The organism is Marinomonas sp. BSi20584 (genome assembly GCF_002792415.1).
GTDB classification, from domain to species: domain Bacteria; phylum Pseudomonadota; class Gammaproteobacteria; order Pseudomonadales; family Marinomonadaceae; genus Marinomonas; species Marinomonas polaris.
In genome coordinates this window covers 170,898-225,753 of record NZ_KZ454871.1, presented here as the reverse complement: position 1 = coordinate 225,753, position 54,856 = coordinate 170,898, and the positions used below count along the sequence as shown (strand labels likewise).

Sequence of the window (54,856 nt, the reverse complement as noted above, 5' to 3'; positions counted from 1 at the left end):
TAGAGTACCACACCACCTTTTAAAATAAAGGAAGAGGATTGTGAGAATGCTGTAAAATAATCCTAATATATTTATTAAAGCTTCATTTTTGTATTTCTTTTAAGAGACTTTTGGATACTTCCAAACCGGCTGGAATATCGACAAAAAGGTTAAACTCTTTTTTCGAACTTTTCTCCAATTCAATCAGTAGCATTATTGCACTGTCGGCGAGCTCTACACCTTTGGCAAGTAAAAAATCACCGTGATGATTTCTTAAGTCTCGAGATAGTATCATCCCTGCCGTAAGCTGCTGAGAAGCAACACAATGATCATCGATAGAGTGTTCGATTTTCTGTGTAGATAAACAAGACTTTAGTGCTTCAACGGCACTGGTGGAGTAATAAGTGCCTGATTTTGAAATCAAATAGTCCATAGCATCTTGGTGTGACAATGTGGTTTCCCACATGCGCCCTGTGATTAGCTCAACATAGTCATTGGCGACGGTTAATATTTGCGCCGACTTTGGAATGGACGCCTCTTTCTCTCCTCTTGGGTAGCCTTCACCGTTTAGGTACTCCTTATGATGAAGAATAATGTCTGCGACCGGAACTAAAGGGCGAATATTTTTCAGTAATGTCGCTCCTTTCAATGGATACTGTTTGTACTCGTGTTTTTGTTCTTCTGATAACAAAACATAAGGGGTAAAAAGCAATTCATCAGCGAAGCTCATTTGGCTCATATAGCGCATTTTTGCCGCTCTGGTAAGATGAATTAGCTCTCTTTGGGGTAAGTTTAATAACTCTGCCATGTCGGTTACTAAGCTGATTATATCGGGTACATCCACGCTCGATCTTGGCGTACGCATGTCTAAAAGATTGGCAAATAAATCGACCGTATTTTTATAGTTTTCTTGTAATGCTGCATTGATCTCAATGATTTTTTGCGTACGTTCTTTTACTGTTGCTTCTAATGTTTCATTCATTGCGGTGAGTTTTTCGTTCTGCGAAGTAACCAAAGACTGTAAGTGCTCATTTCTTTTCTTTAGGTTTATGGTGACAAAAGCATCGTGGACCAGCGTTTGTAGCTTTTCATCGTCCCATGGTTTTTCAACATAATGAGAAATTCTACCTAAATTTATCGCATCGGAAATGGCTTCCATATCCGCATAGCCAGTTAATAAGATCCGTATTGTATTTGGATGTTTTTCTGCTGCAATGGCCAAAAATTCAGGTCCTGTCATCTCTGGCATACGAGCATCTGAAACAATCACATCAATGGCTTGCTCTTTTAAAACCTCAAGACCTTCTTGGCCGCTATTAGCAATAAATACATCACAGTTAGCCTTACGAAATAAGCGTTTTAAAGAAGACAATACGTTCTTTTCGTCATCAACTAATAATAAGCTAGGACGGGTTTCCATCGCGTCTAGATTTGATGCATCGTTGCTCATTTTATACCCTCCATTGATCTGGTTGAGCGGGCGCCTTCATAAGGTAGCCAAATACTAAACTCCGTGCCTTTGCCCAGTTCACTTGTTACATCAATCGTGCCTTGGTGGTCTTCAATTATGCCATAGGAAATCGATAGCCCTAACCCTGTACCGACACCAACTTCTTTGGTGGTAAAAAATGGATTAAAGATAGATTTCAAATTCTGTTTATCAATACCGCTACCGTTATCTGATACTTTAATTCTTGCACCGTCAGCGCTTTCGGCGAGATGTATGGTTAGTTCCCCGTGCTCATTCATAGCATGGGAAGCGTTGACAAATAAATTCAAAAACACCTGCAAAAGCTCACCGCTATTTCCCAAGATCGGCTGCACTTCTTCAATTTGCTTTTTCACTACACCCTTAAACTTTAGTTCATTACTGGCAAGTTTTAATGCTTCATCGATAATTTGATTGAGGTGGCAGAATTCTTTTTGATGATCCGACTGACGAGAGAAGCGTTTTAAGCCGCCAACGATATCGATAATTCGTTTTACGCCCTGTTGTGACTCATTTAATAGGTTTTGTGTATCTTCTATTAAGAAATTCATATCGACATCGTTCCATGCCTTATCGAGTGCTTTTGCCGCATTTTTTATGTTTTCATCAGTGGACTTGATCGATTCATCTGTCAGGGTTTTAGACGTTTCGACATACTCGATAAAGTCAGCAATATAGCCGCCCAAAGAACTTATATTACTTTTGATAAAGCCCATTGGATTATTTATTTCGTGAGCAATCCCTGCTGATAACTGGCCTACAGTCGCCATCTTTTCGGACTGAACAAGTTTCTGTTGTGTTTCTTTTAAGGCTTCATTGGCACTGGTGATTTCCTCATAACTCGTTAACAATTTATCTTCCTGATATCTGTGTTCCAGAATGATCGCGAGCTGTTTGAAGCCTGTTTCAAATACATTGAAAACTTGGGTTTGTTTGTCTGTCAGCCCTTGGCTAAACAAAAAAACGATGCCGCAAAGATGATCTAGGCTAATGATTGGCAGAGCTATGACGGTATCAATGTTTTTCTCGTCGATAACTAAGTCTATTATTTGTAGATGTGTTGCTTTTCTTTCGCGAATGAGCGGCTCTATTTCAGCAATGATATTTCCCACTTCATCACTTTCTATTTCTAATGGCTGCCCTTCATGTTGATCAGGGTTTTTAAGTAGCGGAGAGTGAAAATCAGATTGATTATTATCAAAGGGAAAGTGCGCAAACGTCGCAAAGGAAATGTTACTTAAACGCATCATATCGTTGACAATCTTGGGTAGAAAATCACGAAGGCGTAGCCTTTCCAAACCATAACGACCGATGTGGTTAAGAAACTTATTTTCCTGCACCGCTGAGTGAAGAGAATTGACACTTTCTTTCAACGCGAGATTAGCAAAATGAAGCTCTCTGCTTTTTTGCTCAAGTATAGATTCTGCTTGTTTACGTGCTTTACGTTCTCGCTGAAAAGCCGCTTCGTATTCCATAGGTATCTCCGGATCTAGATCCGCTCTACGAGTAAAGAGCAATGATCTGCCCCTTCATTCATACAGCAAGTATGTTTAATGATAACGGGAGTACCAAAGCTTTCAGCGGCTTGATGTACAAGACCTATGGCCAATAAACACATTTTACGAGGTGATTGATAATAAAGAGTGACGCCGTTTTCATGTTTTTCAGTAACAAGAATTTTCGGTGTTAACGCATCTGGATACAGCTTATGAACTTCCACATGAATCACTGAATCCACAGCGCCAAGCAGCGACCAAAGATCAGGAAAATTCATCATTGCAGGAGGCAAGCTGTGTGCTAAGCCCTTGTATAGATAACGGCCAAATGCCTCAACTAGATCTGGAACCGGGACCGAGCTGTATTCTGACAAAGCAACAACAAGGGATAAAATCTCTTGGTCGTCGTAATTGTTTGCACTGGTATAAATACCGCCACTGGGCAAATCACATTTTTCCAGTAACGTTTCCCAACATTCCATACCAAATTGGTCTTCGATCATTTCTTGAAAGTGAGTAAAAACGGCGCCTTTCATGACTCTTGTCCTGTCTCTTTGTGTTAGTAATAGAGTAGACAAAAAATGCAAAAACTCTTACAGGCAATTGGTTTAGGTGCGTAATTTTTTGTTGGACGTTAAGGTGCTTAACGTAATGAAAACAGGCGTTTCATATGATTTTGTGGGGATTTAGCATTGTTCTGGAGGTATATAGGAAGGGAAACGTACCGAGCCAGATACATAAAGTATCTATCTGGCTCTGGGTGTTTTAGAGGCTATGTTTAACTACTAACAATTAGATCGTTCAAGGCTTTGGAAATCAGATCTTTTTTCACCAAGGTACGTTTAACTGGTTTATCAAACCAAAAATCCATTGGTTGATCAAAACCGATGCCGTGCATGTAGTTGTAGAGCGCTTTACGCAGTCCGTCACCCAGCATGTCATGATCTGTGCCGGTTGGATCAGTGAAATCCACGTCGTTTTCTGCGAACAAAATATCGGGGCGTTTCGCGAGAGTGATGCCGTATTCTTCCGGATTAATACCAATCGGGCTGTGTGCAGTGGCTGCGAATCTGTGCCAGAAGGCCGATTGGAAACATTCTTGAGCCATCATCTGACGCACCATTTCTAGGGCATCAATGGTTTCTTGCTCGGTTTGTGTTGGGAAGCCATACATCAGATAGGAATGAACCAGAATATCCGCATCACTGAAGGCTTTGGTCACTCGGGCCACTTGCTCGACGCTGACGCCTTTTTTCATCAGTTTTAGTAATCGGTCGGACGCTACTTCAAGGCCGCCGCTGACGGCGATACAACCGGAATCCGCTAATAACTGACAGCGCTCTGGTGTAAAAGTTTTTTCAAAACGAATATTGCCCCACCAACTGATCACCACGCCCCTTTCGATTAAACGCCTTGCTAGCGCAAACAAGGCTTTTGGTGGCGCGGCTTCATCGACAAAGTGGAAACCAGTCTGTCCTGTCTCTTCGATCAACTCTTCGATACGATCCACCAAAATATCAGCGCCAGCCGCATCATAGCGATCAATGTAATCCAGTGTCACATCGCAAAAGCTACACTTGCGCCAGTAACAACCATGAGCAATGGTCAGCTTGTTCCAGCGGCCATCGCTCCAGATGCGATGCATGGGGTTGAGCATTTCACACAAGGATAAGTATTCGGTTAATGGCAAACCATCGTAAATTGGCGTGCCGACATCGGTTTGGGGAATATCGTGCAGCTCCGCGTTTTCATTATAGTGAACGTATGATTCGCCATTCTCGTCTTCTGCGAGGAAGTAAGTACGTACTAACTCATCTATTTCGCGCTTGCCGTCAAAGAATTCCAGCAAGGTCATAAAAGGACGTTCGCCATCATCTAGACAGATAAAATCGACAAACTCAAACACACGAGGATCTTTTAGCGCACGCAGCTCGGTATTAATAAAACCACCGCCCAATACCACGGGTAGATCAGGATTGATGGCTTTACAGGTTTGCGCAATACGCAGAGCCCCCAACATATTACCGGGGAAAGGCACGGTTAACGCCACGACGCTGGGTTGGGTTTCTTCGAGATATTGCTCGACCAACTGCTCTAGAATCTCAGAGCTAAAACTCGGTTCGCCCATCAGTGTATTGTATAGATCATCAAAGCTTGGGTTGGCCGCCGCCAAACGCTCGCCATAACGGCTCACTTCAAAATACGGGTCAACGCCTTGAGTAATCACCGCGGACAAATCATTAATAAACAATGTAGCGAGATACTTGGCTTTGTCCTGTACGCCAAGATTACCAAAGGCGGTTTTGAGTATATCGCCGGAAACTTCTTCCATCTGAGCGATGGCATCGAAGGCTGGGCCTTCTGGCAAGAAACGACGAGAGATAATTCGCAACGCAAGGCTGGAATCTTTGCCCTGCAAAAAGCGAATCGCAGGTTCGACGCAAAGACGATAACGATCGAATTCTGCCAAAAAGGTAAAGATGGCATCAGGCAATTCGTCGTCTTCAAATGACTCGAAGTTCTCTTCCACATGCTGACGGATAATATCCAGCGCAGGCGCTGTCATCATCTCAAGAAAAAGCTCAATAGCAGGGTCTCGCTGCACCGCCTCGTAGCCCCGAGAGCGCAAAAAGCCAGTCAAATACGCCGTCGCTGGATACGGCGTATTCAGTTGCGTCATGGGTGGGGTCATCAGAAGAACGGTCATAGCCTGCCTTTAAAGTAAAACCTAATCATAATCTGGCGGATTCTAGCACTTAAAGAAGAGTAGAACCCTTAAAAAATGATGTGCTTGCGGTGATCAATAAGCTGGATATGGAATGATTTTGGTAACATTAATCATTCAAAATGAAGGAAACCGAGTTTAGACGGTAGTTTTTTCATCTGACCCTGATGGAGCCTTATGTTAGAGTACGCGCCGTTACAGGTTGCTGGCGTGATGTCAGCAATAATAGGGAAGTCAGTGCAACTCTGACGCTGCCCCCGCAACGGTAAAAAAGTCAAACTTTGCCAACAAGCCACTGTGGTTCACCATGGGAAGGCGGCAAAGCCTGCATTCGCAACTTTTGAGTCCGGAGACCTGCCTGTAACTGGGGGTTCTGCGTAAGTTGGAACCAAATGTCACCACTGTGCGGGCGTGCTCAGTGCAACAGTAGACTTTATTATGAAAACTCAATGTATTTCCCCAGCGTTCACGAGAACCCTCGTGGCGTTTAGTGTTGTGTCCGCCGTTTCGGCTCACGCAGCGACAACAGCAGATTCATCGTCGACCTTATCGCCTTTGGTGGTTACAGCAACATCTACTTCGGTCAGTGTGGCGGATTCGCTGTCATCTGTTACGGTTATCAATCGTGAAGAAATCAAAGCTCAGCAAGCGCAAGAAATAAGCGAGCTACTAGCGGCGCAGCCGGGTGTAGATATCAGCTCGAATGGCGGTTACGGAAAGACCACTAGTGTTTATATGCGCGGTGCTAGTGCAGAATCTACTAAGTTTTTGCTCGATGGTATTCCTTTGTATTCTGCGACATCCGGTGGCGCGCCATTTGAAAATATTCCGACATCTTTGATTGATCGTCTAGAGATCGTTCGAGGTCCTAAAGCTACCTTGTATGGCGCCGATGCGGTAGGCGGCGTGATTCAAGCGTTTTTGCCAGAAGCCGATGATGATTCGCACATGAATGTATCTGTAGGTGGTGGCTCGTTTAATACAAAAACTATCGATGCGACTGTGTCTGGTTCCAGCGATAGCACGCAATACCTTTTGTCAGCAGGCAAGTTTGAAACCGACGGTGATATTGTTAAAGAAGGTGAGGGAGCTCAGGGCTACCGCAACGAAAATGTATTGCTCAATGTTGGACATGATTTTAGCAGTGGTGCGCGCATCAGTGGTTTGATTATGAATAGTGAAGGGCGAAATCACTATGTCGGTGACGAAAATGATTACCAAGTGCAGGTGATCGGGCTGAGCGTCAGCCTTCCAGTAACGGAAAATTGGGATACAGAGCTGAAATTGTCTCAGACTCACAACGACAGCAAAACCATTTCTTCAGAGGATAAGTACAACACTAAAACTCAAACTGCTCGTTGGAGCAACACTATTTCGGCAGGTGAACATGAGTTTGTGTTGGGAGCTGAAACCTCTGAAGACAAGGTCGACGTCACCAGCTACCAAGCACCTGATCGCAGTAATAATGCGGTGTTTGCCCAGTCTCAGTTTGATTTTGGGGCAACCAATTTGCAACTTAATATTCGTCAAGATCATAACAGTGCTTATGGTGATTCGACGACAGGCGGTGTGGCTGTTGGTTACAAGCTTGATGGTATACATACTCTACGTGCAAGCTACGGGACCGCTTTCGAAGCGCCAACATTTAACGATTTATACTATCCAAGCAGCGGCGACCCAACACTCAAAGCGACGAAATCTAAAACTATTGAACTGGGCGTTCGTGCCGATTATGACAATGTGTACTGGGACGCTGCGGTGTTTGATGCATCCTATGGCGATATGGTTATCTGGTCTAATTACACAGGGTCTTGGGCGGCTTACAATGTGGATTCTAAAGTCCAAGGTGTTGAGCTGTCTTCAGGCCTAACATTAGAGCAATGGCAGTTAAAAGCGGCATTAACGTGGCTAGACGCAAAAGACGACGATACGGGTTTTCAGTTGCCTAAACGTGCAAAACGTAGTGCCCGTTTAAGTGCAGATCGCCTATTTGAAAAAGGACGGGTTGGTGTGACATTAATCGGAGCGGATGGTCGAGCTACAACATTGGGCAGCTCTGAAACGTTGGCAGGCTATGTGACGATGAATTTGCGCGCTAGTTATGACTTTGCCGCTGATTGGAACGCTGAACTTAGTGTCAAAAACGCCCTTGACAAAGAGTACCAAACGGCAAAAGGCTACTTTAGTCCGGGTCGTGGCGTGTTCTTAACCCTTAACTATTCGGCATTTTAATGGCTAACCCGATGCGTAGTTTGTTGTCAATATCGGCTTTATTGCTCAGTGGTTGGGCATTCGTGTCCAACGCGTTGGCTGATCCTATCTGTGTGGTGGATGATCGCGGGCGAGATGTCTGTATTGATCATGCGGCAATGCGCATCGCGGCGTTATCACCTGGCGCCACCGAGCTGATTTATGCTGCTGGCGCGGGGGATAATGTGGTTGCGGTGGTGTCTTATAGTGATTACCCAGAAGCTGCAAAAAGCGTTACCTCAGTGGGCAGTCATACGCGCTTAGATTTAGAGCGTTTGATCAGCCTACAGCCCGATTTAATACTGGCTTGGGGAACCGGTAATCCAACCGAGCAAATCGAAACACTAGAACGCTTGGGGCTACCTGTATATTACGTAGAGCCCCATGAGTTCGAAGACATTGCTCGTAATATCGACAACTTGGGCGCACTAGCTGGCACCTCACAACGAGCCAAGGAAGAAGCAAAGCGCTTTCGTACTGGCATTGATGTTTTGCACGAACGCTATAAACAGGCCCCTCGGGTCAAAACCTTTTATCAAGTTTGGGATGAACCGCTAATGACGATGAATGGCAGCCATTATATTAGCAAGGTGGTCGACTTATGTGGCGGCGATAATGTGTTTGCGGATTCGCCGCGTTTGATTCCTCGCCTGAGCCAAGAGGCGGTATTACTGAAAAATCCTGAAGCCATCATTGCTGGAGGTATGGGAGAACGAAACGCCAACTGGCTCGAAAAATGGCGAGCGTTTGCCGATTTGTTAGCTACGCAAAAAGATAATCTGTTTTTTGTGCCGCCATCGTTGATTCAGCGTCCAACGCCGCGATTATTAGAAGGTGCACAAATACTCTGTGAAAAACTGGATATTGCCCGTGCTCGACGTTAAGACTCGTCACCCGACAAACCGACGCGCGTTGATATTGCCACTTGGGGTATTAATGTGTGTGTCGATGCTTAGTGTCGTGTTTGCGATCACCCAAGGCAGCGTCAACTTATCGCCTTACGCTGTTTGGCAGGCTTTGCTTGGGCAAGGCTCGGGTCTTAATCAAACTCTCGTATTAGAGCTGCGCTTGCCTCGTGTTATGGCGGCGTTTGCTACGGGCGGTTTGTTGGCCGTGGCGGGAGCTTTGATGCAGATCCTCCTTCGGAACCCATTGGCAGATCCTTATGTGTTGGGGATTTCAGGTGGCGCATCCGTGGCAGCGCTGGCGGCGATTTTGCTTGGAATCAGTGGGGTTTTGATGTCAGGCATGGCGTTTCTCGGCGCGGTTTTATCTACTTTATTGGTATTTGGTTTATCTGCTCGCTTGGGTAATACGGCGACTATGCGGTTGTTACTAACTGGCGTGGTGATTGCTGCAGGTTGGGGTGCGTTGATTACACTTATGTTGGCCCTCGCGCCGCCCCATAAAATCCCTGGTATGTTGTATTGGTTGATGGGCGATTTATCCTACGCCAGCACGCCATGGTTAGCTTGGCTGGTATTGGTTCCGACCTGCTTGATTTTAATGCCGCTCGGGCGCAGCCTCAATGTGTTGGCTCGTGGGCCTTTGCAAGCAGCGGCACTTGGTGTGAATGTGAAAAGCCTCGAACGCTTTGTTTTTTTGTTAGCCAGTTTATTGACCGCGATTGCAGTGACAACGGCCGGTAGTGTTGGTTTTGTTGGTTTGGTCATTCCACACATGCTGCGTATGGTCTTGGGCAATGATCAGCGACTGATTCTGCCCGCAAGTGCTCTAGCTGGCGGTTGTTTGGTAACACTTGCTGACACCTTGGCACGTACTGTTATTGCCCCAGAGCAACTGCCTGTAGGCGTCATCACTGCGTTGCTTGGGGTGCCAACCTTCTTGTACCTATTGCAACGGGGGCGCTTATGACCAAGCTGAAATTAACTCAATTGCTGGCGGCGATACCTAATAAATCCCCCCAACCAACGCATGCTTTGTCATTAACCTTTCAAGCTGGCCAAATGTGGGGGATTTTGGGGCCAAATGGCGTTGGAAAAACTACCTTGCTGCATACTCTGGCAGCTTTGAAAACGCCAGCACTAGGCACTATTGAATTAAATGACCAACCTATTACCGAATTGCATCGCTTAAGACTCGCGCAGCAAATTGGCATTATGTTTCAAGAGCATCAAGATGGCTTCCCTGCGAGCGTGCTGGAAACTGTCTTGTTAGGACGCTTTCCTCATTTATCGCCTTGGGAAATGGAGAGCGAACAGGACCTAGCTCTAGCGCACGCGGCGTTAGAGCGTTTGGACTTGGCGGAGTTTGCACAACGGGCGTTAAACAGTTTATCGGGTGGGGAGCGACAACGTGCAGCGTTAGCGGCTTTAACGGCGCAAGCGCCAGATGTATGGCTGGTGGACGAACCGACTAATCATCTAGATTTGCATTATCAAGTCGCAGTAATGGGTTTACTCGCAGAACAAACTAGCATGGATAAAGTGGTCGTTATGTCACTGCACGATGTGAACGTTGCTGCTCAATGGTGCTCTCATGTACTGCTTTTGTACCCAGACCGTCCACCAATCTGGGGAAAAGCCGCTAGCTTATTAACTCAGCAAAATCTAGAACCGCTTTATCGCCAGAAACTGGCCATGACAGAACTAAACGGCAAACCACTATTTGTGCCAATAGCCTAATTTACTCAATAATTGGTTTGAGATAATCAGGGCCAAGTTGCTGCATTTGGCGTTCAACCCAATCCACTCTTTGACGAAGATAATAGGTTAAAGCGTTAGGATTTCGAGTGCGCGGGCTTGGTAATAATACGGCCAATCGCGCGGCTTGGTTCATGGTGAGTTTACTGGCAGATCTACCAAAATAATGCTGGCTCGCGGCTTCAACACCGTAAATGCCTTTGCCAAATTCCGCTATGTTTAAATATACTTCTAGAATACGTTTCTTGCCCCAAAGTGCTTCAAGGCTCACCGCTAAGCCAGCTTCTAGGCCTTTTCGAACAAAGCTACGACCAGACCAGAGAAAGAGGTTCTTTGCAGTTTGCTGCGTAATCGTACTCGCACCACGAAGACCATCGCCATCGTCGTATTGGCTTAGCGCCTTACTGATGGCAGCAAAATCGACACCTAAGTGATCAGGGAAACGCTGATCCTCTGAAGCTACCACCGCCAACGGCATATAAGTCGGTAACTTATCAATGCTAATCCAAGTGTGTTTGACCGGATACTGGCTTTGCAGCATAAACGCTGTTGTCGGTGGTGGCACAAAGCGAAACAACAACAAGATGAGAATGAGAAATAGCAAAAAACGCCAAACAACAAACCAAATCCTACCGAATATACCTTGTTTACGCTTTGCCATTCATTGTCTCTTAATAGTTTTAATGGGGCTTTCTAGCCCGCAACAAGCATAAGTATAAACAAAAAAGGCATCGGTCTCCTTTAATTCTGACAAGTGGGCTCATCATGAAAAACTTGAATGGCAAATTGAGAAGCTTGGAAGTTTATTATTCCTTTACATCTGACTGTCTTTAATTCTGTTGCTTTATTCCTGTAGTATGCGCCCACTAACTTTTAACTATATAAAACAATATCTTACTTTAGATCATCGCAATAAGGGCAACATCAAATGGCCGATTTTAAAACCCACGTTACCGTGGCTGCCATACTCAGCGCACCATTGGCAGCAAGCACGTTTATTATGGGCTTTGCCAACATGAACGAAGCGATTTTTTATGCGTTAGCTGGCACATTTGGCGGACTATTGCCCGATATAGACGCCGATGACTCGGCGGCCATTCGATTAATATTTCGATTGTTTGGTGCTTTAGCGGGTGGCTTAGCGATTGCATTTGGCATGGATAAGTTACTGCATTGGCAAATTCTCGCGTTAGCGATTGTCAGCTATCTGCTGGTGCGATTTCCCATTCGTTGGGGATTTGAGCAATTCACCATTCACAGAGGCACGTTACACAGTGTGCTGGCGAATATAATGTTTGCCATTCTTGCTGTGCCAGCGACGTATCACCTGTTCGCTTTGCCAGCGAAAACCGCGTGGTGCATTGGTGCTTTTGTGTTTCTTGGTGCGACCATTCATCTGGTTCTCGATGAGTTATACAGCATCGAGCTGTCTGGGATGCGTATTAAACGTTCATTTGGCACGGCTATGAAAATCACCGACTGGGGCGAGCCGCTAGCTTCTATTTTGTTAGTACTTGGATGTGTGGTGGGCTACTGGCTCAGCCCAAGTGCTGATGCTTGGCTCGATGCTTTTGCTTGGTGGCCGGAGCCAGAACGTTTGGCTGAGTGGATAAAGCAGGGACTGAATGAGTTTAATCACTTGTGGAGCTAGAGCTCATAACATTACGGTTTCACTTTTAAGTCACCATCAAGTTGAGCACCAGCCATCATCTGCTTTGCTACATGAGGGTGAATTGGAGTTAATCCAGATTTCATTCCTAATGGCTTGAATACTTTATCGATAATACTCTGTATTTGGCTGCCTTTGTCTTGCTCGATATCGGTCAAGGTGCGACGGCTAACGCCAACTAATTCTGCGTAGCGAGTTTGGGAAAAACCAAGTACCTCTTTGCGAAGACGTTTTAACATTTGCCCTTGGGTGATTTCACCTAAAAGATGTTTTTGTAAAAGTGCTACGAGTAAAGCTTGGCGTTGTTCAGCTGTCATGCTCATAAAAGTCCCCAGCGATTGAGTTTTGCTTCTAACCATTTAATTTGAATAACCTCTAAGATACGTTCAGGAACCCCTCTTGCTTCTAAGCGTTGTTGTAACCCAACAAGTTTGCTGGCTGTTTCTTTTAACGCCGACAGCGATGTTTCACTTGGGCACAAATCGTTAAGTTCTTCAGTAATAGCTTGCCAACGATATTCTCCGCCTTCTTCAAATGGTGAGCCCCATTTTGTCGTTCTAGTAACACCTTCAGGATCGACCTTCATTGGCGCAAAGTCATAAATAGGGGATAGCCAAATATTATTCGGTTTTTTGAGCAGAGCCGTATTTCGACCATGGTTATCTGAGTTGCCGAAAGCGATATTGAGCAAATCGCGTGTTAACCAATCGCACAAAAAACGTTCAGCATCAAACTCTGTTGATCGCTTTTGTAATAAGTTACAAACAGAACGGATGACCTCAAAATGGTTAAGGTAGCTTCCTGCTGGTTTGTTTAACACAGAAAAAATAGACTCCAAACCGAAGCGCTCCCAGTTATTCCCATTCCAATGCGTATCAAATCTAGGTAGCCAAAGAGAAGGGTATCGACTTCCCTCCTGTAGTTTCATGTTTTCCGTGCTGATCGTATTAAATCCCATCGCTGTTAGCTCATGGTAAAAGTGATATTCCGCTCGCAAAATATCACAATCATCTTGCGTTTTTCTACCACGAGGAAACTTCACTAAATAATAGGCATCGGCAATATCATGTTGTTCTTGAAAGGTATCAATCCAAATTTCTTCATGGTCAGAGCAACGTAATAACAGCTTAGGCGCTTCTCCACCTGCGCCTGTTGCGCCGCCACTAATGGCTCCCATTTCTTGAGCATATTCTAAAAAGCTAGAGTCGCGTTCGACCACATCATTTAAAGTGAATTTTCGAAGATGAAGGGTTGAGTCAGCAGGCAAACTCGGGAGGGATTCTTTTATTCTCAAGTTGCCTACTGGTGCGATAGTGCCTTTTGTCAATAAGACACTGTCTTGTTCACTAGAAGAAAGCGCTTGAAGCCCCCAGAAATCAATTAAATAGCGGCGGGCTGCGCCAGCAGGAACAATATCTTCTAAAAAGCCAAACCAATGATCGGCTTCATGCTCAATCATAATTTGTACGGGTAGCACTAAGCTGCAAGCATGCTCATCATGAAAGTCTAACCATTCAACAGCATACTCGAATTCATAACCAAGGCGACTTGGACTCGCTGTCCCTCTTTCAGGACTGAGTAGCTTTAATATGGCGATATCGCGCCATTGTTGTTGAGTCAGAGCTTGAATCGTGAGTGCTTTCATTGAATGCCTATATGTGCATAGTTTTGCTCATTATAGTCATTGGAAGTGTTTTTTGAGAAATTAATTGCTCAAAAATGTCGGTAAAAGTTATTTTTGAGCACAATGTTGCTCATTTTGTATGGCATAGATTGGTTCACAGCTCACTTTTTGGGATATGAATAAGTGGCTGTCGATACATGAAACAGGTTAAGTCGTTCAACCATGCAAGACTGGCTTATGAAGACATAACCCAGTCTGTGGCTTCTTTCTTACGCTTGAACACCTTGATGTCTGCCGAGATAAACCAGCTGATCATACGGATAAGTCGGTTTTGCCAACGATTCTTCCCATAGATGGCAATGCGATTAAATTCACCGCCGAGTCGTTGGCTTAATAAAAACTCCGACCAAGCGCTTTTCATGCTCCAGCCTTCAAATTCACTAATATCGACTAGCAATACCGCGTATGGGGAATGGATAGAGTAAAGCGCTGCTTCTAGTTTAGGCGTAATGTTTTCAAAATCCATATCACTTGGGTGGCCCGATGTTTTAATGTTAAGTAACAGCTTGTCGTTATAACGCTTTGCATTCAGTGATACACCGCTCTCGTAGACAGACATAACTCGCTCCTGAGTCGTTTTAATTGATACTAATACTGTAAAACAAAGTGTCCTGTTTGAAAGTTGATTAACTCAGCATTGATAGTCAGCAAGCAGCGTGAAATTTACGCTTTTTGTCATGATTGTCAGCAAAGACAATAGAAAAAGGGGAAACCATTAACAGTAGGAGGCTGAACGAGTCTTTTTCCGTTCGACATCACGCCAAGGAAAGCGACTTTTTTGCTTGGCGTTTGCAGCGTTCAGAGCAGTACTTCACCTGAGACCAATCGCGTTCCCACTTCTTGCGCCATGCAAATGGACGCTGGCAGACTGGGCAAATCTTTTCAGGTAAATGTAGTTTTTTATGAGTCATAGCTGTTTTTACGTAAACAGCGATGACTTAGGATCAGTTGACATCGCCAGTCCAATTACGACGTTTGCTGAGACAGTGCACTGCGACGGTGTTGCAAGATAATCAGTAAAACCAAAGCTCCTACTGCCAAGCAGAATGGAAACAGTACCGTGGTAACCGAGTAGGCTTCGAGCGCCACAACGGAACACACATTACGTAAAATTATAATAATAAAAAAAACACGACTTTCTTCAAAGGGGCGATGGTAGGCTTTGCGGAAGGTGGGGCCAAAACCTATCATATCGACTGTGGTCAGAATTACCACTGTCCACAAGGGATCATTGGTGATGTACCACAGCGGTAACGACGCCAACGCCACGATTAAAAAGCCCCAATCCAACTTGCTAATAGTGGCATCGCCACGCTTTATATACGCCAGAATGGCAATGAAAATTGTAACAAAGCCTGATAACCCAATAGGCCATGCGCCTACGCCGCCCTCGGCTTCCAGCTGAGCAAAGAAAATGATGGTGGTGGTAATGCCCCAAATCACCCACGAAAATACGTGAGGCTTTACTTGGCCGCGTAAGATCAGCGCAATGTAAGGCACAAAGCCAATGATCGCCAACACAATGGCGATGACACTAAAAATAAGCTTTATATTGAAATCCATCTGCCTGCCTAGCTCTAACCATCATAGTAAAACTTATTCTACCGACTTCATCACGAAACAGACGGACAAAACACGTCAGATTTGCACTGAAACAGGTCGTTTAAGGTAAATCGGTTAGATATAAATAGTACTCGATAGAGTACGCATAGCAACCTAGTCCGATGTAGCGTTGGGATTGAAGCCCAAAGTCGAGATATTCAACTTTATTGAGATGCTCTACAATCCGATTATTAAACGAACGATTAAAGGCGAATAACCAAATGAGCCCATTGGAAATGGAAGCGGAGCGCACCTTAGTAGGGAAAGGTGTGCTGTTATGTTTAGCGGCGATGTTGGTATTCGCGTCACAAGATGCCGTGACGAAAATCCTCGTGCAGGATATGTCCGTGGCGCAAGTGGTATTAGTGCGCTATTGGGTATTTGCCTTGTTTGCCATCGTTTGGGTGTCACGCACCAGCACCATTCGCCATGCATTACGCTCGGTTCGTCCTAAGTTACAAGTATTGCGCTCCTTATTATCCATCGCTGAGATTGCGATTTTTAATCTAGCTCTGCGTCATCTTGGCTTGGCAGAATCCCATTCGCTGATGGCAGCGTTCCCATTGATGGCGATAGCTTTGGCGGCCCCCATCCTAGGGGAACGGGTAAGCATGAAATCTTGGTTAGCGGTTTGTGTAGGCTTTGCAGGAACGCTCGTTATCCTTCGGCCTGGGCTGGACGTCTTCAAACCTGAGTCATTGATACCATTAACCGCCGCCCTGTGTTTTGCCTGCTACCACGTGGTGACTCGTCAGGTGAGTTCAGCGGGTGATGGTTTTCATACCAACATATTGTATATGGCGTTGATCGGCTTCGTGTGTGCAACCCTCTTTGGTGTGACGGCATGGCGTGCACCAAGCATGCAGGAATGGGTTTTATTGGCCGTGATCTCGATTATGAGTGTCGCCGCACAGCTATTGCTAGTGAAAGCTCTAGAGTATGCACCAGCCTCGGTATTACAACCGTTCAACTACAGTTTACTGGTGTTTGCCACCATTATCGGCTTCTTAGTATTTAGCGAACTACCGGACAGATGGACCATTGTAGGAGCGGGCATTGTCATTGCCAGTGGACTGTACGTGATCTACTTACAGCGTACTTGTGAATAGTTTTGGTCTGGTTCTTAACTCTTAATGATATAGAGATTGCAATGTAAACTTTGCTTGGTTATATTTTGAGCACAACTTATCCTTCTTCCACGCGTGGCGATATACAGACCCCTGGAGTTGGACGAATAAGCCGGCCTAGTGCCGGTTTTTTCACATCTGGGCCTTGGAAGGTGCAAATAAATAATGGATATGGACAGTCCTTACCTCTCTTCTTTTTCCTTTGGTATTCGACTCACCAGTCATCATGACCTACAAGTAATTGGACTGAAAATATGAAAACGAGAGTTTACATCGATGGTTACAACTTCTACTTTGGTTGCTTAAAAGGTACGCCATATAAATGGTTGGATCCTGTTTCTCTTATTGAAACCTTACTGGTACGTTCTGGCGCTCCCGAATCCATTCTAGATGAACTGGCAGTTAAGTTTTTTACCGCTGAAATAACTGAACGCGCAGCATCGGATAGCAGCTCTTTGAAGGATCAACGAGCTTATCATCTTGCGTTGCATAATCACCGCCAAGGTAGATTGCAGACCATAAAGGGCAACTACTCAGTTGATAAAACCAAATTGCCGAAGAGTCGCAGTCAGATAGAAAGTTATCTGACTGCAATGGCGCGCATAGGCTAATGGCTGCTAGGCAGCAATATAGCCGCCTTCTAATGCCCATTTGCGTATTAGTGCCTGCCACTCATCTTTGGTGTATCGATAAGCTTTACGCTGACGAATCATATCAGCCCATTCTTCATTGGCTTTGTTTAAATTGATCAAACCTACTTGCGCACGTCTCTTGTTTAGGTTCTTTGGGTCAACGACATTGTCGCTGTATTCCACCCGATCACTGCGCTCATTGAAGTCATTGAATGCGCCAAAGATGGATGGTTGATAAGAGAGCGTTAACCAACGATCAATCGAGACGGCGTAATACCCTCCATAGCACTCGCCTAAAGGCAAAGCCTCACGCATTAATTCAGCACTTCGATATTGAAATTGGCTGTTCTTCAAGCAGTTAATGCCTAACCAGTAACACGCCTCCATCCCTTCTCGTCCAACGATTTGAGGGCCGAGCCACCCGTATTTGTCATAGATTGCTTCGAGCATCTCGACGGACTCTTCATTAAAATCATCTAAGTGGTCGAACCAGCCAGCTTTTTTAGGTGAATAACGGCGCATCAGAGCAATGCGCATAGCATTGCGTCGAGTTAACTGCTCCGCGAGTGTTGGATCATAGTAGGCACTTGGTTGAGTGGATTTTTGAATGAATAATTTCAAGCGGCGCCAACTGGCAAAGCCATACTGTCGAGCCGTGACTCTCTGTGCATCTAGAATAGAAAAAGGTTGCAATAAGACTTGCTCAGTTTGCAAGTTTTGAAAAGAAGTATCGAAATGGCTGATCAGCTCTACGACACTTGGATCGCCTGAACGATGTTTAGATCGTAAAGTACGTGCGGCACGATGTAGATATTCAATGCTGGGATTATTTGGCAAGGTTTTCATTTAAGCTCTCCTATATAGGTTGCACTTAACTCGCGAAAGCACAGAAAGCTAAAATGTCATATAAAAGGGTGGAGCATTACAGGTAAGGTTAACCTTTTTCCGCGAGTCGGATGCGCCCTGAAGCACTGTGTGTGATTCTAAAAACTTCCGGTACGTGTTGCAAGGATAATAGATATTTTTAAAGTGCGAAAAGTGGGGCTGATGAAAATAACCCATGACCTCTATATCCAATTGAGTCGCCAACAAAAAGGCTGCGCTAAACGATACCAAGCCTTGTTCAAAGTACACGTATCACATGAGGAACTAGGTCGAGTACGCACAGCCACCCAGTCCGACATGGCATTGGGGAATGACAGATTTAAAGAAGAGATCTAGAAGCTAACGGATAGACAAGTGACGCCAAAAAAGCGCGGTAGAAAATCGAGTCAGGTGGATTAATTTTCATCCGACCTCAATTTTTGCACAATTGCTCCGTCGTGAATTTTGATCATGGCGTATTATCTAAATCTTCTTTAAATAATATTTCTAAGTAGGCTTGTTCTAAAGCGTCAAAGGCATCAGTGGGAACTTCATATTGAAACTGATCTCTACGCTTCTTAGATATCTTGCCGCTTTGCTCTAAACAGAAGACGACCAACTTTGAAAGTGTTCTGTCATTAATATCGTACTGCTTATTGATATGGCGTTTTAGAGCGTCGTATTGGTTGAGATACGCCACTTCCTGCTTGATATAGTGTTCCATGGCTTCGTCGCATGCTTCTGCCATCAACTCAGCACAGGCGGTGCCATCCCAATGGCGATAGATAGATTCATGACCTTTGAACTCAAAAGCATAGTTTTCTGTGTCGAGGTAGTCAACTTGCCAGAAGGTTCTGATTTCGGAGGAGTAAGCGCTTAATGTAGCCAGATACTCTCGCTCTTTGTTATACAAAACGGCCGAGACAGGCAGTAACAAGCCATTCGCGAGCTGACCGCTGCGGCATAATACGTGATGAAACATAAAGCGTGATAAGCGTCCATTCCCATCCATAAAAGGGTGTAAGAATACAAAACCAAATGAGATGACCGCACCAAGTACAATAGGATCTACTTGCTCTGGTAACTGGTTGGTCAATTGCTCCCACTCTTGCATGAGTTCACGGCATAAATTCGGTGAGGGTGGTATATACGTAACGCCAATAGATCCAGGAGCATTAATTAAGTAGTTCTGCTCATTGCGATAGGAGACGGCCCATTCATAGGGGTTGTTGATCGTGGCCTTTTGCAATTCTGCTAAATAGTCTTCATCGATTACACGGGGAATGTGTGCTTGTCTCAGTAGGTTGGTATACCGCTGGATTTTATTGGTATCGGGCTGCTCTTTCTCGATAGCGAAGGAATCTTTGGTTTCACTGAGATACACCCAAGATAAAGCTCGGTTGAGCATGGCGTCATCTAACTCATCAGTAAACTCTTTGGCTTTTTGCAAAGTGTTTTTGGCCAATGCCTTTTCAAGCCGCTCAGTTCGCTTCACGATGATGCTGTAGTCTAAGGAGCCGATTACATTGACATGGACGCGCCAGCGTTTATTCGTCTGATTATCTGCGGTGATAAAACGCTTTGGATCTAATAAAGGGATATAGTTACCACGTATTAGTTCAGTGGTGCGTGGTAATGATTGCTGATGAAAGTGTTCCCAAAGTAGGCAGGCAATACGGATATATTTCCCCATAGGAGCGGATTCATAGCACTCTAGGAGCGCTTCTGCACTAACTTTGAGCAGTGTTTGAGAAAATTAAGGTCTTCGTATTTCAGTGCAAAAAGAATGTGATCGAGTATCTTATCCGAAGGCTTTAATGAGGCAGGCGTTGCTAATGTATTGTCAATTAGCTGTACCTTAGTTACTGGCATAACACGGGCAGATACTTGCAACGGCAGCGCTTTTATATCTGTGCGCTCCAGTAAGTATGCGTAGCCTACGGATGTATTTGTCATATTCAGCACCAAAAAATTTTTACAAAACTAAGATTTTAGTTATATCTGCTTCATTCACTAAGATAATAGTTACATTCTAGGCATTGTTCCTTGGTGTTGGATACGCCTAACTGCAATTTAATCTAAGAAAATGTTTACGGAGCTAAGATTTTTGTTACAAATCGTCATTTCTTTAAGAAAATGTTTACAGGCTGTGTAAGTAAGCGTTTCTATATGGTTTATCTTGAGTATGATTTGTTATCTGGGCTTTTTAAAAATAGGCACTTAATGCGCGTCATCTCAGCTGTCTCCAACTCGCGCTTCTACAAGCAAAGGCACGTCGATTTTGCTGCTGTTCTGCATGATGTTGACGATTTTTTTCTTGGCAGCGTCGATGTCTTTTTCGGCCACTTCAAAGATGAGTTCATCGTGTACTTGCATGATCATTTTGACATCTAGGTCGGTGTTGGCGAACCAGTCGAGCATTATTGTCATGATGTATTTGATAATAGTTCAGCACTTATATCTAGAGTAATCATTTCGGCGTTGCGAAAAATGGACTACTGGCACATAATTAATCTCAACACGGCTCCTTTCAATGAGGCTACTTGATGTAGCGGATTTGCTTAGGAGTTTTTTTGTACTCAAAGTAAGTCGGTATTCGCTAGGAAGCTGCGGGTAAAAAAAGCTTTCGATCAGACTATCTTGATTATTTTACAGCCTGCCTGAAGGTTTTTTATCACGACTGTTTGTTGTCGGTTGCAATACGTTGGTGTCAGTACTAAAATTGACCATGTAGAAGGGCTTAACATATGACTCATTACTGGATTGTCCATATGTTCTCACGCTACCAATGATTCGCCAGTGACATCATTGTTGATGGTTAGACTAAACATTGTTTAGTCACCCTGACCCCAAAGAGCTAAAGGGCTGCCACGAACTATCATTTTCCATTTTAAAAAAGAGCATTTGTCATGCTCTTTTTTTATGCCTGTTTTATATCATTGCGATTACTGTCCCTGGGTGGGATTTTCTATCGTAGGCGCTGATAATGTCGTAATAGGTTTTGTCTTTAGATAGTCTTAAAATGACCAGCCCAGTCTTGGACTCAATAACCAGCGCGGCGTTTTCGTCTTTCACTGTGTCAACAATGACGGTTGCTCCGTCAGTGATGATAGATTCTATATAACCCGATACTTGACTTGGGCAGGTAATGCCAATTTCTTGGCTATGTTTTTCATAGATATGTCTAATGCCAAATGCCCCAGACCTTGTTCTTCCAAAGCCTGCAAAGCCGACTTTCAATCTAATCTCAAGTTCTGGCCAGTGAGCGTTGTTTTTAGGAAAGGTGCCAAATGAAAGTAAGTCGTTTGTTGTCGTAACAAAGACGTTTTTACTTCGTTTGTGCGACATCCATTCGACTGAAAGGTCGCTATGTAGAATGGTGGTTTCCATTTAATCCCTTAGTTTAAAGCAGGCTCTTCCTTGAGCCTTGCTCGTATTCATTTGTTATTTTAGAGCCTTAATGCGCCTCGTCCCAATTATCTCCAACCCCAGCTTCAACCAACAACGGCACGTCTATCTGGCTACTGTTTTGCATGATGTCGACGATTTTCTCTTTGGCGGCGTCGAGGTCTTTTTCGGCCACTTCAAAGATGAGTTCATCGTGTACTTGCATGATCATTTTCACGTCTAGGCCGGTGTTTTGTAGCCAGTCGTGCATTTTGATCATGGCGCGTTTGATGATGTCGGCAGCTGAGCCTTGCATCGGGGCGTTGATCGCGGTGCGTTCGGCGGCTTGGCGCATCATGGCGTTTTTCGCTTTGATGTCTGGTAAATACAAGCGGCGGCCGTAGATGGTTTCCACGTAGCCTTTTTCTTTCGCGCCTTCGCGGGTGTTTTCCATGTATTGCTGTACGCCTGGGTAACGTTCGAAGTAGCGTTTGATGTATTTGCCCGCTTCTGGGCGACCAATGCCAAGTTGTTTCGCTAGACCAAAGGCGGACATGCCGTAGATTAAGCCGAAGTTGATGGCTTTGGCGCGGCGGCGCTGTTCTGTGGTAACTTCGTCTAGGCTGACTTCGAACACTTCCGCAGCAGTGGCTTTGTGCACGTCGGCGTCTTTGGTGAAAGCGTCTAATAAGCCCGGATCTTGGGACAAGTGCGCCATGATGCGTAATTCGACTTGAGAGTAGTCGGCCGCCACTAACTTGTAGCCTTTAGGCGCGATGAAGGCTTGGCGAATACGACGACCTTCGGCAGAACGAATTGGGATGTTCTGCAAGTTCGGATCGGTCGACGACAAACGGCCTGTCGCGGTAATGGCTTGGTGGTAAGAGGTGTGAATCCGTCCGGTTTTCTGGATCATCTCTGGCAGTTTGTCGGTGTAAGTGGATTTCAACTTAGACAGACTGCGGTGTTCCATGATCAAACGTGGTAGTTCGTAGTCTTGTGCCAGTTCTTGCAAGATCGGCTCTGCCGTGGATGGTTGGCCTTTTGGTGTTTTCTTGATAACCGGCAAGCCTTGTTTTTCGAACAAGATGACTTGCAGTTGTTTTGGCGAGCTTAGGTTGAAGCTTTCGCCCGCTTCTTCGTGGGCTTTGATTTCTAGCTCTTGCAGTTTGCCTGCGATTTCAGTGCTTTGCAGGTGCAAGAGTTCTGGGTCGATCAAGGCGCCAGTTTGTTCCATTTTAGCCAAGACCGGAATCAATGGGCATTCGATGTCTTTAAAGATGCTGACCAATTCTGGCGTAGTTTCGATTTTCGGCCAAATGGCTTGATGCAAACGCAAGGTGATGTCGGCGTCTTCTGCCGCATAAAACGCCGCGACCTCTAAGTCGATTTGGTTAAAGGTTTTTTGCTTAGCGCCTTTGCCGGCGATGTCTTCAAAGCTCACGTTGGTGTGGCCGAGGAACTTGCTGGCAAGAGTGTCCATGTCGTGACGTGAACTCACGGAGTTGTAAACGTAAGATTCCAACATGGTGTCGTAAGCGATGCCGCGCAAGGTGATGTCGTAGTTGTTTAGTACGTTGGCGTCGTATTTTAGGTGCTGGCCGACTTTTGCTTGGCTATCGTCTTCTAGCCAAGGTTTCAGCTGTTCTAGCACCCAAGCACGATCTAGCTGTTCTGGCGCGCCTTCGTAGTCGTGAGCCACCGGAATGTAAGCCGCTTCGCCCACTTCTACCGAGAAGGACAAGCCAACCAGTTCCGCAGCCATGTAGTTGAGGGACGTGGTTTCTGTGTCAAAAGCAACCAGCTCAGCGGCTTGGATTTTTTCTAGCCATTTGTTGAAGCTTGCTTTGTCTAAGACGGTTTCGTAGTTGGCTTCGATGTTGGATTTAATCGGTGTTTCCACTTGGCCGTCATTACCAACGGTATCGCTGGCGGTTTCGACACTTGGCGCTTTGTCTAGGTCAGACAACCAAGTTTTGAATTCTAGCTTGGTGAACCATTCACGCAGCTTTTCTTTGTCCGCTTCGCCGTTTTTCAATTCTTGTGGTTCGAAAGGCAATTCTACGTCGCATTTGATGGTCGCCAAGGTATAAGACAGCTCGGCCATCTCTTTGTTGTCTTCCATTTTTTGCTTCATGGTTTTAGAACCACGGAAGCCTAAATCTGCGATCTCGTCTAAGCGCGTGTAGATGTCTTTGATGCTACCCAAGCCTTGTAGTAAGGCAAGAGCGGTTTTTTCACCCACGCCTGGTACGCCTGGGATGTTATCGACTTTGTCGCCCATCAGTGCGAGGTAATCGATGATCAGTTCTGGCGGAATGCCGAATTTGTCTTTTACGCCTTGGATGTCCATTACCGTGTTGTTCATGGTGTTCACAAGGGTGACTTTGTCGGTAACCAACTGAGCCATGTCTTTATCGCCCGTGGAAACCACCACTTCACGGCCTTGTTCGCCCACTTGTTTGGCGATGGTGCCGATCACGTCGTCGGCTTCTACACCATCAACAATGACCAAAGGCAAGCCCATAGCTTCCACCACACGGTGAATTGGTTCGATTTGCGGACGTAAGTCGTCCGGCATCGGTGGACGGTGCGCTTTGTATTCGCTGTAGATCTCGTCGCGGAAGGTTTTACCCTTGGCATCGAAGATGATCACCATAGGGGAATCTGGGTAGGTTTTGATTAGGCTGCGGATCATGCTGATCACACCGCGCGTGGCGTTGGTTGGGTGACCATCGCTGGTGTGCATCGGTGGAATCGCATGGAATGCTCGGTAAAGGTAAGACGAGCCGTCTACCAAAACCATAGGTGGAGTGCGTGTTGTTGAATCCGTAGCCAAAATAGAACCTCTTTGTGAATCGGCAAATATGAGGTCTATTCTATGTGTTTGAGCGTGTTTTTACAGCCAAAACGGCGAATTAAGTTTTAAGCAGGATTCTCACTTGTAATAATAGACCTGTATGAGCGAAAGATTTCTTTCATTATTCAATAGTTGGTTTTGATAAGAGACATCCAACAATAAAAACCTGTTTTTGGCCTAACGAAGGTTAGGCCAATATAGAAAGTGGACGTTGAGACACTAGGCTTGTCGATGACATAGATTAAATCGATCTTTTGCCGCGCTGGTTTTAGGTGTGAAAAACGACACTAGGTTGCCTTCTGGGTCTCTAAATTGAAAGGTTCGGTTACCCCAAGGCATATCTTTAGGGGAGTGAACCAGATCGACCTTGTTTTCCAGACGTTCAAATTCTTTATCAACATCATCTACTAAGAATTCAAGAATCGCCGTGCGGTTGGATGAGGGTTCAGCGCAACCTTCTTTAAACAGGGCAACGGTTTCTATACTGCCGAATGCTAAATGAGCCTTTTCTGTTTTTAGTTCAGCAAATACAGGAACGAGCCAGTCGGCTTCCCGTTCGGTTATATATTCGTAGAAGCCAACCATCTTTTTGATGTCGTTAACAATGAGCCGAGTGGAAAATAGATTCATACTTCACCTTTTTAATGAGAATCAGAGAGTGCAAAATGAGTATGTCACCCTGATGCTGACAGCGTTGTGGCAATAGGAGAAAAAAATGCGACGTGCCGATAGATTGTTTCAACTCATTCAGATATTGAGGCGGGTAAATAGACCTGTGACCGCGGCTAAGTTGGCTGAGGAGTTAGAGGTTTCTAAGCGAACGGTTTATCGAGACATTACCGATTTGGTTGGGCAAAGGGTTCCAATCGAAGGAGAGGTGGGTTTAGGTTATACATTAAGCGAATTTTACAACATGCCTCCTTTAATGTTTACGCGAGATGAACTGGAGGCGCTGGTTTTAGGTGTTCAGCTAGTGCAAAGCCTTCCAGATAAAACAATCGGCAATTCCGCCAAAGATGTCTTTTCTAAAATTAGAGACGTAATTCCCCAAAGTTTAATATCGAGTCTTAGCGATGCGGGTGTTCGCATAAAACCCAGAGAGTTAGAGCCAGAAAAACAGGATACTCGTTATTTACGAGAGGCAATTAGAGCAAACAAAAAGATACGGATTACCTATTTTGATCGAGATGGTAATGACTCCGAACGAGTGGTGTGGCCCATTATCCTAGGTTATGACGAAGCATATTGCTTATTAATCGCATGGTGCGAAAAGCGTCAGCAGTATCGTCATTTTCGAGTTGATAGGATTCGACAAATGGACCGTTTGGATACTAGCGTTCCGATTGCAGGTAATGAGCTACGACAGCGCTGGGAGTTATGGCGTGAGCAGACTTGGCTGAATAAGCGTTAAATAGTATGTTTTTAATATTACCTCCCACACTAACGCTGATCTTTTTGGCTTAATCGTCTAGTTGAGGATGAATGCTGTTGAACATAACCGCTTGGTTGCGGCCGTTATTTTTAGCGGCGTACAAGGCTAAATCGGCTTGGTTGACCAAGTCTAAAAAGTCATCGTGATGGGCGATGCTAGATACACCAACGCTAACGGTAATTTTGCCAACAGATTTATATGGCAAGGTGCCTAATGCGTGTTGAAACATAGAGCCAATAAAAGGCAAGGTATTAGTTTTTGGGTTAACTAATACCACAGCGAATTCTTCACCGCCCCAACGGGCAATGGTATGTTTTTCGAAGTAAATAGTCCGTAGACGAGATGCCACTTCCACCAAAACTCGGTCACCAATCGAGTGACCATGACGGTCATTTATTTGCTTAAAATGGTCTACATCGATCAGTAGAACGCTAATCCTATCATCATGATTGAGTTGTCCTAACCAAAGGTCCAAGCCTCTACGATTATAGATATCGGTTAAATAATCTCGCCCTGCTTCTAGCTCGTAGCGACGAAGGTCGCCAGTCACTTTGTTTATGTGTTTGCGGATGCTCTTTTGGAAAGGGAATACAACATAAAGCAGCAAGCTTGCAGGGCCAAAAGTGCCGATTAATTCATAGCCTCGGGGTGTTTGTAATTCGTCAGGATGGTTTAGCAGATAAGTAATAATGGGTAGGGCAATGGATGCCCACATCAGCACAATATAACGTCGATACTGCTTTGGTAGCATGATGATACCCAGCATGATAATCGCCATCATAAGACCTGTAACCGGTGGATATTCATCGACAAATCGCCACTCACTGTTCCAAGCCATAAAGACATAGTAAATAGTCGACGGTGAAAAGGTCAGAATGAAAAAAATGATATAAAAAACAATGATTTTATTTATATCTGTGTGGGGATTGTAGTGATAGTAGATTAGTACAATAAGTAGAACGATAGCGTCGATACTTGGAATTATCGAATCGATGATATGGGTAGTAGGGTAAGTGTTAAAAAAAATAGCAAAAGCAGTGCTTGTTAAAAATGAAGCAATAAGTAGCCGATATACGGCAGATACAGTGATTTTTTTCTCATCGTCATAGATCATCACAAGAGGCTTTCAGTTGAGTTTGTTATTCAATAATAGAAGGCTTGTTATGAATTTGCTGTTGTCCCTTGGTTAATATATGTCTCTGAAATTAACTAGGTTGTAACAAATAAATAAATTGCTCGATAAAATGTGTACATAAAAAGGCCGATTTACGCTACTTAGAATTGACCTTTTGAAGCTAATTGTAGAGCATAGGCAATTATTTTTTCATTCCATCTCTTTTAGACAACAATAGGTAGAAACTTGGCTGTTTACACTTCCCTTTCGGACTCTGACATGCGTGCCTTAGTGGCTGACTATTATTTAGGTGAACTGGTTTCGTTCCAAGGCATTTCCGGAGGGGTAGAAAACACAAACTACTTTTTGACCACCACAACGGGTAAGTATGTGGTGACCTTGTTTGAAGAATTTCAGCCCGATGAGGTGCCGTATTTTTTAGACGTGGTGGCGCATTTGAAACACAAAGGTTTTAATGTTCCTGCTGCTTTGATCGACATTCATGGTGAGCGACTACGCGAAGTAAATGGCCGACCAACCATTATTGTCGATTGTTTTCCCGGCGGTGAGCTAAAAGGCACAGATGAAACTTCTTGCCGATTAATGGGCGAGGCCTTGGCGAAGTTGCATATTGCGGGTGAAGATTTTCCTGTTCACCGAGATAGTCACCGTGGTGTTGCTTGGTGGCATAAAACCAGCAAAGCCATTGCTAACGAGTTAGAGCCAGAACAAGCACAATTACTGTTGTCACAAATCGCAGAATTCGATGTCTTTATTGCCGAATACCCAGACTTACCTAAAACCACCATTCACGGGGATTTGTTCTTCAACAACACCTTGTTTGAAGGTAATAAACTGTCTGCCATTATCGATTTCTACAACGCTTGCCATTCTTGGGTGATGTACGATTTAGCCATTGTGGTGAACGATTGGTGTTCGGACATGAAAACAGGCGAATTGGATAAAGCTAAATATAAGGCGTTATTAAAAGCCTATTTGCATGAGCGTGAAGCTAGCCCAGAGGAAATTCTCGCTTGGCCTTATATGTTAAAAATCGCCGCGCTGCGTTTTTGGTTGTCTCGTTTGGAAGCATGGCACGGCGCAAAACACGACCCTGAACGCTTAGCGCAACAGCATGATCCGCTTGAATTTCAGCGTATCTTAGAAGCGCGAGTACGTCACACACCGAATTTAGTTGAGTTCCAATAAAAGGTACTTTTAAAAAAGGTACTTTTAAAAAAGGTAATAATCTGATGCGTTTTTTGTTGTGTTTGTGCATTACGGTCTTGTTTGCTGGATCGGTCATGGCGCATCCTCATGTTTGGGTGGATTCACAGTATCGAGTCAAGGTGGATCAAGCCAATGTAGAAAGCCTTGAGGCAACGTGGAGTTTGGATCTTTTTACTTCCACAAGCTTGATTGCCGAATACGATATTGACGGCGATGGCGAGTTTAAAGGCCAAGAAAAACTCGACATGATCGAGGTATTAAAGAGCTTTGAAAACTATGGCTTTTTCATCAAAATGAAGCAAGATGGCTCTGAGCTTATACCAAAAAAAGTACACATTTTAGATGTTCGCATTCGCGATCAAATGCTGTGGATTCGCTTGGGCATCGATTTGCCAACTCCGGTCAATCTTGAAACCTCGACTTTGAGCTTGGCCTTTGGTGATGACGAATTGTATTTTGCGATGGAGCCGTTGGAAGAAGGTTTAGTGCGTTTGTCTGGTACGTTATCTGAAATTTGTACACCAGTTGAGCATGAAGCAACGGAAACATCGGTTGCAGTGTGGGTTGATTTGACTTGTAAGCCCTAACTTATAAAGTGATCTCGTAAAGAATTCTCTTTTCAACGCCGAATATAAAGGTAAAAGCACATGTTAGAACATTTCCAATGGTTGCCTTTTTTAGCTGCTATCACTGTGCTGACAATGAGCCCAGGTGTTGATACGATTCTGGTCATGCGTAACGCAGCATCTGGTGGCTGGCGTTTGGGTTTTTTGACAAGTTTGGGTATTTGCATGGGTTTGTTCGCCCATGCGACTGTATCAGCGTTAGGTTTGTCGGTGATTTTGCTTGGTTCCGCTGGTTTGTTCACTGCGTTTAAGCTGGTGGGTGCGGCGTATCTTGTGTACTTAGGTGTGCAAGCTATTCGCAGTGCGATGAAGCCGGTCGGTATGACATTTAAAGACGCAAAAAATCCTAAATCACAGACGTCTTGGGGCAGCTTTCGCCAGGGTATTTTGTCTAACGTCTTGAATCCAAAACCGATTATTTTTTACATGGCATTTTTGCCACAATTTATTGATCCGAGCCATTCTGCGTTGGCTCAATCCCTTTTTATGGCCTCACTTCACTTTATCATAGCGATGGTGTGGCAAACGTTTCTTGCGCTTATGGTTCATAAGGCGCGAGTTTGGCTGGCGCGACCAAAAGTGGCGTTCGTCTTAGATGGCTTAACCGGCGTATTGCTGTTGGGCTTTGGTGTAAAACTCGCACTGAGCCAGCGCTAGCATTTGCTTATTAAACACACATTTTAGGAAGGTGTACTTGAAGCTGTACTGGCACCTTCCATCAGTATCAATTCTATTATAGTTAGTACTCTTGCTCTAGGTACTCGTCCTAGTCGCTCCGCTTCTATCATTGCAAAGAATAAGCCATGGAAGCACTCTGTAATAGCCGCTGCACTGATATCTACTCGAAAGTGGCCACTTTGTTGGCCTCTTAAGAAAAATGCATCGATTTTTTCTTGTGCAATTATACACTCACCATTTTCTAACAGTTCCGGCTGCCAATGCTGAATAGTAAAGAGGGTTAATTCTTTATTCTTATAGCAATTTTCTAGTAATTTTCGAACCCCTTCTCTTGGCTCCGCCGTGTCTAGATTAGCGTCCTTGATTGCCGATTTATAAGCGTTAAGGCTGCTGCTTTGTAGTCTTTCAAGCAGGCTTTCTCTAGTGGGGCAGAAACGATACAAGGTAGCTTTACTGACACCTACAGCACAGGCGAGTTCTTGCAGTGAAGCTCGTGGGTGCTCAACTAATGCAAGCGCTAGTGCATTCTGCAGTGCATTGTTTGTTTCGTGTTCAGTCATATCTTTATCCAGTTTGCCTTTAAATAACCATGTCTCATGGTTGTCTACGTTTTACGTATTTTATGCAAGGGGATTTTACGCAGAATATCTAGTATATGAAATCTTAGATGCGAGTAAAAAGCACAAACAAAGTGAATTAAATATATATCAAATGAATCACTATAGATTCATTTGGATTATTTTAATACTATTTAAAGCTGTTTTATCTCTGGCAAAAATTTAAGGTATTAACCAATGATACGAATTCTGAAAAATGGACGAGCGTTGCTACCAGTTTTGGCGGTGTTATTTGTAGTGTCTGGCTGTACCTCAAGTGAGCCAGAGGCTCAAGCCAGTCCTCCTCCAAGCGCAAGAGCTGCCACAGTAACGACTGTGCAACCAATTGAATATGAAGAAAATGCTATTTTGCCAGGGCGAATTGAGCCTATTCGTGAAGCCGAGGTGCGTGCTCGTGTACCTGGTATCGTGTTGCATAGAACTTTTATTGAAGGCTCCGATGTCAAAGCGGGAGATATATTATTTGAAATCGATCCCGCGTCTTTAAAAATTGCACTTGCTAGTTCTAAGGGCAAATTAGCAATGGCGGAAGCGACCTTGTTTGATGCAAAAGTGCTGGTCGATCGTTATGCGCCTTTGTTGCAGTCTCAAGCGGTCAGCAAGCAAACTTATGATGCTGCTCAAGCTGCCTATTTAAGTGCAAGTGCCTCTGTTGCTTCAGCCAAAGCAGATGTTGCGAATGCCGAACTTAACCTTGAATACGCAACAGTACGAGCGCCTATTTCAGGTCGAATTGGTCGAGCAAATGTTAGTGAAGGCATGTTAGTGGGACAAAGTGATACAACTCTATTAGCAACTATTCAGCAACTTGACTCTGTTTATATAGACTTTACTCAATCTGTTACCGATACCCTGAAATATAGACAATCTGTAGAAGATGGCACTTCTGCTAACAGTACGAAATTGATGGCCAAGTTAGATGGTTACAACAAAAGCTTCGAAGGGAAATTGTTGTTTTCTGACAGTCAAGTAGATGAAAAAACTGGCAATGTTGTGTTGCGAGGCTTGTTCCCAAACCCTAATAAAGTGCTACTGCCTGGCATGTATGTTCGTGTTGAGGCTGTTCAGTCTCATTCTGCTAAGGCGATATTGATTCCTCAACGTGCTGTTATGCGTGGTAACGGAGGACAAGCATTTGTTTACGTTGTGAATGATCAAAATGCAGTGGAATCTCGTTCAGTTGTAACGGGTTCAATGTCACAAAATTTATGGCGTATTACAGAGGGATTAAATGCTGGCGATAAAGTAATTATTGATAATGCAGCTATGTATCAAGCGGGAGAGAAGGTAATAGCTTCCGTTAAAGTAGCCTCTAACACTTAGTTCATTGTTCACTTTATCTTAACTATTAAGACGTTTTAGAGGCTCAATACATGTCTAATTTTTTTATTGCACGCCCCAACTTTGCTTGGGTCATGGCAATCTTTATTTTGTTGGCGGGGCTGCTTGCTTTGCCAACTTTGCCTGTGTCGCAATTTCCGGTAGTAGCACCACCGCAGATTGAAATCACCGCCACATATCCCGGTGCATCCGCTCAAGTGTTAGTTGATTCGGTAACCAGTGTAATAGAGGAAGAATTAAATGGAGCGAAAGGTTTGCTCTATTTTGATTCTTCTAGTAACGCAAATGGTATCGCCCAGATTACGGCATCTTTCGAGCCCGGCACTGACCCTGATCTAGCTCAGGTTGACATACAAAACCGTCTTAAAAAAGCGGAAGCGCGCTTACCAAGTAGTGTTATTGCTCAAGGCGTGCAAGTTGACCAAGCAAGCTCTGGTTTCTTGATGATCTATGCTTTGACTTTCAAAGGTGATGATGCGTCTAAGAGCATTATTACTTTGGCAGATTACGCAGCACGAAATATTAACAATAATATTCGCCGCGTGGAGGGTGTGGGTAAGCTGCAGTATTTTGGCACCGAAGCCGCTATGCGGGTTTGGGTTTCACCGGAAAAGTTGCTGAGTTACGGTTTATCCATTGGTGATATTAATAACGCAATTAGAAACCAAAACGTTCAGGTACCTGCTGGTAGTTTTGGTGGTCGACCTGCCGATGATACGCAAGAGTTAACCGCTAGTTTGGTTGTGAAAGGCTTTTTGGAAGATCCTGAAGAGTTCGGCGATATTGTTCTACACAGTAACGTGGATGGTTCAGCTGTTTATCTTAAAGATGTGGCTCGTGTTGAGCTGGGTAAGCAAGATTATAATTTTGAAACTCGTTTAAATGGTCATAAAGCCATCATGGGGGCGGTTCAGCTATCGCCGGGTGCGAATGCCATCGAGACGGTGAAAGCGGTAAAAGCTCGTGCTGCGGAACTGGAAGCGAACTTTCCAGATGATATTCAAATCAGCTTTCCTTATGACACCTCTAAATTTGTTAGTGCAGCGATTGAAAAAGTAATTCATACCTTGATTGAGGCGATTGTCTTAGTGTTTCTTGTGATGCTGTTGTTCTTGCAGAATTTACGCTACACCTTGATTCCCACTATCGTTGTTCCTGTTTGTATCTTAGGGACGTTTGCAGTGATGTCCTTGATGGGCTTCTCGGTAAACATGATGACCATGTTTGGTATGGTGCTCGCCATTGGTATTTTAGTGGATGACGCCATTGTGGTGGTCGAAAACGTTGAGCGTATTATGGTGGAAGAGAGTCTTTCTCCAAAAGACGCAACGATCAAGGCCATGGGGCAAGTATCCGGTGCCATCGTGGGTATCACATTGGTTCTATCGGCGGTATTTGTCCCTCTTGCTTTTATGAGCGGGTCCGTTGGTATTATTTATCAGCAGTTTTCTATGTCTCTTGCTGTTTCTATTATGTTGTCTGGGATATTGGCGCTAACTTTTACGCCTGCATTGTGTGCGACTCTATTGAAACCCATTGATAAAGAAGCACATCATGAAAAAGGTGGTTTTTTTGGCTGGTTTAATCGCCAATTTGCTGGGTTAACTAATCGTTATTCTGCGTTGAACGGCAAGCTAGTAAGTCGCCCAGGACGATTCATGTTGATGTATCTTGTACTTATTATTGGGCTTGGTTATGCCTATATGCGTTTACCTGAATCTTTTGTGCCAACGGAAGACCAAGGTTACATGATCGTCGATTTGCAGCTCCCTGCAGGTGCTACTTTTTCTCGAACCAATGAGACAATGAAAGATGTTGAGGAGTTCTTAGGGCAGCGGGATGCGGTTGAAAACGTAGTTACTGTTATGGGCTTTAGTTTCTCTGGAATGGGGGCGAATGCTGGTTTGCTATTTCCGACTTTCACCGATTGGTCTGATCGTGAGCAGTCTTTATTTGATGAAACGATGGCTTACAATCAATTTGCCGGTAGCATCACAGATGGCCGTTCGATGGCGGTTCCACCGCCATCGATTGAAGGAATGGGGAACTCTGGTGGTTTCTCATTGCGATTGCAAGACCGTAGTAATCTAGGTAGAGAAGCGTTAACTAATGCACGTAATACTGTTCTAGGCCAAGCGAATGCATCTCCAATCATTGCTTATGCCATGATGGAAGGCTTAGAAGATGCGCCGCAGCTTAGAATTAATATAGATCGTCAAAAAGCGACAGCATTGGGCGTGGGGTTCGAATCAATCAACAATGCGGTATCAACGGCGTACGGTTCGGCCTCAGTTAACGACTTTACTAATGCAGGTCGCTTGCAACGCGTTGTTGTTCAAGCCGATGTTGCAGATCGTATGACACCAGAGCGTGTCTTAGAGCTGCAAGTGTTAAATGACGAGGGTAACCTTGTTCCAATGCGCTCTTTTGCAAGCAGCTCGTGGGAAATCGGGCCGGTTCAGGTATCTCGTTACAATGGTTACCCAACGTATAAAATTTCCGGAAGTCCAATGCCTGGACACAGTTCTGGTGAGGCAATGGCGGAAATTGAACGTATTATTAGTACTCTGCCAAAAGGTATTGGCTATGAGTGGACCGGGTTGTCTTACCAAGAGAAAGCAGCGGGGTCACAAGCTCCAATGCTGCTGACCATTTCTATTTTGGTGGTTTTCTTACTATTGGTGGCATTATACGAAAGCTGGTCTATTCCATTGTCGGTTATTTTGATTATTCCGATTGGAGCACTCGGTGCGGTTGCAGCAGTTTATCTGATGGGGATGTCGAATGACGTTTACTTCAAGGTAGGTCTGATTACGATTATTGGTTTATCGGCGAAAAATGCTATCTTGATTGTTGAGTTTGCCAAAGATCTTTATCAACAAGGGCATTCGCTAAAAGACTCAGCGATCCAAGCCGCAAAATTGCGTTTTAGACCTATCATTATGACGTCAATGGCCTTTATTTTAGGGGTGGTACCTTTAACGATAGCTACGGGAGCAGGTGCGGCAAGTCAGCACTCATTAGGTGTAAGTGTTATCGGTGGCATGATCTCCGCAACAGTCTTAGGTGTATTGTTTGTTCCTGTGTTCTTCACATGGGTGCTTGGGCGCTTCAAAACGTCAAATAAAACAGTCTAATAAAAGACACTTATTTTTTGTTCGAAAAGCCGATTTTTTGTCGGCTTTTCTTTTTGTAATTCAATGCCACTTTTTCCTCATTTTTTCTGATTCTTTGCTAGAATTCCCCCATCTGCGTTCTCTTCGGGACGGTCCTTAAATAGAGACTGCTTTCAGATAAATATTTGCTGTGCCACAAGCGCGGTAAATTGGGTGAGTCCTAGCAATATAAGATAGGGCTTTAGATAATAAGAGATCTTTGTCTCGTATTGGCTTATGACATCGAGCAAAGGTTTCAATAAGCATTCGGTTTTGCTGTCTGCTTTTTTGGTGATTATTCTAAATGAGTTTATTAATTTCAACTTGGATTAAGTTCTTCTTTCTCTTCGCGCCGTTTTTTGTGTTGTCGATGTTTCTTGCGTTAACCCGCGGAGAATCTTCGGCATCTCGTCGACAAGTGGCGAACAAAGCCATTATTGCCTCTGTGGCGATTTCTATTGTGCTGTTGTTTTTTGGTGGCAGTTTGTTTGCTGTGTTAGGCATCACGCTGGATTCTTTCCGTATTGGCTCTGGCGTATTGTTGTTTTTATCAGCCTTGAGTTTGGTTCGTGACGGTACGCGTAACCATGCGGTTGGCATGCCAAGCGAAGAACGTGATGATGTGTCTGTTGTGCCATTGGCTGTACCTACGATTATTGGACCAGCGACGATTGGTACAATTCTAGTTTACGGTGCTGAACTACAAGGTTGGGATTTATTTATTGGCTTGTGTGGTTTGTTGTTGGCATTGGGTACTTTGGCGATCATTTTGTATTCTGGTTCTTTGATTGAAAAAATGCTGGGTCGAACAGGCTTAAATGTCTTGTCTAAGATTACCGGTTTGGTTTTGGCGGCCATGGCTGCGCAGATCTTTATGAGTGGTGTAATGGGTTTTTTACATCCAGCCACTTCAGCCGTTAGCTAAGTGGTTATGAATTAAATTTTGTACAAAATGCGGCGTTTCTAGGCTTTGGCTTCTCCTTGGGTTTTACTTGTTATATCATAACAAAATTGTATCCAATTTCGGTGAGAGCCAATTATGGCAAAGAACGTCGCTTTTTTATTGTTATCTTTTTTATGTCTCAGCTCGCCTCTTTATGCCGCGATTGATTTTGCGCTGTATCAAGATTTTATCCAGTGGATTATTTCTCAGCAAGCCACTTTTCATCGTGAATTAGTGTCTTTAGTTCGCTCTATCAGCAAAGGCGGCAGTCCGGTTCTACTGTGGGGGTTAATCTCTACAAGCTTCTTTTATGGCGTTTTTCACGCGGCTGGACCAGGTCATGGTAAGGCGGTTATTTCTGCTTATATGTTGGCGAGCAAAGCGCCATTGCGCCGTGGTATTAGCTTGGCATTTTTGTGCGCTGGTGTTCAGGCAGTGATGGCAGTCTTAGTCATTGTTGTGCTTAGCCAAGTGTTTTCCTTGGCAGGAAAAGCCATGCAAATAAGTCGTTTTTTTGAAGTGGCGAGTTTTGCTGCAGTTGGCTTGATTGGTGTGTGGATTCTTTTGCGTTTATTACGCGGCCAATCTGGTTGTGGTCACGATCACTCACAAGACCATCTTGAAGAACATCATCACGATCATTCTGCGGAGCATCACGGTCATACCCATAAACACTCTCATGATCATGCATGTTGTGCGCATCATACAGATGAAGCGAAAACCGCTCGTCGTAGTATTTGGGCAATGGTGGCCGCGGTGGGTATTCGTCCCTGTACTGGGGCGATTTTAGTTTTGTTATTCTCTTTGAGCACGGGCATTTTTGTTTGGGGTTTGGTGGCAACCTTTGCCATGGCGCTAGGTACTGCTATTACTGTCGCTGCTTTGGCTGGCGTTAGTGTTTTTGTTCGTGATACAGGTTTTGCGTTAAGTAGTGAGCATCGTGTTTGGCGACAGCGAGTGTCGCGCACCTTTGGTTTTCTTGCCGCTTTCGCTTTGATAATAATTAGCACTTCAATGATTTGGAGTTACGTAAGCAATGCAGGAAGGGCTTTCTAATGAAACATGAAGACTCACATCAGCACTCACAACAAGGTTCTCATCAACACAGTCATCACAACCATAATGATTGTATTGATACCGCGTTAGAAACAGCGGAAACCCTGTGTGCAGAGCAAGGCCAGCGATTAACGAAAGTACGTCGCCGCGCATTGGAATTGATCTGGGAAAGTCATCGCCCACTTGGTGCTTATCAGCTATTGGCGAAGTTGGCCGAAGAGGGTTTTAACTCTGCGCCGCCAACGGTTTATCGTGCTTTAGACTTTTTGTTAGGTGCGGGTCTGATTCACAAAGTGGAATCGATGAACGCTTACCTTGGCTGTGCCCATGCAGATAAAGCGCACAAAGGTTATTTCTTGATTTGCGATGAATGCCACAATGTTATGGAATTCGATTACCAAGATATTCATGCGGCCTTGATCGAAAAAGCCGCGCATCAAGGTTTTGAGTTACGTGCTGAAACCATTGAATTAACAGGCTTATGTGCGAAATGTAAGGCAAAAAAAGTAGGAGCAAGCGCGTGAGTAAGCGATTGGTTGCTTTTGATAAAATTGGTATCTCGTTTGATGGCAGAGTTTTGCTTGAAAACATTGATATGACGATCAGTGAAGGCGAGATTGTTACCCTAATTGGCCCCAACGGCAGCGGGAAAAGTACCCTGATTCGCACCTTGTTAGGGCTGCAAGAAGCAACTTCTGGTGAGATAGTTAGGCATAAAACCTTGCGTATCGGTTATATGCCGCAGAAGCTGCATATAGATCCGACTTTGCCATTAACGGTAAAGCATTTCTTGGCTTTGGTGCGTGGTGTTGATAAACAACAAATTCTTCCTACACTAGAAAAACTCGGCATTGGGCATTTGTTGAAATCACAAGTGCATGTGTTATCTGGTGGTGAAACACAGCGTGTTTTGTTGGCGCGTGCCTTGTTGAACCGACCAAATCTATTAGTGCTAGATGAGCCAGTGCAGGGCGTGGATGTGAATGGTCAGGTGGAGCTTTATAACCTGATTGAAAACATCCGTAATGAGCTAAATTGCGGCGTTCTGATGGTATCTCATGATTTGCATTTGGTGATGGCGAAAACCGATACCGTGGTTTGTATCAATCAACATGTTTGCTGTTCTGGTAGCCCGCAACATGTAACAGGTCATCCTGCTTATCAAGCTTTGTTTGGTGTGCCAGGTGCAGATGAATCCATCGCTATTTATGCCCATCAGCATGATCATGTGCATGATGAACACGGCAGTATTCTATCGGACGATGGTGATGCTCACGCCCATTGTAAACATCATTAATAACATCCCCAGTTAGCAGATTTTGGAGTTCGTAATAGCATGTTAGATCTTTTGCTCAGAGCCTTGTTAGGTGGATTGGGTGTGGCTGCAGTAGCAGGGCCGTTAGGCGCGTTTGTTGTTTGGCGACGCATGGCCTATTTCGGTGATACCTTAGCGCATTCGGCCTTGTTGGGTGTGGCGTTAGGTTTTTTATTAGACATCAATTTGAATCTTGCCATTATCGTTTTGTGTGTTGGTTTGGCCTTGGTGTTGGTGACTTTGCAGAAGAAACACATTATTGCGACGGACACCTTGTTGGGGATTCTAGCGCATTCGGCATTGTCACTTGGTTTGGTTGCAGTAAGTTTTCTCGACAATATTCGTATAGATTTAATGGCGTATTTGTTTGGTGATTTGCTGGCGATTAACCAAGCCGATGTTTACTGGATTTACGGTGGTGGTTTGGCGGTTATCACGTTATTGGTGACATTTTGGAAGCCGCTACTAGCTGTAACCGTTAATGAAGAATTAGCAAAAGTAGAAGGGTATCCGGTAGAAGCGATTCGTCTATTGCTGATGTTGCTGGTGGCTTTGGTGATTGCCGTGGCAATGAAAATCGTCGGCGTGTTGCTGATTACTTCCTTGATGATTATTCCCGCTGCGACGGCGCGTAAGTTATCGAGTACGCCAGTACAAATGGCATCGTTTGCTAGCTTGATTGGTTGTTTGGCTGTTTGCGGTGGTTTGTGGGCGTCTTATCGTTGGGATACACCAACTGGCCCAAGTGTTGTTGTGTGCGCTGCCTTGTTATTCTTGATTGCTTATACTTTGCCGTTTAAGCGCTTGCGTTAGGTTTTTAAAGCTTAGATGAAGGCCACCTTGGGAAACCAAAGTGGCCTTTTGTATTTTTCTTAAATGCTATGAAGTCGTTTTATTTGAACGAATTTTAATACAAGCACAGAGTCCTGGGTGCGTATTGGTTAAAACCAACTCGCCATTATGCAAAGAGACTATAGCTCGGATCAGAGTCAGTCCTAATCCGTGCCCGAATACGTCCTTTTTGGAAGAAAGCCTTTTGAATCTCTGAGTGACAAAATGCAGACTCTCTTCTGGGATACCTTTACCTTGATCTGAGACTTTTATAAAGGTATTCCCCAATGATGAATCTATTTTAAGAGTTATAGTTTCACTTTCTGGCGCGTACTTAATAGCGTTATCTAATAGGTTTGCAATAGCTTGAAAAATAAGGATTTTATCAGCACAAAAAACATGTTTTTTTTGTGCTTCGAGCTTTATGTTAATTCCATAATTTTCTGCTAATGGCTGATAATACTCATAAACTTCATGCAATATGTCATAAGCATTAATGTTGTCTTTTTGATGGCTAACTTGTCCTGTTTCGACTTCAGAAAGTCGCATGATAGAGCGAAAAAGTATTTGTATTTGCTCGGTTTCTTTAATTGCTTGCTCGAGCTCGTTGAGCTCTTTTCCTCCTACACGTTCTGATAAGTTGATCAACTTATGCTGCAGGCGAGTGAGTGGTGTTCTTAGTTCATGTGCAACATGACTAGTGATGTCTCGAACTTCTCCCATTAGCCTCTGAGTGCGTTCAAGTACAATATTAATTTCTTGACTCAGTTGGTCGAATTCATCTTTATTGTCGTTTGAGTTAACTCTAACGTTGTGTTTACCACTAGCATATTGCTCTAGGGTGTCAATGATATGATTAACGCGGTAGAGATTGTGTCGACTAAAGCGTAGGCTAATTACTAAAATCATGAGTTGTATTGCCAGCAGCCCAACACCTGTCATAAGAGATATTATTTGAGTTTGTTGGTTCATTGGTTTTACGTTGTATGCGTTAAAATACATACCGCCATCTGTTAAAGGCACTAATAGTCCTAATAACTCGACATTATTATCTTTTAACGAGACAATATCTGGCGAATTTATATTGTGTTTTTGTAAGTATTGGATTTGACTATCTGATACGTTCTGCTTATTTCCTAATAAAACTTTTCCATAAGCGTCAAAAATAAAGGTGAAGTGATCTTTTCTGCTTTCTTTATAATTTTCATTTTTTAATTGTATTGATAAATCATTGCTGCTGTTAAATTTATTATTTAATTTTTGATTTTCTATATTTTCAAAAATCATATTTTTAACATGACTTTTCATGATGTTGTCTAAAATGTAGTCACAAATAAAAATAGAAGCAGAAGATATCAATAAGCAAATAAAGGCAATGATAGTAGCTTGCCTAAAGCTGCTACTATGGGACAACGATTTAATAAACACAGAATCATCCTAAAGCATAACCAACTGAACGAATAGTTCGAATGATTGGATTTTTAGATCCACCATCTAGCTTATGTCTTAATTTGGAAAGGTGAACATCTAGGATGTTAGTTTGTGGGTCGAAGTGATATCCCCATGCTTTTTCTAACAACATGCTGCGAGTAACGGTTTGTCCTGGATGTTCGGCAAGTACATAGAGTAATTTGAATTCTTTGTTGGTTAAGTCAATCTTTTGTCCTGAACGAGTTACTTCGTGTAATTCAAGATTTATCATCATATCTTTAATTTTTATAAGATTGCTTGAAGCTACTTTTTTGGTCCGGAAGTACAATCGTTCTAGGCGTAAAAGTAGCTCGGTAAAATCAAATGGTTTGCCGAGGTAGTCATCCGCCCCTGCTCTGAGACCTTCTATTCGATCCGATATTTGATCGTTCGCCGACAGAATAAGTATAGGTGGGTGAGGAGTATTACCAAGTAAACCAAGCAACTGGATACCGTCTAGTTTAGGGAGGACACGATCCAATAAAATGACATCAAAAACTTCTTTCTTAATCAGCTTCAATGCGTCTTCACCATTATCTACTAGCTTGCATATATGACCTGATACATGCAGCTTGCTGCTAATCCAATGGCTAACGGAAGCATCATCTTCAACAACGAGAATTCGCATATCTTCTTATCTCTATAGAGTAAAAATGGTAATGAGTGTTCGAAACAGCATCAGCATACTAGCATCTATTGATAATGGTTATCAATATCGTGTTTTTTGTTTTTTTAGCCTTCCTTCTTCCTTACAATCTTAGTTGTTTTTTTCTGTAAGGATTGACCATCCTAGCAACTGACAGGCAAAGAGCTAGCTTTTGTTTATTAAGCATTCTTAATACATTAATGGTTGAGTTATTAGAGGGAATGAATGTTAATAATTCGGCTTGATATTTTATTTATTAATACTTAATAGATTAAATTCTAATAAATAATGTTTTCTGGAATTGAATTCATGTTTGTAAAAAGTAAAACCTTCATGTATCAAGTTATTGCTTTCCTTAGCTTGATAATGGCGTTTGTAGGTGTGATGGTTCCTGGTATTCCTGCTACCGAGTTTATATTACTTTGTGCTTGGTCATCATCAAAAGGTTCCCCTAGGATTTATCGGTTTTTGCATAATAATCGATTTACAGGTCCTGTTCTTTATAATTGGGATAATGGCAAGGTGATTTCTAGAAGCAATAAAGTGATATCATCAATAAGCATGTTTTTATGTGCCTGTTTATTAGTATGTAGCGGAATTAATTCATACGTTTTGTTTTTTGCTTTATCAGGGATGTTTGTTGGCTTTTTATGGATGTGGTCTAGGCCAGAAGAAGTTAAAAATTTAACAAAAGAATGTTAGTTTTTCTTAATATAAATGAAGTGGTCATTTGGAAGGTAAGTTTTTATCATTAAATAAGATGGATTTTTAAATGAGGCCAGATATGCAAACAATAGAAAAAGACCAAGATACACTGACATTTGCAAAGCGTTTAAAATATTCTACGCGTACTAATCACGATAGTGTCGATTCACTGGTGATGCAGTCAGAGCCATTTGAAAACGAAGAAAATTACAGAAAATTTTTGCGTTTACAGCATATTTTTCATTTATCTGTTGCGCCTTTGTACCAGAATAAAGCTCTGCAAGTGTTGTTCCCCGGGTTGGCTGAATTACCTAGGTTGTCTGCGGTTGAATCGGATTTGAATGACTTGGGCTTAAAGGCGGATGTTGATGTATCTTTGTTAGCTACGCCGACAGATCTGTACCAAGCCATTGGTTGGCTTTATTGCAGTGAAGGGTCGAATATTGGTGCAGCATTTTTGTATAAAGAAACACAGAAATTGAGCTTTGATGCAGACCATGGCGCTAGGCATTTAGCAGCACATCCTGAAGGACGAGCGCCGCATTGGCGTAAGTTTGTCGCACAATTGGATGCGCTCAATCTGACCGATGCGCAAACTGATCAGGCTGTAAAAGGTGCTGTGGATGCGTTTGATTTTTATAAAAAAACCTTAAAGCGTATATTTTAAATGTCATTCGTTATTTAAAAACTTGCTTTAAAAAAGTGGGTCATTATTCAGGGAAGACTATTTACCTGTAATAAAACTAGCTAGTTTTACGTCTATTATGTTCATATCAGATGGTACGTGCTTTTCGTCGCTTTAATGTTTCATAAGAGGTTGTTCTATGCCTGGTTTTACTAGTATCCGTGGTCGTCTCAGGGCGAGTTATTTAGTGTTGTTGGCATTGTTGGTGCTGGTGGTTGTGTTGTCTGTCAGCCGCTTTCAGCTTTTGTCTGGCAATATCCGCAGTATAGTGGATGAAAATGCGGCGCTAGTGGAGTTGACCGGCGAGCTCAACGTAAACGCAGAAAGCTTGGCAAGCCGCTTGTTATTGTTGTTTGTGCTGGAAGAGCGAAACGCTCGGGTGGCAATTTATAAAGAAATTGATGAACGTAATAAAAGCCTAGACACCAATCTAGAGAAAATGGCTCTGTTGGTACAAACGCCGAAAGATAAGGCGAGCATCGAAGTATTAAAAAAACAACGTAAAGTCTATCAGGCCGCTCTTCAAGCAACGGTAGAAGCCTTAGAGTTCGGTGAACTTGATGATGCCAAAAAATTGATGGCAGGTACGACTCGTAATGAATTACAAACGTTTTTAAAACAAACCTCTGCGTTGTCTGAATACGAACGCAATATGATGCAAGGGCACCAGAAGGAAGTTTTATCTGAATCAGAATTGGCTATTTGGTTAACCGTTGGTGTTGGTCTTTTGGCGGTGTTAATTGGTTTGGTTATGTCGGTTTTGATTTCTCGCAGTATTGTTAATCCACTTAATTATGTCATTGCCTTGCTAGACAAATTTGCTCGTGGTGATCTTTCTCAAGACATTACTTCTGAGCAAAAAGGGGAAATTGGCCAATTGCTTGATAGCGTTAAGCGCATGCAAGTCAGTTTAGCTGGTGTTGTTATGAAAATTGATAAAAGCGCCAAAACCGTGGTCACCGCGGTGAGTGAAATTCGTACCAACGTGGCGGATGTTAACCAAGGCTCTAATACTCAAGCTGTCATGGCGAATGATATTCAGGGCTCGGTCAGCGAATTATCTAATTCGGCGAATGTAATGGCAGATCACGTTAGCGTATCGCGTAATCAAGCGGAAGCCGCGCACGATTTAGCAAAACATGGCAAGAAAGTGATTACTTCTGCGGCCACAGACATTACTGCGGTGGCAGCTTATATAGAAGAAACCTCTAAAGCAGTTGCTGAGTTAAATCAAAGTGCGATGACGGTAACCGAATTTGTGAACAGCATTCGGAATGTTGCGGAACAGACAAATCTATTGGCCTTGAATGCGTCTATTGAAGCGGCTCGGGCCGGAGAAAGTGGTCGAGGTTTCGCAGTAGTTGCCGATGAAGTCCGAAATTTGGCAACGAACACGGCGGAAGTGACGGCTTCCATAGATAAAGTGATCACAACCATCAGCAGCTTGTCGATGCAGATTTCTAATGAAATGGTGCAAGGCCAAGAGAAAATGCGCCACGGCGTTGCGCAAATCGAGGACGTTGTCGCGCCTCTGAGCCAATTAGAAGCGGATGCGGCCACATCATTAGAAAGTCTAGATGGTTTGTCGCAATTAGCTCAGCAGCAGGCACGAGAAGCGAATGATATTGCCGAGCACATTAGGCGGATTGTGGAAGTCACCGTCAGCAATGAACAGACATCAAAACGCTTGAGTAAGCTCACCGATGCCTTATCCGGCGCCGCTGAACAAACCCATGAAGCAACGTCTACTTTTATTCTGCCGGCTAAGTGAGAAGCTGATTAGCGTTTAAAAATCAGACGATCTAAAGAAAAAGCGCCCGCGCCGCGCCACATGATTAACAAGGCAATGGTTAACCATGTGGCGTGAGTTGGGTAAGCGTCAGGATAGACAAAAAGCTGAATCACCAAGGTCATTCCCGCCAAACCGAGCGCAGCAAAGCGTGTCAAAAAACCAGTCAAAATGAGAATCGGTAAAATGTGCTCGGCAAGAGCCGCTAAGGTTGCTGCTATCATCGGCGACAGCAATGGTAAATTGTATTCGTATTCAAACAAAAACAAAGTTGAGTCTTTTAAATGCGGCCATCCTAAGTGCGCTTCCATCGCGATAATATCCAAAGAAAATCCTTCTATTTTTGTTTGGCCAGACTTCCAAAATACCGCAGCAATGGCAAATCGCGCCAAGAGCAGAATCAATGACTCGGGTATTTTTTTAAATAGATTTTCAGCCGTTTGTAGCATGATTTCCTCTTCTTATTATCATTCAAGGTTGTGCTCTTAGGCGCCCGCTTCAGAGATTTCAGTTAATAGTTTCCACTCAATAAGCTTTGCCAGACTGGTGCTAGGGTCAAAACTCTCGTCGTCTGGGATAGCTTCGCCGAGTGGTTTGGCTTGCATTAGATGTTTTATAAAAACGGCTTCGGCGTGACAAATAATATGCAGCTCTGCGTATAAATGGGACTTTGATAGAAGTAAGTACTCACTTTTATCTATTGTTATATCTGCTAAAGAGTGGCTTCCATTGCCTTGATGCGCTAGATAAATGGACCCAATAGCAAAAGGGGAAACAAGGATTTGTGTGGTTGGCGGTAACAGCAGGCGCAAGGTGGTTGGGTCTGATGCGTTATTAAACGCCGCTGAAATTTGCTTGTGCTCAAGTGTGTCGTATTCTTGTGCATTAGTCAGTGAGAGAAGACTAAATTCTAGCATTGCTAGATCGCCTAAAAAAGGCAGACTTTTCGCTGGTTCAAAATGGCGAACAAAGTCGGAAAAATTATCTCCATAATCGCTGATGATGGGCGTTTTTGGAGGATTCAATGGCACATATTCTCGCGCCATTGCTCGGAAGAAGTCTTCACCGACGAGCATTTGCGTGACAGGGAAAATATCCGCTAGAGCGTCGATCAAAGAAACATAGACATTGTTGCGATAAACGTTAAAGCGAGCCTCTTTCTCATCGTCTGAACGGCCTTTTACTTCGTCATAAAAAGCGTTGTTTTGATTGAATAATGTGGTTTTAAAGCGCTCATTCATGCGGGTTTTCCTGTCGAATTGCGTCTCTTATTGTGTCCGCTTGCTGGGCTTCTGCCAGTAGTTCTTCCAGAGGCGGTAGATTACCATCGCGCTCAATTAGTGTAGGGCGATCTCCAATGGTTGCTAAGGTGTGTCGATATAAATCCCAAACGTCATGAGAAACAGGCTCGTCGTGGCTGTCTATTTTGAGCGGCACGATAGGATTGTTGTCGAGGGTGTGACCGGCAAGGTGAATTTGCTCAACGGCGCTACTTGGAAATCCGTCAATGTAATTGTATGGGTTGCTGTGGTTGTTGAAGCAGGAAACGTCGACATTGTTTACATCGAGTAATAGGCCACAACCTGTGCGTTTTACCATGTCGCGAATGAAATCTATTTCGCTGCGGTCGCTGTGTTTGAATTCAAAATACGTCGATGGATTTTCGATTAAAACACGACGTTTTAATAGTGATTGAAGCTGGTCTATGTGTTCACAAACGCGATCTAAAGTTGCTTGATTATAAGCCACTGGTAATAAGTCATTCAAAAATGCGTTGTCGTGAGTTGACCATGCTAGGTGCTCGGAAAAAACTTCAGGCTGCACTTCGCTGACGAGTTGGGCCACGCGACGTAAATGTTGTTGATCTAAAGGCATTTCTCCGCCAATGGATAACCCCACGCCATGCACTGTAAAAGCATAGAATTCGCGGATTTTTTGCAAGTAGTGTCGAGCTGGGCCACCTAGGTTTAAATAGTTTTCAGCGTGAATCTCGAAAAATCCCAGTTCTGGATGGGCGTCGAGAATCTCGTGGTAATAGGAAGGTTTTAGGCTGATGCCAGTTTTTTGTATAAAGCCCGAAGGCGCATTAGCGCCTCGGCTTTGTTGTGACTGAGATAACATGTGTTATCCGTCTTAGAAGGCTTGCAATTGGCCGTGGCCAGTTGAGGATGTTTTAGACTCTAGATCGTTACAGGTACCAGCTGGAACTAATTTCCAAGAGTTTGACTGGTAATCTGTTTTGGAAGTGCCTGCGCAAGAAGTGCCTGGGCCTGCCGCGCAATCATTTTGACCAGCCAGTGCTACGCCGTAGCATTTTTCTTTACTAGCCGCTTCAGCTGGAACTGCAACAGCAGATAGGGCGATAGCGGTACCAAGAGCTAGCGATAAAGATAGTTTTGCATTTTTCATGGGTAGATCCTCAATATTCTAAAAGGGAAGACAAACATGTCTTTTGATTACGCTTTGTTTGACGCTGACCAGAATGTCTTTATTACACTATCTTTCGAAAATAAATATTTATTTTTTAGTTGTATCGCTTTCTTTTGTGTAACTCTTTGAAATTTCACGCATTGTTTTCATTTGCTCGCCAAACTGACGACAAGGTGAGCAAATAGAAGTGTGCAGAGTAAGTAGCACTTTTTCTTTTACGTTCAAAGGACGATCCATTTTCTCAGAAAGCAATTGTGTTGCTTCTTTGCATTTGATCATAATGTTTAAGACCTCTCTACTTGATACCAGTTGTCTTCTAAACATTCCCGTAAGCGTAATCGAGCGCGATATAAGGTGACGTTTAGGCTGCTAACGGTGACCTCTTCGTTATGGCAGATTTCAGGTGTGTCCATTTCGAGAAATTCGCGCATCATAAATAGTCGGCCGTACTTGGCTGGTAGCGCATCTAAACAAGCATCGAAAATACGCCAGAAGTGCTGGTTTTCAACACCATGTTCTGGTTGATCCCATTTTTTGGGTCGCTCATCTTTTTGCCAGTGTCCATTTTCTTCGAACAAATGCTCTATTAAGGCGTCGCCATTTAGGTTCGGCCCATCTTCAAGCTGGCTTGCCGCCGTATGGCGTTTTTCCTTGCGCAACAAATCGATGATCTTGTTCTTTAATATGGAGAATACCCAAGTCTTAAACGCGGCTTGTCGCGCAAAACGATCAATATTTTTATACGCAGAGAACATGGCTTCTTGTACTGCGTCTTCGGCTAATTGATTGTCTCGTACTTGAAGCTTGGCGAACTTCAGCATCTGCGTGCGTAGCTCTTCAATAAAAACAGCATCCTGAAAGATGTTAACTGCTGCTGAAGAATCCATCTCAACAGAGAGGTTCGCATTGGTCATTTAAGCCTCGGGTTGTTTGTCTGATTGTTAGACGATATTCGTCTGGTATTTATTACCATTCAACCATGATTTTAATTTGTCTATTTGCTCGCTGCTGCTTCTGCCAAGTACTCATCTTTCAGTTTGACGTAGTTAAGTCCGGCATACTGAAAATATTCGATTTCTTTGTCGTTGAGTGGACGGATTTGTTTCACGGGAGATCCCATGTACATAAAGCCCGTTTCTAAACGCTTGCCAGGTGGCACCAAAGAGCCTGCGCCTATGATGACTTCGTCTTCAATTACAGCACCATCAAGAATGGTGGTTCCCATGCCAACCAATACTCTGCTGCCAATCGTACAGCCGTGTAACATCGCCATGTGACCCACGGTGACGTCGTCGCCAATGGTTAGAGGATGACCTTCAGGCTTATAGTCGCTGGCGTGAGTGATGTGCAAGCAGGAGTTGTCTTGAACACTGGTACGAGCACCAATACGAATGCGGTGCATGTCGCCACGAATCGCAACTAAAGGCCATATAGAACTGTCTTCGCCAATGGTTACATCGCCAATAATTACGGCACTGTCATCGACCCAAACACGGTCGCCAAGTTGTGGTGTTTTACCACGGAAAGATTTCATCACCATAAATCCTCTCTTAAAGGGGGGCTTCTTAATAGAATGTACTAATAAATGAAGGAACTATTAACACAATAGGCTTTTATGCATTGAAAAAGTGTTAAGACAACCTATCTTAGTAAGCATAGTATTGATCAATGCAATACAGCGTTCAATTAATATAAAAGGATATCATGATATGTCACAGTCTGTATGGGACGCGACCAGCTTACCGAATTTTACCGATGTCGATGTTGCGAACATCGAAGCGGATCTAGAGAAACTACTAAAGCGCAACCAAGAAGCCATTGACGCTTGTGTGAGTGAAAATACCAATCCAACATGGCAAAGCCTTGTTTTGCCCTTGGATCAACTGCACGATGACCTAAACAACTTCTGGTCACCAATTGGCCATTTGAACTCAGTTAAGAACACTCCAGAGCTGCGTGCGGCTTATAACGCTTGCTTGCCAAAATTGACCCAGTTTTATACGGATCTTGGGCAAAACAAAGCCTTGTACCAAGCCTACAAAACGCTTGCGCAAAGCGATGCTGCAAAAACACTAACGCAACCACAAAGTGAAGCTTTGACCCAAACTATCCGTGACTTCGAATTGTCAGGTGTTGGCCTGGAAGGTGATGCCAAAAAACGCTATGGCGAGATCAGCCAGCGTTTGTCCGAGTTGGGTAGTCAGTTTGGTGAAAACGTTTTGGACGCGACACAAGCGTGGAGCAAGTTAATCACCGACGAAAGCGAGTTATCTGGTCTACCTGAGTCAGCACTAGCACAAGCGAAGCAAATGGCCGAAGCTAAAGAAAAAGACGGTTGGTTGTTCACCTTAGACTTCCCATCGTACATGCCTGTAATGAGCTATGCTGACAACGCCGTTTTGCGCGAAGAAATGTATCGAGCTTTCGCCACTCGCGCTTCTGATCAAGGTGGAGACATCAAATTCAATAACGCACCTTTGATCGACGAGATTTTGGCATTGCGTCATGAAATGGCACATATTCTTGGTTTTGATAATTACGCTGAATTGTCGGTTGCCACTAAGATGGCTGACAACGGACAGCAGGTTATCGACTTCTTGGAAGATTTAGCTAAAAAGTCAAAAAGCTCGGCAGAACAAGATCTTGCACAGTTAACCGCGTTTGCAAAAGACGAAAATGGCGTAGAAAAATTGAACGCGTGGGACATGACTTACTACGCGGAAAAATTGCGTCAGCATAAGTACAGTATCTCTCAAGAAGAGCTGCGTCCTTACTTCCCAATGAATAAGGTTTTGTCCGGATTGTTTCACGTGGCACAAACCTTATTTGGCGTGGATATTCGCGAAGAAAAAGAATTTGATAGCTATAACAAAAACTTGCAACTTTTCACTATCAGCAAAGACGGCGAAGACGTTTCTCGTTTCTATCTAGATCCTTATGCTCGCGAAGCAAAACGCGGTGGTGCATGGATGGATTCTTGTCGTACTCGTCGTCGTTTGAGCGACAATCGTCTGCAGCTACCGATTGCGTATCTTGTGTGTAACTTCACACCACCTATTGGCGCTAAGCCAGCGTTATTGACTCACGATGAAGTCACCACCTTGTTCCATGAATTTGGTCATGGTTTGCATCACATGTTGACCCAAGTGGACGTTTCATCCGTATCCGGTATTAATGGTGTGGCATGGGATGCCGTCGAGTTGCCAAGTCAATTTATGGAAAACTGGTGTTACGAGCCAGAAGCGCTTGCCCACATCGCAGGTCATTACGAAACGGGCGAACCATTGCCTCAAGATTTGTTAGACAAGATGCTGGCAGCGAAGAACTTCCAATCTGGTATGCAGATGATGCGCCAGCTGGAGTTTTCTTTGTTCGACTTCCGTTTGCACATGGAATACCAAAAAGGCATTTCTGTTCAATCCGTTATCAACGACGTACGCAGCAAAGTAGCAGTAACGACGCCACCTGAATTTAACCGTTTCCAAACTAGCTTCTCGCATATTTTTGCAGGTGGTTACGCGGCGGGTTACTACAGTTATAAATGGGCGGAAGTCTTGTCGGCTGATGCATTTTCGAAATTTGAAGAGGATGGCATCTTCAATAAAGATACCGGCGCACGCTTCCGTGATACCATATTAGCCAATGGCGGTTCTCGTCCAGCAGCGGAGTTGTTCGCTGAATTCCGTGGTCGTGAACCGAGTACAGATGCCTTGTTAAGACACAGCGGTATCGCAGCTTAAGTTTTTATTCTGCAAGGAAGCAGCGTCTTATCTGATGATTAGACGCTGCTTTTTTATGGCGTCGTACTATGGCGTTATTTTTTTAAAGGTAGTTGGGTTATGACAGTAAAACGCTTTATTGCAGGGGCTGTGTGCCCTCGTTGTAGTGAGATGGATAAGATTCGCGCATGGCGCGACGATGATGTTGAAAAGCAATATCGTGAGTGTATTTCCTGTGGTTACACGGATGAGCAATCTACGGTAATACAGTCACAGCCAACTGAGATTCCAACGCGAGTGAATACGCCTCATAGTAGCGCTCCTCAAGCGGAAGAAATGGTGATTAATTTTATACCGAATCCGGGTTCGACTAAGCACTAGATTATTACAAGTTAGAGGGATCTTTATTGTGAAAATGATAGTGGAAGTGATTGGAAAGGTTAAACAAGGTTATAGCAATCCATATGAGTGTCTAGATGAGGATGGGAATTCTTTTATTGTTAAAGGCTTGCCTCGCTCGAGTCAAATTAATGAGTGGATATGTGCTAATTTAGCAACGGCATTTGGTCTTCCTATTGCAGAATACGAGCTGGTTGAAATACCTGAAGAACTCTATTTTGAATTAGATTTTGATACTCAGTTTGATCTAGGATGCGGCCCTATTTTTGGTTCGAAGAAGATCCAGTTAGCGCAGTGGTTTGAGCCTAAAACGATGCAGCATATCGTCACTGAAGAGGAAAAGTTAAAGATTTTCCTTTTTGATTATTGGGTGAAAAATGCTGATAGAAATAGTGATAATACGAATCTTTTGGTTAGTGATAAGCGTATTAGAGTAATCGATCACAATAATGCTTTTGATAAAAAATACACTAGAGATGATGTTTTTGGTCATCTTTTTTATGATCAGATTGACAGAAAATTGCTCAGCGATTTGGTTTTTAGAGCTGAGTTAAGTGGACAGATTGAAGATATTTTACTTAATTTAAATAACATCATTGGCTCTCTGCCAGAAGAATGGCAGTATAGTGATTCACCTATAAATACACTTAAAGCAGATGTTGATCTTGTTGCAATTGAGAGCGCTTTAAGCCGTTATACTGACGATGATTTTTGGTTTTTTGTATGAAAAAATATGCTTGCAAATACGTTGTTCTACGCTTTGCTCCCTATAGTGAAACTGGTGAGTTTGCTAATGTGGGCGTACTTCTTTATTCAAAAAGCCATAACTCCTTCGTATTCAAGTTAGATACTACTGATATTGGTGCTAGGGTCTCAAAATTTTTTCATATTGATGATAGGCAAGTATTCAAATTTGCAATGACTTCTTATCAAAAAGAGTTGGCTTTTGTTCAAGAACAAGTCGTTCATCATCACATGACTGCAGAAGAGGCATTTGATTTTTTGGTTAAACCTCGTGCAACTTTGTTGCGTTTCAGTGAAGTTCGAACTGTTATAACGGACTCAATTGACGGAACACTTAATAGTGTATTTGCTCGTATGGTCAGTCATAGCTCAGGCTCTCAGGTCAAAAATAGGCTAAAACTAGCTGGTATCTTAAGATCTCAACTTGATTCGCTTTGTCTTGAATACCCTTTTAAACGGCATAAGTTTTCAAAAAGCGTCTTTGAAGTAACCTATGACTTTACTCAGTTAAGTGAGCAAGGTGAGCCATTGAAGTTGATACAGCCTATTGAAATAAACGACAAACTTACTGCAAAAGAAATTTTCGAGGTAGTAGGTAACAATGAAGTTCGTTTAAATCGTATGGCTAGCTTAGACTTACTTCCTAAGAAGGTTCTTCTTCCGTTTTCTTTGAGTGAAAACAGGACTAAAGAAGCAGATGAGGCTTGGTCTATTGTTAAAAGCGAGTTGACAAATATTGGTGAATTAGTCGACATTCATAATAAATCTGCTATTGAGAAATTTGCAAAGCATTGATTAGATGTAGTCGAACATAAAAAAAGCGGATCTACTTTATAGTAGGTCCGCTTTTTTGTATCTGCTGGAAGCGCTTACTTATTAACCAACCAAAGGATATCTAACGGTTGAATAAGGCTTAATGATGGCAAGTCTACCAATTCCTTGTTTAACAAGTTAATTGCTGTGTCTTGTCCGATTAGTTCACTTAGTGATTGCCCAAGTGGTAGATGTTCGAGCGGTACTAGGTGTTCGCTCATGTTGGCGATGACTAATAGTGTTTTGTCGTCCATTTGTCGCCTAAAGGCGAATAGGTGTTCGCTGCCTAGTGAGACAAGTTCGAATTCCTGCGCAGCGAAAAGTGGATTAGATTTGCGGATTTTAATCATCTCTCGGATCAGCTGAGCGATTTTACCCTGCGGTGTCTCAACGTTATCAGCAAGAGCGAAATCGTCCTTGGTGAGCTTCTTACGGTGCACCCAGCGGCTATCGTCTACTTTTGTCGGGTCGTTTAGGTAATCATCATTATTAAGCACGCCAAGATCGTCACCTTGATATAGCAATGGAATGCCCGGCATAGCGAAGTTGATACCGTTGAGCACTCGTATGCGTCTGATGGCATGATCAAGCAACAGCGGATCGTCTGCAGCGATGGCATTTTCCACGCCCGCAAGAGACGCCAAGGTACCGCAAACACGGCAATCGCCATTCACTGGGTTCTCTTGAAACGGCACACCTGCAGCAAAAGAGCCTTCGAATTGGCCAGTATAGAATTGATTCAAGAAGCGACGATGACCAATCCCATCAATGCCAAGACGATCAGAAATGGCGTCATCCCATAACCAACCAATATCGTCATGACAGCGGATATAGTTGATCCAAGTCGTATGCTCTGGAATCGCGAAGCTGCGCTCAAGAGATTGGTACAACAAGTTGGTTTGGCGTGTCGCTAAACTTTCCCATAACAAGGCCATCATTAGAGGGTTGTAAGACAGCGTGCATTCATCGGCGCCAATGTATTTATTGACTTCATCTGGGTGAACAATAGCTTCGGATTTAAAGACGACTTGTGGTGCTGCGATGTCCAAGCAGGCTTTGAAAGCTTTGATCAGGTTGTGAGCCTTAGGTAAGTTCTCACACACTGTTCCTTTCTCTTTCCAGACAAAGGCTAAGGCGTCGAGTCGTAAGACATCACAACCGTTTAAAATTAGATGTAACATTTCTTCGACGACAGCGACAAAAACCGCCGGATTGGAATAGTTTAAATCCCATTGGAATGAGTTAAAGGTCGTCCAGACATGGCTGTCTAATTCAGGTAAATAGGTGAAACTACCGCGACGAATTTGAGGAAATATTTCGCGTACGGTTTGGTTGTATTCCATGGCGTCTTGCTCGCCCATAAAGTAGTAGTAGCCTTGGAACTCTTGGTCACCTGATTTTGCAGCTTCGGCCCAACGATGTTCGTCTGATGTGTGATTAAACACAAAATCCAACACCATGCGTATGCCTTTTTTGTGTAGCGCGGAAGCAAGGTCTTTTAGGTCTTTGTTAGTGCCCAAATTAGGTGACACAGTACGGTAATCTGAAATCGCATAACCGCCGTCACTGTTGCCTTCTGGAGCTAAATAAAGCGGCATTAGATGCACATAGTTAATTCCTAAGGATTCAAAATAAGGGATCTTGTCGATTAGAGAGCTGAGGTCGTCAGCTAATAAATCCACATATACGGCAATGCCGACATTTTGATTGGATTCGAACCAGAACTCTGATTTGTCTTTGATTTGGGCAGGGCGTTTTTTCTTATGAAAATCGATAAAGGATTGTAGCAACACCTTGAGATGATAATGCAGGTCGAAGCACTTCCCATAAAGCGGGAAAAGCTGTTCGAAGAGTGGTGCAAAACCGTTCTCTAATCGCTTAACGAAGATCGCTTTTTGTTGAGAAGTCAGTTGGCTAAAATCTAATTCGGCTAACAGACGCTGTTGTGTTTTTTGTGCTTCAAAAGCGAAATTCATGACCATATTTTTGCCTTGTAAGACGTGCTCGTGAAAAACGACGAGTTCGGATTATTGTTACCTAGGCTGGAACCTTAGGCTAAAAGTTTGGTTGGAGAGTTCGCTTTAACAACAAGATCAGCGCGCTTCGTTTTCCATGGAGAAAACGTAGCCTAAGGGGTATGGCGGGTCAATATGGCAGCTTTCTAAATACTGACTTAATTTCCGAGAAGCTCACCTCTCGGAAATTAATCGTTAGGTTAGTTGTCTGCGTAACCGCTGCCGATAGCATTAAAAGGCATATCAAGATTGAGTTCTGGGACTTGTAAGCCAATCCAGGTTGGGAAGGTGTTGCTGTTTGGACCAGGGAATACCGTGTATTCGTTTGCCCAAGGATAACGTTTCACTGCTTCGTTGATTTTTGGAATCAATGCTTCCGCTTTTGGACCAATAATTGAAAGAACTTTCTCTGGTTTTGCGCCAAACCAATAGCGATCTGGTGTTGTGGTTTTATATTCAGATAAGGCTGGAAGTCCTCTATCTACTCTCCAACCAACGACTTCATGAACAGTATATTCGGCCGCGTTCTTCTCTTTGGTTGCCACCCAAGTATGGACTGCAAACCAACCGCGCCAGCTGAAAGCGTCGGCGGCATAAAATTCGATAACAGCGTCTTTTTCTTCTTCGGGTGATGGGGCTATGCCTGCGGGTTCTCGGCTTGCGGTGCGCCAGCTAT

Annotated in this window: 56 protein-coding genes and 1 riboswitch (1 of these 57 running past the window's edge); of the genes, 26 read left to right on the top strand and 30 right to left on the bottom strand. The window is 43.7% G+C overall.

The annotated features are described in order from the left end of the window. Window positions 1–82: 82 nt before the first annotated feature. From TY87_RS05035 to TY87_RS05020, 4 genes are all read right to left on the bottom strand, one after another. Window positions 83–1,429: a response regulator c-di-GMP phosphodiesterase, NosR family gene (locus TY87_RS05035; protein ID WP_100186229.1), complete on the bottom strand. Its 1,347-nt coding sequence runs from the start codon at window positions 1,427–1,429 to the stop codon at window positions 83–85. Then, window positions 1,426–2,943, bottom strand: coding sequence for a sensor histidine kinase (locus TY87_RS05030; protein ID WP_100186228.1), 1,518 nt, complete (start codon window positions 2,941–2,943; stop codon window positions 1,426–1,428). The genes TY87_RS05035 and TY87_RS05030 overlap by 4 nt, the downstream gene beginning before the upstream one ends. Window positions 2,944–2,957: 14 nt before the next feature. Further along, window positions 2,958–3,500: a heme NO-binding domain-containing protein gene (locus TY87_RS05025; RefSeq protein WP_100186227.1), complete on the bottom strand. Its 543-nt coding sequence runs from the start codon at window positions 3,498–3,500 to the stop codon at window positions 2,958–2,960. A gap of 242 nt (window positions 3,501–3,742) precedes the next feature. Further along, window positions 3,743–5,644, bottom strand: coding sequence for a B12-binding domain-containing radical SAM protein (locus tag TY87_RS05020; protein WP_232617069.1), 1,902 nt, complete (start codon window positions 5,642–5,644; stop codon window positions 3,743–3,745). 227 nt (window positions 5,645–5,871) lie between these two features. Next, window positions 5,872–6,065, top strand: a riboswitch (cobalamin riboswitch). Window positions 6,066–6,127: 62 nt separating this feature from the next. Between TY87_RS05020 and TY87_RS05015 the strand changes: the two genes are divergently transcribed. The 4 genes from TY87_RS05015 to TY87_RS05000 are packed head-to-tail and all read left to right on the top strand — an operon-like array spanning window position 6,128 to window position 10,584. Beyond that, on the top strand, window positions 6,128–7,921 hold the full coding sequence (locus TY87_RS05015; RefSeq protein ID WP_100186225.1) for a TonB-dependent receptor domain-containing protein: 1,794 nt from the start codon (window positions 6,128–6,130) through the stop codon (window positions 7,919–7,921). After that, window positions 7,921–8,823, top strand: coding sequence for a cobalamin-binding protein (locus TY87_RS05010; RefSeq protein ID WP_198432039.1), 903 nt, complete (start codon window positions 7,921–7,923; stop codon window positions 8,821–8,823). Before TY87_RS05015 ends, TY87_RS05010 begins: the two co-directional genes overlap by 1 nt. Window positions 8,824–8,875: 52 nt before the next feature. Continuing rightward, window positions 8,876–9,814: a FecCD family ABC transporter permease gene (locus tag TY87_RS05005; RefSeq protein WP_011978089.1), complete on the top strand. Its 939-nt coding sequence runs from the start codon at window positions 8,876–8,878 to the stop codon at window positions 9,812–9,814. Further along, entirely contained in the window at window positions 9,811–10,584 is a 774-nt protein-coding gene (locus TY87_RS05000; protein WP_100186224.1) for an ABC transporter ATP-binding protein, read from the top strand. Before TY87_RS05005 ends, TY87_RS05000 begins: the two co-directional genes overlap by 4 nt. Before the next feature lies 1 nt (window position 10,585). On the opposite strand, the gene mtgA is transcribed toward TY87_RS05000, so the two are convergent. After that, window positions 10,586–11,263: a monofunctional biosynthetic peptidoglycan transglycosylase gene (gene mtgA / locus TY87_RS04995; protein ID WP_100186223.1), complete on the bottom strand. Its 678-nt coding sequence runs from the start codon at window positions 11,261–11,263 to the stop codon at window positions 10,586–10,588. A 267-nt stretch (window positions 11,264–11,530) separates the two neighbouring features. Here mtgA and TY87_RS04990 point away from each other — a divergent pair, with 267 nt between their 5' ends. Continuing rightward, window positions 11,531–12,253 (top strand): metal-dependent hydrolase, encoded by a 723-nt coding sequence (locus TY87_RS04990; RefSeq protein WP_100186222.1) that lies wholly within the window; start codon window positions 11,531–11,533, stop codon window positions 12,251–12,253. 11 nt (window positions 12,254–12,264) lie between these two features. On the opposite strand, the gene TY87_RS04985 is transcribed toward TY87_RS04990, so the two are convergent. The 5 genes from TY87_RS04985 to TY87_RS04965 form a co-directional block, all read right to left on the bottom strand. Continuing rightward, window positions 12,265–12,594 (bottom strand): helix-turn-helix transcriptional regulator, encoded by a 330-nt coding sequence (locus TY87_RS04985; protein WP_100186221.1) that lies wholly within the window; start codon window positions 12,592–12,594, stop codon window positions 12,265–12,267. Next, window positions 12,591–13,916 (bottom strand): type II toxin-antitoxin system HipA family toxin, encoded by a 1,326-nt coding sequence (locus TY87_RS04980; RefSeq protein ID WP_100186220.1) that lies wholly within the window; start codon window positions 13,914–13,916, stop codon window positions 12,591–12,593. Before TY87_RS04980 ends, TY87_RS04985 begins: the two co-directional genes overlap by 4 nt. 214 nt (window positions 13,917–14,130) lie before the next feature. Next, window positions 14,131–14,514 carry a SpoIIAA family protein gene (locus tag TY87_RS04975; protein WP_100186219.1) on the bottom strand — a complete coding sequence of 128 codons (384 nt, stop codon included), beginning with the start codon at window positions 14,512–14,514 and terminating at the stop codon, window positions 14,131–14,133. 196 nt (window positions 14,515–14,710) lie between these two features. Beyond that, window positions 14,711–14,866, bottom strand: a complete 156-nt coding sequence (locus tag TY87_RS04970; protein ID WP_100186218.1) for a DUF2256 domain-containing protein — start codon at window positions 14,864–14,866, stop codon at window positions 14,711–14,713. Between the two features lie 55 nt (window positions 14,867–14,921). Beyond that, a complete protein-coding gene (locus TY87_RS04965; protein WP_100186217.1) occupies window positions 14,922–15,518 on the bottom strand; it encodes a hypothetical protein in 597 nt (198 codons plus the stop codon). 260 nt (window positions 15,519–15,778) lie between these two features. Here TY87_RS04965 and TY87_RS04960 point away from each other — a divergent pair, with 260 nt between their 5' ends. Both TY87_RS04960 and TY87_RS04955 read left to right on the top strand, forming a co-directional pair. Next, the gene (locus TY87_RS04960) at window positions 15,779–16,666 is read left to right on the top strand and encodes a DMT family transporter (RefSeq protein ID WP_198432038.1); all 888 of its coding nucleotides are present in this window, start codon (window positions 15,779–15,781) and stop codon (window positions 16,664–16,666) included. 272 nt (window positions 16,667–16,938) lie between these two features. Then, window positions 16,939–17,295: an NYN domain-containing protein gene (locus tag TY87_RS04955; protein ID WP_198432037.1), complete on the top strand. Its 357-nt coding sequence runs from the start codon at window positions 16,939–16,941 to the stop codon at window positions 17,293–17,295. Between the two features lie 6 nt (window positions 17,296–17,301). Here the strand turns inward: TY87_RS04955 and TY87_RS04950 are convergent, their stop codons facing one another. Beyond that, window positions 17,302–18,162 (bottom strand): DUF6624 domain-containing protein, encoded by an 861-nt coding sequence (locus TY87_RS04950; protein ID WP_100186216.1) that lies wholly within the window; start codon window positions 18,160–18,162, stop codon window positions 17,302–17,304. A gap of 201 nt (window positions 18,163–18,363) precedes the next feature. Between TY87_RS04950 and TY87_RS22430 the strand changes: the two genes are divergently transcribed. Then, entirely contained in the window at window positions 18,364–18,537 is a 174-nt protein-coding gene (locus TY87_RS22430; protein ID WP_157789868.1) for a hypothetical protein, read from the top strand. Window positions 18,538–18,649: 112 nt separating this feature from the next. On the opposite strand, the gene TY87_RS04945 is transcribed toward TY87_RS22430, so the two are convergent. From TY87_RS04945 to TY87_RS04925, 6 genes are all read right to left on the bottom strand, one after another. Continuing rightward, window positions 18,650–19,873, bottom strand: a complete 1,224-nt coding sequence (locus TY87_RS04945) for a Fic family protein (protein WP_198432036.1) — start codon at window positions 19,871–19,873, stop codon at window positions 18,650–18,652. Between the two features lie 20 nt (window positions 19,874–19,893). Continuing rightward, entirely contained in the window at window positions 19,894–20,136 is a 243-nt protein-coding gene (locus TY87_RS22595; RefSeq protein WP_198432035.1) for a hypothetical protein, read from the bottom strand. A 279-nt stretch (window positions 20,137–20,415) separates the two neighbouring features. After that, a complete protein-coding gene (locus tag TY87_RS04940; protein WP_269777501.1) occupies window positions 20,416–20,613 on the bottom strand; it encodes a DNA polymerase in 198 nt (65 codons plus the stop codon). A gap of 498 nt (window positions 20,614–21,111) precedes the next feature. Beyond that, window positions 21,112–21,570: a hypothetical protein gene (locus TY87_RS04935; RefSeq protein WP_100186214.1), complete on the bottom strand. Its 459-nt coding sequence runs from the start codon at window positions 21,568–21,570 to the stop codon at window positions 21,112–21,114. Between the two features lie 67 nt (window positions 21,571–21,637). Beyond that, the gene (polA, locus tag TY87_RS04930; protein WP_100186233.1) at window positions 21,638–24,373 is read right to left on the bottom strand and encodes a DNA polymerase I; all 2,736 of its coding nucleotides are present in this window, start codon (window positions 24,371–24,373) and stop codon (window positions 21,638–21,640) included. 273 nt (window positions 24,374–24,646) lie between these two features. Next, window positions 24,647–25,057 carry a VOC family protein gene (locus TY87_RS04925; RefSeq protein ID WP_100186213.1) on the bottom strand — a complete coding sequence of 137 codons (411 nt, stop codon included), beginning with the start codon at window positions 25,055–25,057 and terminating at the stop codon, window positions 24,647–24,649. An 85-nt stretch (window positions 25,058–25,142) separates the two neighbouring features. Here TY87_RS04925 and TY87_RS04920 point away from each other — a divergent pair, with 85 nt between their 5' ends. Beyond that, complete coding sequence (locus TY87_RS04920; protein WP_100186212.1) at window positions 25,143–25,838, top strand: helix-turn-helix transcriptional regulator; 696 nt, start codon at window positions 25,143–25,145, stop codon at window positions 25,836–25,838. A 49-nt stretch (window positions 25,839–25,887) separates the two neighbouring features. On the opposite strand, the gene TY87_RS04915 is transcribed toward TY87_RS04920, so the two are convergent. Next, window positions 25,888–26,973: a GGDEF domain-containing protein gene (locus tag TY87_RS04915; RefSeq protein WP_232617068.1), complete on the bottom strand. Its 1,086-nt coding sequence runs from the start codon at window positions 26,971–26,973 to the stop codon at window positions 25,888–25,890. A gap of 246 nt (window positions 26,974–27,219) precedes the next feature. Between TY87_RS04915 and TY87_RS04910 the strand changes: the two genes are divergently transcribed. From TY87_RS04910 to TY87_RS04900, 3 genes are read left to right on the top strand one after another with little or no spacing between them, the layout of a single operon-like run. Beyond that, window positions 27,220–28,182 carry a homoserine kinase gene (locus TY87_RS04910; protein WP_100186210.1) on the top strand — a complete coding sequence of 321 codons (963 nt, stop codon included), beginning with the start codon at window positions 27,220–27,222 and terminating at the stop codon, window positions 28,180–28,182. Window positions 28,183–28,226: 44 nt separating this feature from the next. Continuing rightward, window positions 28,227–28,790, top strand: a complete 564-nt coding sequence (locus tag TY87_RS04905; RefSeq protein WP_072838499.1) for a DUF1007 family protein — start codon at window positions 28,227–28,229, stop codon at window positions 28,788–28,790. Window positions 28,791–28,850: 60 nt separating this feature from the next. Continuing rightward, window positions 28,851–29,486 (top strand): LysE family translocator, encoded by a 636-nt coding sequence (locus TY87_RS04900; RefSeq protein ID WP_100186209.1) that lies wholly within the window; start codon window positions 28,851–28,853, stop codon window positions 29,484–29,486. Between the two features lie 23 nt (window positions 29,487–29,509). Here TY87_RS04900 and TY87_RS04895 read toward each other — a convergent pair whose 3' ends face one another. After that, complete coding sequence (locus TY87_RS04895) at window positions 29,510–30,067, bottom strand: TetR/AcrR family transcriptional regulator (protein ID WP_072838497.1); 558 nt, start codon at window positions 30,065–30,067, stop codon at window positions 29,510–29,512. A gap of 234 nt (window positions 30,068–30,301) precedes the next feature. Here TY87_RS04895 and TY87_RS04890 point away from each other — a divergent pair, with 234 nt between their 5' ends. The 7 genes from TY87_RS04890 (at window position 30,302) to znuB (ending at window position 38,747) form a co-directional block, all read left to right on the top strand. Continuing rightward, window positions 30,302–31,447: an efflux RND transporter periplasmic adaptor subunit gene (locus TY87_RS04890; RefSeq protein WP_100186208.1), complete on the top strand. Its 1,146-nt coding sequence runs from the start codon at window positions 30,302–30,304 to the stop codon at window positions 31,445–31,447. 50 nt (window positions 31,448–31,497) lie between these two features. Then, entirely contained in the window at window positions 31,498–34,602 is a 3,105-nt protein-coding gene (locus TY87_RS04885) for an efflux RND transporter permease subunit (RefSeq protein ID WP_072838495.1), read from the top strand. A gap of 322 nt (window positions 34,603–34,924) precedes the next feature. Then, complete coding sequence (locus TY87_RS04880) at window positions 34,925–35,545, top strand: MarC family protein (protein WP_072838494.1); 621 nt, start codon at window positions 34,925–34,927, stop codon at window positions 35,543–35,545. A 114-nt stretch (window positions 35,546–35,659) separates the two neighbouring features. After that, complete coding sequence (locus TY87_RS04875; protein ID WP_100186207.1) at window positions 35,660–36,619, top strand: nickel/cobalt transporter; 960 nt, start codon at window positions 35,660–35,662, stop codon at window positions 36,617–36,619. Next, entirely contained in the window at window positions 36,619–37,143 is a 525-nt protein-coding gene (locus tag TY87_RS04870; RefSeq protein ID WP_100186206.1) for a Fur family transcriptional regulator, read from the top strand. The genes TY87_RS04875 and TY87_RS04870 overlap by 1 nt, the downstream gene beginning before the upstream one ends. Then, window positions 37,140–37,916 carry a zinc ABC transporter ATP-binding protein ZnuC gene (gene znuC / locus TY87_RS04865; RefSeq protein WP_100186205.1) on the top strand — a complete coding sequence of 259 codons (777 nt, stop codon included), beginning with the start codon at window positions 37,140–37,142 and terminating at the stop codon, window positions 37,914–37,916. The genes TY87_RS04870 and znuC overlap by 4 nt, the downstream gene beginning before the upstream one ends. Window positions 37,917–37,955: 39 nt before the next feature. Then, window positions 37,956–38,747 (top strand): zinc ABC transporter permease subunit ZnuB, encoded by a 792-nt coding sequence (gene znuB, locus TY87_RS04860; protein ID WP_100186204.1) that lies wholly within the window; start codon window positions 37,956–37,958, stop codon window positions 38,745–38,747. A gap of 66 nt (window positions 38,748–38,813) precedes the next feature. Here the strand turns inward: znuB and TY87_RS04855 are convergent, their stop codons facing one another. Beyond that, window positions 38,814–40,193, bottom strand: coding sequence for a sensor histidine kinase (locus tag TY87_RS04855; protein ID WP_100186203.1), 1,380 nt, complete (start codon window positions 40,191–40,193; stop codon window positions 38,814–38,816). Window positions 40,194–40,197: 4 nt separating this feature from the next. Beyond that, complete coding sequence (locus TY87_RS04850) at window positions 40,198–40,863, bottom strand: response regulator transcription factor (RefSeq protein WP_072838488.1); 666 nt, start codon at window positions 40,861–40,863, stop codon at window positions 40,198–40,200. 327 nt (window positions 40,864–41,190) lie between these two features. Here TY87_RS04850 and TY87_RS04845 point away from each other — a divergent pair, with 327 nt between their 5' ends. The 3 genes from TY87_RS04845 to TY87_RS04835 all read left to right on the top strand — a co-directional run bounded on the left by TY87_RS04845 (window position 41,191) and on the right by TY87_RS04835 (window position 44,042). Next, complete coding sequence (locus tag TY87_RS04845) at window positions 41,191–41,583, top strand: YbaN family protein (protein ID WP_100186202.1); 393 nt, start codon at window positions 41,191–41,193, stop codon at window positions 41,581–41,583. Window positions 41,584–41,665: 82 nt separating this feature from the next. Continuing rightward, window positions 41,666–42,253, top strand: a complete 588-nt coding sequence (locus TY87_RS04840; RefSeq protein ID WP_100186201.1) for a biliverdin-producing heme oxygenase — start codon at window positions 41,666–41,668, stop codon at window positions 42,251–42,253. 157 nt (window positions 42,254–42,410) lie between these two features. Further along, the gene (locus TY87_RS04835) at window positions 42,411–44,042 is read left to right on the top strand and encodes a methyl-accepting chemotaxis protein (RefSeq protein ID WP_100186200.1); all 1,632 of its coding nucleotides are present in this window, start codon (window positions 42,411–42,413) and stop codon (window positions 44,040–44,042) included. Between the two features lie 8 nt (window positions 44,043–44,050). On the opposite strand, the gene TY87_RS04830 is transcribed toward TY87_RS04835, so the two are convergent. From TY87_RS04830 to TY87_RS04800, 7 genes are all read right to left on the bottom strand, one after another. Next, window positions 44,051–44,509, bottom strand: coding sequence for a DoxX family protein (locus tag TY87_RS04830; RefSeq protein ID WP_100186199.1), 459 nt, complete (start codon window positions 44,507–44,509; stop codon window positions 44,051–44,053). A gap of 36 nt (window positions 44,510–44,545) precedes the next feature. After that, window positions 44,546–45,301 carry an HvfC/BufC N-terminal domain-containing protein gene (locus tag TY87_RS04825; protein WP_100186198.1) on the bottom strand — a complete coding sequence of 252 codons (756 nt, stop codon included), beginning with the start codon at window positions 45,299–45,301 and terminating at the stop codon, window positions 44,546–44,548. Then, window positions 45,294–46,181 carry an MNIO family bufferin maturase gene (bufB, locus tag TY87_RS04820; RefSeq protein ID WP_100186197.1) on the bottom strand — a complete coding sequence of 296 codons (888 nt, stop codon included), beginning with the start codon at window positions 46,179–46,181 and terminating at the stop codon, window positions 45,294–45,296. Before bufB ends, TY87_RS04825 begins: the two co-directional genes overlap by 8 nt. Before the next feature lie 12 nt (window positions 46,182–46,193). After that, a complete protein-coding gene (locus tag TY87_RS04815) occupies window positions 46,194–46,469 on the bottom strand; it encodes a BufA1 family periplasmic bufferin-type metallophore (protein ID WP_100186196.1) in 276 nt (91 codons plus the stop codon). A 108-nt stretch (window positions 46,470–46,577) separates the two neighbouring features. Beyond that, window positions 46,578–46,769: a zf-HC2 domain-containing protein gene (locus TY87_RS04810; RefSeq protein ID WP_100186195.1), complete on the bottom strand. Its 192-nt coding sequence runs from the start codon at window positions 46,767–46,769 to the stop codon at window positions 46,578–46,580. Window positions 46,770–46,774: 5 nt separating this feature from the next. Next, a complete protein-coding gene (locus TY87_RS04805) occupies window positions 46,775–47,404 on the bottom strand; it encodes an RNA polymerase factor sigma-70 (RefSeq protein ID WP_100186194.1) in 630 nt (209 codons plus the stop codon). A gap of 80 nt (window positions 47,405–47,484) precedes the next feature. Next, window positions 47,485–48,030: a gamma carbonic anhydrase family protein gene (locus tag TY87_RS04800; protein WP_100186193.1), complete on the bottom strand. Its 546-nt coding sequence runs from the start codon at window positions 48,028–48,030 to the stop codon at window positions 47,485–47,487. A gap of 169 nt (window positions 48,031–48,199) precedes the next feature. Between TY87_RS04800 and prlC the strand changes: the two genes are divergently transcribed. The 4 genes from prlC to TY87_RS04780 all read left to right on the top strand — a co-directional run bounded on the left by prlC (window position 48,200) and on the right by TY87_RS04780 (window position 52,147). Continuing rightward, window positions 48,200–50,230, top strand: coding sequence for an oligopeptidase A (prlC, locus tag TY87_RS04795; protein WP_100186192.1), 2,031 nt, complete (start codon window positions 48,200–48,202; stop codon window positions 50,228–50,230). A gap of 99 nt (window positions 50,231–50,329) precedes the next feature. Then, window positions 50,330–50,590, top strand: coding sequence for a YheV family putative zinc ribbon protein (locus TY87_RS04790; RefSeq protein ID WP_100186191.1), 261 nt, complete (start codon window positions 50,330–50,332; stop codon window positions 50,588–50,590). A gap of 34 nt (window positions 50,591–50,624) precedes the next feature. Then, window positions 50,625–51,335 (top strand): HipA family kinase, encoded by a 711-nt coding sequence (locus TY87_RS04785; protein WP_100186190.1) that lies wholly within the window; start codon window positions 50,625–50,627, stop codon window positions 51,333–51,335. Continuing rightward, on the top strand, window positions 51,332–52,147 hold the full coding sequence (locus tag TY87_RS04780) for a DUF3037 domain-containing protein (RefSeq protein ID WP_100186189.1): 816 nt from the start codon (window positions 51,332–51,334) through the stop codon (window positions 52,145–52,147). The genes TY87_RS04785 and TY87_RS04780 overlap by 4 nt, the downstream gene beginning before the upstream one ends. A gap of 74 nt (window positions 52,148–52,221) precedes the next feature. On the opposite strand, the gene TY87_RS04775 is transcribed toward TY87_RS04780, so the two are convergent. Both TY87_RS04775 and TY87_RS04770 read right to left on the bottom strand, forming a co-directional pair. Next, on the bottom strand, window positions 52,222–54,147 hold the full coding sequence (locus TY87_RS04775) for an alpha-amylase family protein (protein WP_100186188.1): 1,926 nt from the start codon (window positions 54,145–54,147) through the stop codon (window positions 52,222–52,224). Between the two features lie 233 nt (window positions 54,148–54,380). Further along, window positions 54,381–54,856, bottom strand: partial view of a DUF3750 domain-containing protein gene (locus TY87_RS04770; protein ID WP_072838482.1) — the 3' portion only. Its footprint extends 61 nt past the window's final position; 476 of the gene's 537 nt are visible here — the last part of the coding sequence; its start codon lies off the right edge, out of view; the stop codon is at window positions 54,381–54,383.

Bases quoted from the DNA above. Each gene is read 5' to 3' on its own strand.
- TY87_RS04800 (WP_100186193.1), bottom strand. From the start codon at position 48,030: ATGGTGATGAAATCTTTCCGTGGTAAAACACCACAACTTGGCGACCGT.
- TY87_RS05030 (WP_100186228.1), bottom strand. From the start codon at position 2,943: ATGGAATACGAAGCGGCTTTTCAGCGAGAACGTAAAGCACGTAAACAA.
- TY87_RS04885 (WP_072838495.1), top strand. From the start codon at position 31,498: ATGTCTAATTTTTTTATTGCACGCCCCAACTTTGCTTGGGTCATGGCA.
- TY87_RS22595 (WP_198432035.1), bottom strand. From the start codon at position 20,136: ATGACAAATACATCCGTAGGCTACGCATACTTACTGGAGCGCACAGAT.
- TY87_RS04890 (WP_100186208.1), top strand. From the start codon at position 30,302: ATGATACGAATTCTGAAAAATGGACGAGCGTTGCTACCAGTTTTGGCG.
- TY87_RS04980 (WP_100186220.1), bottom strand. From the start codon at position 13,916: ATGAAAGCACTCACGATTCAAGCTCTGACTCAACAACAATGGCGCGAT.
- TY87_RS05010 (WP_198432039.1), top strand. From the start codon at position 7,921: ATGGCTAACCCGATGCGTAGTTTGTTGTCAATATCGGCTTTATTGCTC.
- TY87_RS04790 (WP_100186191.1), top strand. From the start codon at position 50,330: ATGACAGTAAAACGCTTTATTGCAGGGGCTGTGTGCCCTCGTTGTAGT.
- prlC (WP_100186192.1), top strand. From the start codon at position 48,200: ATGTCACAGTCTGTATGGGACGCGACCAGCTTACCGAATTTTACCGAT.
- TY87_RS04915 (WP_232617068.1), bottom strand. From the start codon at position 26,973: ATGATCTATGACGATGAGAAAAAAATCACTGTATCTGCCGTATATCGG.
- TY87_RS04880 (WP_072838494.1), top strand. From the start codon at position 34,925: ATGAGTTTATTAATTTCAACTTGGATTAAGTTCTTCTTTCTCTTCGCG.
- TY87_RS04920 (WP_100186212.1), top strand. From the start codon at position 25,143: ATGCGACGTGCCGATAGATTGTTTCAACTCATTCAGATATTGAGGCGG.
- TY87_RS04900 (WP_100186209.1), top strand. From the start codon at position 28,851: ATGTTAGAACATTTCCAATGGTTGCCTTTTTTAGCTGCTATCACTGTG.
- TY87_RS04950 (WP_100186216.1), bottom strand. From the start codon at position 18,162: ATGAAAACCTTGCCAAATAATCCCAGCATTGAATATCTACATCGTGCC.
- TY87_RS04945 (WP_198432036.1), bottom strand. From the start codon at position 19,873: ATGGGGAAATATATCCGTATTGCCTGCCTACTTTGGGAACACTTTCAT.
- TY87_RS04875 (WP_100186207.1), top strand. From the start codon at position 35,660: ATGGCAAAGAACGTCGCTTTTTTATTGTTATCTTTTTTATGTCTCAGC.
- TY87_RS04985 (WP_100186221.1), bottom strand. From the start codon at position 12,594: ATGAGCATGACAGCTGAACAACGCCAAGCTTTACTCGTAGCACTTTTA.
- polA (WP_100186233.1), bottom strand. From the start codon at position 24,373: ATGGTTTTGGTAGACGGCTCGTCTTACCTTTACCGAGCATTCCATGCG.
- TY87_RS04785 (WP_100186190.1), top strand. From the start codon at position 50,625: ATGATAGTGGAAGTGATTGGAAAGGTTAAACAAGGTTATAGCAATCCA.
- TY87_RS04955 (WP_198432037.1), top strand. From the start codon at position 16,939: ATGAAAACGAGAGTTTACATCGATGGTTACAACTTCTACTTTGGTTGC.
- TY87_RS04775 (WP_100186188.1), bottom strand. From the start codon at position 54,147: ATGGTCATGAATTTCGCTTTTGAAGCACAAAAAACACAACAGCGTCTG.
- TY87_RS05035 (WP_100186229.1), bottom strand. From the start codon at position 1,429: ATGAGCAACGATGCATCAAATCTAGACGCGATGGAAACCCGTCCTAGC.
- TY87_RS04835 (WP_100186200.1), top strand. From the start codon at position 42,411: ATGCCTGGTTTTACTAGTATCCGTGGTCGTCTCAGGGCGAGTTATTTA.
- TY87_RS04850 (WP_072838488.1), bottom strand. From the start codon at position 40,863: ATGCGAATTCTCGTTGTTGAAGATGATGCTTCCGTTAGCCATTGGATT.
- TY87_RS04810 (WP_100186195.1), bottom strand. From the start codon at position 46,769: ATGATCAAATGCAAAGAAGCAACACAATTGCTTTCTGAGAAAATGGAT.
- TY87_RS04780 (WP_100186189.1), top strand. From the start codon at position 51,332: ATGAAAAAATATGCTTGCAAATACGTTGTTCTACGCTTTGCTCCCTAT.
- TY87_RS04840 (WP_100186201.1), top strand. From the start codon at position 41,666: ATGCAAACAATAGAAAAAGACCAAGATACACTGACATTTGCAAAGCGT.
- TY87_RS04935 (WP_100186214.1), bottom strand. From the start codon at position 21,570: ATGGAAACCACCATTCTACATAGCGACCTTTCAGTCGAATGGATGTCG.
- TY87_RS05000 (WP_100186224.1), top strand. From the start codon at position 9,811: ATGACCAAGCTGAAATTAACTCAATTGCTGGCGGCGATACCTAATAAA.
- TY87_RS22430 (WP_157789868.1), top strand. From the start codon at position 18,364: ATGAAAATAACCCATGACCTCTATATCCAATTGAGTCGCCAACAAAAA.
- mtgA (WP_100186223.1), bottom strand. From the start codon at position 11,263: ATGGCAAAGCGTAAACAAGGTATATTCGGTAGGATTTGGTTTGTTGTT.
- TY87_RS04960 (WP_198432038.1), top strand. From the start codon at position 15,779: ATGAGCCCATTGGAAATGGAAGCGGAGCGCACCTTAGTAGGGAAAGGT.
- TY87_RS04925 (WP_100186213.1), bottom strand. From the start codon at position 25,057: ATGAATCTATTTTCCACTCGGCTCATTGTTAACGACATCAAAAAGATG.
- TY87_RS04895 (WP_072838497.1), bottom strand. From the start codon at position 30,067: ATGACTGAACACGAAACAAACAATGCACTGCAGAATGCACTAGCGCTT.
- TY87_RS04970 (WP_100186218.1), bottom strand. From the start codon at position 14,866: ATGACTCATAAAAAACTACATTTACCTGAAAAGATTTGCCCAGTCTGC.
- TY87_RS04990 (WP_100186222.1), top strand. From the start codon at position 11,531: ATGGCCGATTTTAAAACCCACGTTACCGTGGCTGCCATACTCAGCGCA.
- TY87_RS04805 (WP_100186194.1), bottom strand. From the start codon at position 47,404: ATGACCAATGCGAACCTCTCTGTTGAGATGGATTCTTCAGCAGCAGTT.
- TY87_RS04905 (WP_072838499.1), top strand. From the start codon at position 28,227: ATGCGTTTTTTGTTGTGTTTGTGCATTACGGTCTTGTTTGCTGGATCG.
- TY87_RS05015 (WP_100186225.1), top strand. From the start codon at position 6,128: ATGAAAACTCAATGTATTTCCCCAGCGTTCACGAGAACCCTCGTGGCG.
- TY87_RS04815 (WP_100186196.1), bottom strand. From the start codon at position 46,469: ATGAAAAATGCAAAACTATCTTTATCGCTAGCTCTTGGTACCGCTATC.
- TY87_RS05025 (WP_100186227.1), bottom strand. From the start codon at position 3,500: ATGAAAGGCGCCGTTTTTACTCACTTTCAAGAAATGATCGAAGACCAA.
- TY87_RS05020 (WP_232617069.1), bottom strand. From the start codon at position 5,644: ATGACGCAACTGAATACGCCGTATCCAGCGACGGCGTATTTGACTGGC.
- bufB (WP_100186197.1), bottom strand. From the start codon at position 46,181: ATGTTATCTCAGTCACAACAAAGCCGAGGCGCTAATGCGCCTTCGGGC.
- TY87_RS04825 (WP_100186198.1), bottom strand. From the start codon at position 45,301: ATGAATGAGCGCTTTAAAACCACATTATTCAATCAAAACAACGCTTTT.
- TY87_RS04830 (WP_100186199.1), bottom strand. From the start codon at position 44,509: ATGCTACAAACGGCTGAAAATCTATTTAAAAAAATACCCGAGTCATTG.
- TY87_RS04975 (WP_100186219.1), bottom strand. From the start codon at position 14,514: ATGTCTGTCTACGAGAGCGGTGTATCACTGAATGCAAAGCGTTATAAC.
- TY87_RS04965 (WP_100186217.1), bottom strand. From the start codon at position 15,518: ATGGATTTCAATATAAAGCTTATTTTTAGTGTCATCGCCATTGTGTTG.
- znuB (WP_100186204.1), top strand. From the start codon at position 37,956: ATGTTAGATCTTTTGCTCAGAGCCTTGTTAGGTGGATTGGGTGTGGCT.
- TY87_RS05005 (WP_011978089.1), top strand. From the start codon at position 8,876: ATGTGTGTGTCGATGCTTAGTGTCGTGTTTGCGATCACCCAAGGCAGC.
- TY87_RS04870 (WP_100186206.1), top strand. From the start codon at position 36,619: ATGAAACATGAAGACTCACATCAGCACTCACAACAAGGTTCTCATCAA.
- TY87_RS04845 (WP_100186202.1), top strand. From the start codon at position 41,191: ATGTTTGTAAAAAGTAAAACCTTCATGTATCAAGTTATTGCTTTCCTT.